At 67.1% G+C, this 57,671-nt stretch carries 43 protein-coding genes and 1 riboswitch (1 of these 44 running past the window's edge); of the genes, 26 read left to right on the forward strand and 17 right to left on the reverse strand.

Translation table 11 applies throughout. The annotated features are described in order from the left end of the window. Positions 1-320 precede the first annotated feature (320 nt). The 3 genes from J3A72_RS02740 to hemH all read right to left on the reverse strand — a co-directional run bounded on the left by J3A72_RS02740 (position 321) and on the right by hemH (position 4,530). Positions 321-2,426 (reverse strand): methyl-accepting chemotaxis protein, encoded by a 2,106-nt coding sequence (locus J3A72_RS02740; RefSeq protein ID WP_075075860.1) that lies wholly within the window; start codon positions 2,424-2,426, stop codon positions 321-323. Between the two features lie 290 nt (positions 2,427-2,716). Next, the gene (locus tag J3A72_RS02745; protein ID WP_075075859.1) at positions 2,717-3,571 is read right to left on the reverse strand and encodes an alpha/beta hydrolase; all 855 of its coding nucleotides are present in this window, start codon (positions 3,569-3,571) and stop codon (positions 2,717-2,719) included. Beyond that, a complete protein-coding gene (gene hemH / locus J3A72_RS02750; RefSeq protein ID WP_032957857.1) occupies positions 3,568-4,530 on the reverse strand; it encodes a ferrochelatase in 963 nt (320 codons plus the stop codon). Before hemH ends, J3A72_RS02745 begins: the two co-directional genes overlap by 4 nt. Before the next feature lie 163 nt (positions 4,531-4,693). Between hemH and J3A72_RS02755 the strand changes: the two genes are divergently transcribed. The 4 genes from J3A72_RS02755 (at position 4,694) to tatC (ending at position 7,116) form a co-directional block, all read left to right on the forward strand. After that, positions 4,694-5,593: a YSC84-related protein gene (locus tag J3A72_RS02755; RefSeq protein ID WP_046433307.1), complete on the forward strand. Its 900-nt coding sequence runs from the start codon at positions 4,694-4,696 to the stop codon at positions 5,591-5,593. 75 nt (positions 5,594-5,668) lie between these two features. Beyond that, positions 5,669-5,896, forward strand: coding sequence for a Sec-independent protein translocase subunit TatA (tatA, locus tag J3A72_RS02760; RefSeq protein ID WP_014648907.1), 228 nt, complete (start codon positions 5,669-5,671; stop codon positions 5,894-5,896). Between the two features lie 15 nt (positions 5,897-5,911). Next, positions 5,912-6,370 carry a Sec-independent protein translocase protein TatB gene (gene tatB, locus J3A72_RS02765; protein ID WP_032957854.1) on the forward strand — a complete coding sequence of 153 codons (459 nt, stop codon included), beginning with the start codon at positions 5,912-5,914 and terminating at the stop codon, positions 6,368-6,370. After that, complete coding sequence (tatC, locus tag J3A72_RS02770) at positions 6,367-7,116, forward strand: twin-arginine translocase subunit TatC (protein WP_005420449.1); 750 nt, start codon at positions 6,367-6,369, stop codon at positions 7,114-7,116. Before tatB ends, tatC begins: the two co-directional genes overlap by 4 nt. Positions 7,117-7,201: 85 nt before the next feature. Here tatC and J3A72_RS02775 read toward each other — a convergent pair whose 3' ends face one another. From J3A72_RS02775 to J3A72_RS02785, 3 genes are all read right to left on the reverse strand, one after another. After that, positions 7,202-8,095, reverse strand: coding sequence for a BPSS1780 family membrane protein (locus tag J3A72_RS02775; protein ID WP_209572149.1), 894 nt, complete (start codon positions 8,093-8,095; stop codon positions 7,202-7,204). A gap of 69 nt (positions 8,096-8,164) precedes the next feature. Next, a complete protein-coding gene (locus J3A72_RS02780) occupies positions 8,165-8,911 on the reverse strand; it encodes a glutamine amidotransferase (RefSeq protein ID WP_014648904.1) in 747 nt (248 codons plus the stop codon). Next, entirely contained in the window at positions 8,883-10,718 is a 1,836-nt protein-coding gene (locus J3A72_RS02785; protein WP_014648903.1) for an ATPase, T2SS/T4P/T4SS family, read from the reverse strand. The genes J3A72_RS02780 and J3A72_RS02785 overlap by 29 nt, the downstream gene beginning before the upstream one ends. Positions 10,719-10,801: 83 nt before the next feature. On the opposite strand from J3A72_RS02785, the gene glyQ reads away from it, so the two are divergent. The 4 genes from glyQ to J3A72_RS02805 all read left to right on the forward strand — a co-directional run bounded on the left by glyQ (position 10,802) and on the right by J3A72_RS02805 (position 19,739). Beyond that, a complete protein-coding gene (gene glyQ, locus J3A72_RS02790; RefSeq protein WP_014648902.1) occupies positions 10,802-11,713 on the forward strand; it encodes a glycine--tRNA ligase subunit alpha in 912 nt (303 codons plus the stop codon). A gap of 87 nt (positions 11,714-11,800) precedes the next feature. Next, entirely contained in the window at positions 11,801-13,876 is a 2,076-nt protein-coding gene (gene glyS / locus J3A72_RS02795) for a glycine--tRNA ligase subunit beta (protein ID WP_075075858.1), read from the forward strand. 212 nt (positions 13,877-14,088) lie between these two features. Then, positions 14,089-15,885 (forward strand): autotransporter assembly complex family protein, encoded by a 1,797-nt coding sequence (locus J3A72_RS02800; RefSeq protein WP_075075857.1) that lies wholly within the window; start codon positions 14,089-14,091, stop codon positions 15,883-15,885. Then, entirely contained in the window at positions 15,882-19,739 is a 3,858-nt protein-coding gene (locus tag J3A72_RS02805; protein ID WP_075075856.1) for a translocation/assembly module TamB domain-containing protein, read from the forward strand. The genes J3A72_RS02800 and J3A72_RS02805 overlap by 4 nt, the downstream gene beginning before the upstream one ends. Before the next feature lie 11 nt (positions 19,740-19,750). On the opposite strand, the gene J3A72_RS02810 is transcribed toward J3A72_RS02805, so the two are convergent. From J3A72_RS02810 to J3A72_RS02820, 3 genes are all read right to left on the reverse strand, one after another. Continuing rightward, positions 19,751-20,890, reverse strand: coding sequence for a heat-shock protein (locus tag J3A72_RS02810; RefSeq protein WP_345776745.1), 1,140 nt, complete (start codon positions 20,888-20,890; stop codon positions 19,751-19,753). A 104-nt stretch (positions 20,891-20,994) separates the two neighbouring features. After that, a complete protein-coding gene (locus J3A72_RS02815; RefSeq protein ID WP_230374544.1) occupies positions 20,995-22,449 on the reverse strand; it encodes a heat-shock protein in 1,455 nt (484 codons plus the stop codon). Beyond that, positions 22,446-24,134, reverse strand: coding sequence for a molecular chaperone HscC (locus J3A72_RS02820; RefSeq protein ID WP_032957843.1), 1,689 nt, complete (start codon positions 24,132-24,134; stop codon positions 22,446-22,448). Before J3A72_RS02820 ends, J3A72_RS02815 begins: the two co-directional genes overlap by 4 nt. Before the next feature lie 126 nt (positions 24,135-24,260). Here J3A72_RS02820 and J3A72_RS02825 point away from each other — a divergent pair, with 126 nt between their 5' ends. The 4 genes from J3A72_RS02825 (at position 24,261) to J3A72_RS02840 (ending at position 31,596) form a co-directional block, all read left to right on the forward strand. Next, on the forward strand, positions 24,261-26,408 hold the full coding sequence (locus J3A72_RS02825; RefSeq protein ID WP_075075854.1) for a S46 family peptidase: 2,148 nt from the start codon (positions 24,261-24,263) through the stop codon (positions 26,406-26,408). 233 nt (positions 26,409-26,641) lie between these two features. Next, positions 26,642-30,100, forward strand: a complete 3,459-nt coding sequence (locus J3A72_RS02830; protein WP_014648893.1) for a PAS domain-containing hybrid sensor histidine kinase/response regulator — start codon at positions 26,642-26,644, stop codon at positions 30,098-30,100. 140 nt (positions 30,101-30,240) lie between these two features. After that, positions 30,241-30,330: riboswitch (yybP-ykoY riboswitch) on the forward strand. Positions 30,331-30,418: 88 nt separating this feature from the next. Beyond that, a complete protein-coding gene (locus J3A72_RS02835) occupies positions 30,419-30,994 on the forward strand; it encodes a manganese efflux pump MntP family protein (protein WP_032957840.1) in 576 nt (191 codons plus the stop codon). A gap of 146 nt (positions 30,995-31,140) precedes the next feature. Further along, positions 31,141-31,596, forward strand: coding sequence for a transposase (locus J3A72_RS02840; RefSeq protein WP_032957838.1), 456 nt, complete (start codon positions 31,141-31,143; stop codon positions 31,594-31,596). 102 nt (positions 31,597-31,698) lie between these two features. Here the strand turns inward: J3A72_RS02840 and J3A72_RS02845 are convergent, their stop codons facing one another. Further along, entirely contained in the window at positions 31,699-32,364 is a 666-nt protein-coding gene (locus J3A72_RS02845; RefSeq protein ID WP_006477308.1) for a response regulator transcription factor, read from the reverse strand. Between the two features lie 110 nt (positions 32,365-32,474). Continuing rightward, a complete protein-coding gene (acs, locus tag J3A72_RS02850) occupies positions 32,475-34,418 on the reverse strand; it encodes an acetate--CoA ligase (RefSeq protein WP_014648892.1) in 1,944 nt (647 codons plus the stop codon). Positions 34,419-34,663: 245 nt separating this feature from the next. On the opposite strand from acs, the gene J3A72_RS02855 reads away from it, so the two are divergent. Both J3A72_RS02855 and J3A72_RS02860 read left to right on the forward strand, forming a co-directional pair. Next, on the forward strand, positions 34,664-36,091 hold the full coding sequence (locus tag J3A72_RS02855) for a DcaP family trimeric outer membrane transporter (RefSeq protein WP_032957835.1): 1,428 nt from the start codon (positions 34,664-34,666) through the stop codon (positions 36,089-36,091). A 161-nt stretch (positions 36,092-36,252) separates the two neighbouring features. Then, the gene (locus J3A72_RS02860) at positions 36,253-37,917 is read left to right on the forward strand and encodes an MFS transporter (RefSeq protein ID WP_014648890.1); all 1,665 of its coding nucleotides are present in this window, start codon (positions 36,253-36,255) and stop codon (positions 37,915-37,917) included. Between the two features lie 853 nt (positions 37,918-38,770). Here J3A72_RS02860 and J3A72_RS02865 read toward each other — a convergent pair. Then, positions 38,771-39,466 carry a hypothetical protein gene (locus J3A72_RS02865; protein WP_140222890.1) on the reverse strand — a complete coding sequence of 232 codons (696 nt, stop codon included), beginning with the start codon at positions 39,464-39,466 and terminating at the stop codon, positions 38,771-38,773. Positions 39,467-39,480: 14 nt separating this feature from the next. Next, the gene (locus tag J3A72_RS02870) at positions 39,481-39,900 is read right to left on the reverse strand and encodes a hypothetical protein (protein WP_140223331.1); all 420 of its coding nucleotides are present in this window, start codon (positions 39,898-39,900) and stop codon (positions 39,481-39,483) included. Positions 39,901-41,137: 1,237 nt separating this feature from the next. On the opposite strand from J3A72_RS02870, the gene J3A72_RS02875 reads away from it, so the two are divergent. The 3 genes from J3A72_RS02875 (at position 41,138) to xth (ending at position 44,152) form a co-directional block, all read left to right on the forward strand. Next, complete coding sequence (locus J3A72_RS02875; RefSeq protein ID WP_075075849.1) at positions 41,138-41,677, forward strand: DUF3304 domain-containing protein; 540 nt, start codon at positions 41,138-41,140, stop codon at positions 41,675-41,677. 127 nt (positions 41,678-41,804) lie between these two features. Next, positions 41,805-43,214 carry a coniferyl aldehyde dehydrogenase gene (locus tag J3A72_RS02880; RefSeq protein ID WP_075075848.1) on the forward strand — a complete coding sequence of 470 codons (1,410 nt, stop codon included), beginning with the start codon at positions 41,805-41,807 and terminating at the stop codon, positions 43,212-43,214. Positions 43,215-43,384: 170 nt separating this feature from the next. Beyond that, positions 43,385-44,152, forward strand: coding sequence for an exodeoxyribonuclease III (gene xth, locus J3A72_RS02885; RefSeq protein ID WP_075075847.1), 768 nt, complete (start codon positions 43,385-43,387; stop codon positions 44,150-44,152). A gap of 72 nt (positions 44,153-44,224) precedes the next feature. Here xth and J3A72_RS02890 read toward each other — a convergent pair whose 3' ends face one another. Continuing rightward, a complete protein-coding gene (locus J3A72_RS02890) occupies positions 44,225-44,476 on the reverse strand; it encodes a GlsB/YeaQ/YmgE family stress response membrane protein (RefSeq protein WP_014648887.1) in 252 nt (83 codons plus the stop codon). Between the two features lie 84 nt (positions 44,477-44,560). Here J3A72_RS02890 and J3A72_RS02895 point away from each other — a divergent pair, with 84 nt between their 5' ends. From J3A72_RS02895 to J3A72_RS02935, 9 genes are all read left to right on the forward strand, one after another. Next, complete coding sequence (locus J3A72_RS02895) at positions 44,561-45,160, forward strand: 4'-phosphopantetheinyl transferase superfamily protein (protein ID WP_046433275.1); 600 nt, start codon at positions 44,561-44,563, stop codon at positions 45,158-45,160. Between the two features lie 39 nt (positions 45,161-45,199). Next, entirely contained in the window at positions 45,200-45,838 is a 639-nt protein-coding gene (gene rsmG, locus J3A72_RS02900; RefSeq protein ID WP_032957829.1) for a 16S rRNA (guanine(527)-N(7))-methyltransferase RsmG, read from the forward strand. A gap of 112 nt (positions 45,839-45,950) precedes the next feature. Continuing rightward, a complete protein-coding gene (locus tag J3A72_RS02905; RefSeq protein ID WP_014648884.1) occupies positions 45,951-46,748 on the forward strand; it encodes a ParA family protein in 798 nt (265 codons plus the stop codon). Beyond that, on the forward strand, positions 46,748-47,671 hold the full coding sequence (locus J3A72_RS02910) for a ParB/RepB/Spo0J family partition protein (protein WP_014648883.1): 924 nt from the start codon (positions 46,748-46,750) through the stop codon (positions 47,669-47,671). The genes J3A72_RS02905 and J3A72_RS02910 overlap by 1 nt, the downstream gene beginning before the upstream one ends. Before the next feature lie 127 nt (positions 47,672-47,798). After that, the gene (locus J3A72_RS02915; protein ID WP_049442094.1) at positions 47,799-48,533 is read left to right on the forward strand and encodes a suppressor of fused domain protein; all 735 of its coding nucleotides are present in this window, start codon (positions 47,799-47,801) and stop codon (positions 48,531-48,533) included. Positions 48,534-48,578: 45 nt separating this feature from the next. Next, positions 48,579-49,544 (forward strand): NAD-dependent epimerase/dehydratase family protein, encoded by a 966-nt coding sequence (locus J3A72_RS02920; RefSeq protein WP_075075846.1) that lies wholly within the window; start codon positions 48,579-48,581, stop codon positions 49,542-49,544. 90 nt (positions 49,545-49,634) lie between these two features. Further along, a complete protein-coding gene (locus tag J3A72_RS02925) occupies positions 49,635-50,357 on the forward strand; it encodes a glycosyltransferase family 2 protein (RefSeq protein WP_049471128.1) in 723 nt (240 codons plus the stop codon). After that, a complete protein-coding gene (locus tag J3A72_RS02930) occupies positions 50,357-50,704 on the forward strand; it encodes a lipid-A-disaccharide synthase N-terminal domain-containing protein (RefSeq protein ID WP_014648879.1) in 348 nt (115 codons plus the stop codon). The genes J3A72_RS02925 and J3A72_RS02930 overlap by 1 nt, the downstream gene beginning before the upstream one ends. Positions 50,705-50,984: 280 nt before the next feature. After that, positions 50,985-52,757 carry a DUF885 family protein gene (locus tag J3A72_RS02935; protein WP_075075845.1) on the forward strand — a complete coding sequence of 591 codons (1,773 nt, stop codon included), beginning with the start codon at positions 50,985-50,987 and terminating at the stop codon, positions 52,755-52,757. A gap of 95 nt (positions 52,758-52,852) precedes the next feature. On the opposite strand, the gene J3A72_RS02940 is transcribed toward J3A72_RS02935, so the two are convergent. The 3 genes in view from J3A72_RS02940 to J3A72_RS02950 are tightly spaced (at most 10 nt apart) and all read right to left on the reverse strand, a layout consistent with a single transcriptional unit that may run on beyond the window. Then, positions 52,853-56,062: a CusA/CzcA family heavy metal efflux RND transporter gene (locus tag J3A72_RS02940; protein WP_075075844.1), complete on the reverse strand. Its 3,210-nt coding sequence runs from the start codon at positions 56,060-56,062 to the stop codon at positions 52,853-52,855. A 10-nt stretch (positions 56,063-56,072) separates the two neighbouring features. Then, positions 56,073-57,278, reverse strand: a complete 1,206-nt coding sequence (locus J3A72_RS02945; RefSeq protein WP_032960667.1) for an efflux RND transporter periplasmic adaptor subunit — start codon at positions 57,276-57,278, stop codon at positions 56,073-56,075. Beyond that, positions 57,275-57,671 carry the 3' end of a TolC family protein gene (locus tag J3A72_RS02950; protein WP_075075842.1) on the reverse strand. It continues 857 nt past the right edge of the window, so 397 of the gene's 1,254 nt are visible here — the last part of the coding sequence; its start codon lies beyond the right edge, outside the window — the gene reads right to left on this strand; the stop codon is at positions 57,275-57,277. The genes J3A72_RS02945 and J3A72_RS02950 overlap by 4 nt, the downstream gene beginning before the upstream one ends.

A 57,671-nucleotide genomic window follows, 5' to 3' on the forward strand; every position in this document is an offset into this window, starting at 1 on the left:
TTTTTCTTTGTGCGCAGAACATGTGGGTAGTGCCGGCCGCCGGCCGGCACCGCCATAGCTGCACACCGGCCGGTAGATGCACGCCATGCGTGGATATTCTCCGCGGGCAGCCCCAGCGCCAACCAAGGTTGGCGACTACCGAGGGCATGCGGGCGCACAGTAGATTCACGCCACATGTGGATGCGGCACCAGCCAGGGTTGGTCGCTCCTCACGGCAGGTCCGGAAGCGGCCTTTTTTTCCTGACCCATCACGCAAAAGCAGGCAAAAAAACGGCGCCCTGCGGGCGCCGTCTTGACCGGGATGGAACTGCAGGCCCGGATCAGGCGGCCCGCGAGACCTCGTGCGGTTCCTGCTGGCGGAACACCGATACCGCCTCGGTAAGCGTACCCGCCTGCGATTGCAGCTCGCGTGCGGCCGCGGTGGCTTCCTCCACGAGCGCGGCATTCTGCTGCGTCGCCTGGTCCATCTGCACCACGGTCTGGTTGATCTGCTCGATGCCGACCGACTGCTCCTGCGAGGCCGCCGAGATCTCGTGCATCAGGTGGCTGACATTCTCAACGCCCCCGACAATGCCCTGCATCCGCTGGCCCGCATCGGCCACCAGCTGGGCACCTTCGCCCACCTGGCGACCCGCCTCATCGATCAGTTTCTTGATTTCCTGTGCGGCGGCGGCGGAGCGCTGCGCCAGCACGCGCACCTCGCTGGCCACCACCGCGAAGCCACGGCCCTGCTCGCCGGCACGGGCGGCCTCCACTGCCGCGTTGAGCGCGAGGATATTGGTCTGGAAGGCGATGCCATCGATCACGCCAGTGATGTCGCCGATCCGCTTCGAGGCTCCCTCGATCGCCTGCATGGTGTCGACGACCCGCTGCATGGCGACGTTGCCGTCGCTGGCGGCGCTCTGGGTGGTGATCGCCAGCTGGCTCGCCTCGCGCGCATGGGCAGCGTTCTGGCGCACGGTGGCAGTCAGCTCTTCCATCGAAGCGGCGGTTTCCTGCAGGTGCGCTGCCTGGCGCTCGCTGCGCTCGGACAGCGCGCCATTGCCCGCAGCGATTTCGCTGGCAGCGGTGCTGATCGAGGACGCGCACTGCTGGATACGGCCCACCATGCGCGCCAGCTGGCCGGCGGTGGCGTTGGCATCGCGCTGGATCGCGGCAAAGGCGCCGTGATACTCGCCATGCATGCGTCGATCGAGATCGCCGCTGGCCAGCGCCGAGAGCATCTGCCGCACCTCGTCAACCGTACTGCCCAACGTATCCAGCAGCTGGTTGATGCCGCCGGTGAGGCCATCGAGGAAGCTGGCACCTTCGGTTGCCTGCAGGCGCTGGTCGAGGTCGCCGGCGGCGGCGGCCGCGACGATGCCGGCGACGGCGTTCTCCAAGGCGAGCTCATGGGTACGGTCATGCCACTCCACGGCAAAGCCCAGGCGCACGCCCTGTGCGTCGAAGACCGGAGTAACCACCTGTGCGAAGTGCACCGGGCCGATCTGTACCTTGCCGTTGTGGCTGACCTGCAGGCCATTGAGGATGGCGCGGATCCGGTCCGGGTTGGCGTGGAAGCGATGAATGCTGCTACCGACCAGGCGCTCGGCATCGAAATCGGGGAAGGCCTGGCGCAACGTTGCCTGCTGGTTGCGCAGCAGGGCCACCACCGAGCGGTTCACGTAGCGGATCACGTGATCGTTGTCGGCAATCATCATCGCGGTGCGCGAGGCATCGAGGGCCTGGCGGATCTGCGCGTTCTCGGCGTGTGCCTCCGCTTCGCGTCCACGCTGGGCCTGCACATGGCGTGCGGTGTCGGCCAGCGCATGGGCCAGCGAACCCGGTGCGTAGGCGGTGGTGTCAGCATGTGCACCAAGATCGGCGCCGGTGGCGATGTCGCGCGCCAGCGCGGCCAGCCGCCGGGGACCGTGGCCGAGTGCTTCGGTCTGCTGGCGGAGCCGCAGTGCGACCTGGCCAAGGAACAGGGTCAGGCCGGCCAGCATCGCGGCCTGCAGCAGCGCCGGCCCCACCGCAGCACCGGCCGGCAGCGGGGCCAGCAGTGCAAGCGTGCCGATGCTACCGGCCAGCCACACCGGCAGACGATCGCGATGGCCCAGCAGCACGCCCAGCAGCAGGGCGATCGGCAACGCCGGCGACAGGCCGGTGATCGCGGACAACAGGGCCAGCTGCAGCGCCACCAGGATTGCCAGGGCGTTGCGGGCGATGTCGCGGCCTGCCAGCGGACCGGCCAGCCACAAGGCGGGCAGCACAGCGCCCGCGGCCAACGCGGCGGCCACACCGTGCGGACCGCGCAGGGCCAGCACCAGCCCGGTCACGGCCAGTGCCGCGCTGCCGATCAGCAGGCGGCGGTCAGCACCGCGGGCGAGCTGTTGCAGGTGCGACAGGCGGGCGGTATCGGGGGGACGGGCGGATGCAATGGACATCGGAGGCTCCTGGGTCAGCAGACGACAACGAGCACGCCGCAACGCACGCAGCAGGGCGTCACGAGGGCGGGTGCCGGGAATTCGAGGGATGCGGCGCGATCAGCGACGCGGAGAGGGGACACCGCGGCCACATCCTGTGGGTGACGGTGCAGCAGAGCGGGCATGCGGACTTCCTTGCAGAACCAGACACATGCCGCAGGACCGACCGGGCCCGCGTGCAGCGGGCGCAGGGGCCCGCAACTGATGTATCGGCCGCAAACGCGCGGAGTGAAGCGCGCGGACGCCTGCGCTCAGCCGGCGTTGTCGTTGCTGAAGAAGTGCAGGATCACGCCTGCGATCTGTTCCGGATCTTCCATGTGCAGGTGATGGTTGCCGGGAAACACTGCCAGCCGGCCATCCCGCAGGTGCTGCAGGCGATCGCTGCGCATCGGCTCGGGATAATACGACTGCGCCGGTGTGGCATAGATCACCTGTGTCGGGCAGGCGATGGCCTGCAGCAGGTTGTCGATCTGGCCCTCGCTGAGGCGGATCGCGGTGGGCAGCATCAGGCGCGGATCGCTGCACCAGCGATACCCGCCTTCGACCGGTTCCACGCCGCGCTCGACCAGCAGTCGTGCGCACGGTTCGCTGAGCTGGTTGGTCATCATCCGTGCGCGGATCGGCGCGGCCAGGTCGGGGAACACGCGCAGCTGCTTGCGCGCCAACGCACGGGTTGCGTTCACGTGCTCGCGCAGGCGATGGGCGGTCTCTTCTTCGGGGCCGCGCAGGCCGCCGAGAGCTTCGATCGCCACCAGGCGCTCGACGCGGTCGCTGACCGAGGCGGTGAGGCTGGCGATGCCGGCGCCCATCGAATGGCCGAGCAGGCTGAAGCGGTCCCAGCCCAGGGCGTCGGCCACATCAAGCACGTGGCAGATCGCGGCCGCCGTGGTGTAGCTGGCACCGGCCGGCAGGTGCGCGCTGTGGCCATGGCCGGGCAGGTCGATCGCCACCAGCTGCAGCGACGCCAGGTGCGGCGCCAGCGGCACGAAGCTGGCGGCATTGTCGAGCCAGCCATGCAGGGCCAGCACGCACGGGCCGTCGCCGCTGTTGCGCAGGCCGGCGACGCGGGTGCCGCCGACCCCGAGTTCAAAGGGTTGCAGACTCATGCCAGCGAGGCCACGGCCAGTCGCGCCAGGGCGCGCGCGTGTTCCGGTTCGGCATTGAGGCAGGGGATGTAGCGCATCGTCGCGCCACGTTCGGCCAGCGTTTCGGTGAAGCCCATCGCGACTTCTTCCAGCGTTTCCAGGCAATCGGTGGCGAAGCCGGGGCAGACCACGTCGATCTGCTTCACACCGGATTCGGCCAACGCCCACAGGCTCGGCTCAGCGTAAGGCTGCAGCCAGCGCTCGCGGCCGAAGCGCGACTGGTAACCCATCTGCCAGTCGTCCTTGCCCAGGCCCAGCGCGTTGGCGATGGCCTGCGCGCTGGCCTCGCAGCGCTGCGGATACGGATCACCCGCGTCGGCCAGGCGCTGCGGAATGCCGTGGAAGGAGAACATCAGTTTCTGGCTGCGGCCGTGCTGTTCCCAGTAGCGGCGGATCGAGCCGGCAACGGCCTCGACCCAGCCCGGGTCGACCGAGTAGTCGCGTACCAGACTGACGGTCACGCCCGGGTTGCGCCGCTGCCAGGCATCGACCCGGTCCTCGACCGAGGCGGTGGTGGTGGTGGAGTACTGCGGGTACAGCGGCAGCACCACGATGCGGCGTGCGCCTTCGCCGGCGAGGCGGTCGAGCTCGTGGGCCAGGGCCGGTTCGCCATAGCGCATTGCGTGGCGCACTTTCAGGGTTGGCAGCAGGGCCTGCATCGCCTGCGCCAGCTGCCGGGTATGGACCATCAGCGGTGAGCCATCCGGCAGCCAGACCTGGGCGTACTTGGCCGCCGAACGGCTGCTGCGCAGCGGCAGGATCAGTCCGCGCAGCAGCGGCTGCCACAGCAGTGGCGGGATCGCGACCACGCGGCGGTCGGACAGGAATTCGGCCAGGTAACGGCGTACGGCGGGGGCCGTCGGCGTATCGGGCGTGCCTAGGTTGACCGCCAGCACGGCGGTATCGGGTGCGTCGAGCATGGGGTGCATTGTCGCCGATCCGGTGTCGCACCGGGATGCAGGGTTCGGATTGCAGGCATAGCGGGCATCTATGTGAGCGGGGAGCGCTCATTGGCGATTCATGACAACACTACTAATTTCAGTCACTTGCTATATTCCTATGGACTGACTTCTGGAGCCTGCCATGCGTCGCCCGATCCAAGCCCTGCTGATCGCCGCCAGCCTGCTGTCCAGCCAGGCCATGGCCGGACCGCAGGAAGACCAGCGCGCCCGCAATGCCGTGCGCGTGCTGGCGGAGATCCAGGAAATCCCTGAACAGGGAATTCCGGACAAGTTGCTCGACGAAGGCCGCGCGGTCATCGTCATTCCCGACACGATCAAGGCCGGCCTGGTCATTGGCGGTCGTCGCGGCCACGGGCTGATGTCGGTGCGCATGCCCAATGGCGCCTGGTCCAGCCCGGTATTCGTCAAGCTGACCGGTGGCAGCATCGGCTTCCAGGCCGGCGTGCAGTCTTCCGACGTAGTGCTGGTGTTCCGCAACGACCGCAGCCTGGACAACCTGGTCAATGGCAAGTTCACGCTTGGCGCCGATGCCGGCGTTGCCGCCGGTCCGGTCGGCCGCAATGCCGCCGCCGCCACCGACGGCCAGCTGAAGGCCGAGATCTGGTCGTGGTCGCGCGCGCGCGGCCTGTTCGCCGGTGTCGCGCTGGATGGCGCGGTGCTGCAGATCGACGATGCCGCCAATCTGGACGCCTACGGCAGCAACACCACGCCGCGCATGATCTTCGAAGGTCGCGCCGTCGGTTCGCCGTCGATGGACGTGGTCGCCTTCCGCGATCGCCTGGAAGAGGCCACCTACGCCGCCCGCAACAACCGCAACGGCAACGGTGGCAATGCACCGCGTCCGGCGCCGGCGCCGGCTGCCGCCCCTGTGCCTGCGCCTGTTCAGGCAGCACCGGCGGCCCCGGCCGAAGCCACCACCGCGCCGCTGCAGAACGTTCCGCAGAACCCGCCGCCGCAGCAGCAGGGCTTCCAGCCGGTCAACGACGGCGAAATCCGCACGGAAACGCTGGGCGGAAACTGACTTTCGTCACGCGCGCCGGCTAACACCCGGTGCGCTATGCTCGACAGCCTGATCACTAACGTAACGAGCGTCTTTATGGGCAGTTTCAGCATCTGGCATTGGTTGGTCGTGCTGGCCATCGTCCTGCTGGTGTTCGGCACCAAGCGCCTGACCAGTGGCGCCAAGGACCTCGGTTCGGCGGTCAAGGAATTCAAGAAGGGCATGCGCGACGACGACAAGCCGAACGCGCAGCTGGGCGACGAGTCGCGCAGCCAGGACGCCTCGCGCACCGCGCAGGACGAGCACGACCGCACCCCTCGCTGATCCGGAGCGGTCGCGGTGTTTGATATCGGCTTCAGCGAACTGCTGGTGATCGCCGTGGTCGCCCTGGTGGTGCTCGGTCCCGAGCGCCTGCCCAAGGCGGCCCGCTTTGCCGGCCTGTGGGTGCGTCGCGCCCGCAATCAATGGGATTCGGTGAAACAGGAACTGGAGCGCGAACTGCAGGCCGAGGAGATCAAGCGGCAGATGCAGGACGTTCGCCAGGGCATGCAGGACACCGAGAACCAGCTGCGTGCCAGCGGCGAAGCGATCCGTCGCGAAGCGCAGGAGGCGCAGCAGCAGGGCGATACGCTGGCGCAGGAGGTACGCGCACCGGCGCCTGCGGATCTGCCGCCGCATATGAGCGGCCTGACCCGTGCCGATGCACCGGTACAGGAGGGCGTCGCTCCCGAGCCGACGCCGGCGACACCCCCTGAAGCCGGTGCGCCGCCGCCGCCGCGCACGGAGCGCCAGCCATGAGTGAACAGGATTTCGGCGAGAGCTCGCTGGTCGAACATCTGGTGGAACTGCGCGGCCGCCTGGTGCGCGCATTGCTGGGCCTGGGCGTGGTGCTGCTGGCGCTGCTGCCGTTCACCCAGAAACTGTACAACGCGTTGGCCGAGCCGCTGGTCTCGCAGCTGCCGAACGGGCAGACGATGATTGCCACCAATCCGGCCGGCGCCTTCTTCGCGCCGTTGAAGCTGACCTTCTTCGTTGCCCTGTTCGTGGCGGTGCCGTGGCTGCTGTACCAGCTGTGGGCCTTCGTCGCGCCCGGCCTGTATGCGCGCGAGAAGCGCCTGGCGGTGCCGCTGCTGGTGTCCTCGGTGCTGCTGTTCTACACCGGCTGTGCCTTTGCCTACTTCCTGGTGCTGCCGGCGGTGTTCCACTTCCTCACCACCTTCAGCCCGGACGTGATTGCGATCACCCCGGATGCGAATGCCTACCTGGATTTCGTGCTGGCGATCTTCTTCGCCTTCGGCGGCAGCTTCGAGTTGCCGGTGGCGATGGTGATCCTGGTGCTGCTGGGCTGGGTGACGCCGCAGCAGTTCAAGGAAGGCCGCGGCTACGCGATCGTCGGCATCTTCGTGCTGGCGGCGGTGCTGACCCCGCCGGACGTGGTTTCGCAGCTGATGCTGGCGATCCCGATGTGCCTGCTCTATGAGCTGGGCATCCACGCCGCACGCTGGCTGGTGCCGTCGTCGGCAGTCAAGAAGCCCGCCGCCTGAAAGAAAAAAGGGGACGGAGGGGATTAAGTCGTTTATGCCCAGTGTGTGCAGCTAACGACTTAATCCCCTCCGTCCCCTTTTTTCATCAGGCGTGGAAGATGTCGCTCGAGGTCGGCGTGGTCGGGATCGGCGGTGCGGCGCGGCTGCCACGGTGCACGAACATCTGCTTCCACGCGGCGTAGACCGCGCCGACATACAGCGGCATCAGCACCGTGGTCAGCACCAGCTGGGCGATGAAGGCGGCGGCCAGCGGGCCGCCGATCAGCATCGCGATCTGGATCACGATCACGAACAGGATGTAGATGCAGAACGCGGCGATCAGGCCGAGCACGGCGAACACGATCATCGCGCCGATGTTCTCGATGCAGCCCTGCAGGCTCAGGCGCAGCGCGTGCATGCCGCTCTGCTTGTCGAACACCACCAGCGCCGGCTGGGTGAACATTGCCAGCGACAGTGCGACCGCGCTCAGGAACACCAGCAGCATCCACAGTGCGATGCGCTTGGCCGGCAGGTTGGCCACCAGCGCCGCGGCATCGTCCGGCTTGATCTGCTGGCCACTGCGGCTGATCTCTTCCATCTTGGTCATGACCTCGCTGAAGGCGGTGAAGCCTTCGCGGCCGATCATCAGGAACAGCAGCGCGCCCAGCAGCAGCACCGCCAGCACCTGGATCGCCAGCGGCACCAGCAGGTGGCTGACGCGGTGGTCGCGGATCGGCTGCAGCAGGTGCGAGGCCAGGCCCGGGCGACCTTCGTCGATCTCACCCACGGCGTACAGCATGCCGCCGAACATGATCGGCGAGATGGCCAGGGTCATCAGCTGCACGGCCATGCCGGCAGCGCCGGGAATCAGCGTCGACAACAGGGTGACCACCCAGCTCACCAGCAGCCAGGTCAGACCGATCCGGGCCAGCTGCAGCGGCGCACGCCGATACAGCGAGAACGTATCCAGCAACCACTGGGCGCCCGCCGAGGCCGGCAGCTTGCGGAATCTCTTTCATGGACATCCGGGAAGGACAGGAGGGGGCCGGGCGCTTGCCCGTGCCGCCGATTATCCCTGTTTTGCCGCCGGCTGGGCTGAAGACAGCCGCGCCTGGCGAACGAAGCGGCGCAGCAGCTGGCGCGCCAGCGGTGCGGCGCTGACCGCGCGCTCGATGCTGCGGGCACAGCCGCCATGGCGGCCGATGCAGTCGGCGCGGGCACGCACGTAGCCGCGCATGTGGTGGGTGGCGAACTCGGGGTGGAACTGCACGCCCCAGGCCTGGCGCCCCCAGCGGAAGGCATGGCAGCCATCCAGCGGCGAGCGTGCCAGTACTTCGGCACCGTCAGGCGCGCGCAACACGGTCTGCAGGTGGGTGGCGTGGGCGGCGAAGTGCTGCGGCAGGCCCTGGAACAGCGGGTCCTGCGCGGCCTGCGGCTGCAGCTCCAGTTCGATCGTGCCCGACTCGCGCCCGGCCGGGTTGTAGGCCACCTCGCCACCCAGCGCGTGCGCCAGCAGCTGGTGCCCGTAGCAGATACCGAACACGGGCAAGTCGTCGTGGGCGGCCTGGCGCAGCCATGCGGCACTGCGCTCACTCCATTCGGCGTGGTCGGTGACGAAGGCGGCCGAGCCGGTCACCAGCACGCCGGCGAAGGCATGCGGGTCGGGCAGGGCATCCCCGTGTTCGACATCGACCACCACCGTCTCGTGCTCTTCCAGCCCGGCGGCCACCCGGATCCAGTGCGGGAAGCGCCCGTAGCGGCGCAGCGACGGCACCGGGCGGCCGGTTTCAAGGATCAGGAACGGGGCTGGGTTCATCCGGGGGCGGCAGGACTGACAGGACTTCCTCGATTGTAGTCAGCCCCTGCGCCACCTTTTCAAGCCCGGCCTGGCGCAGGGTTCGCAGCCCTTCAGCCCGCGCGGCACGGGTGAAACCGGCCAGATCCATGTCGGCGCGGATCTGCCCACGCAGCCGCGAGCCCAATGGCAGCAACTCATACAGGCCGATGCGGCCGAGGAATCCGGTGCGCCGGCACTCCAGGCAACCAACCGGCCGACAGGGCGTGGCGGCATCTGGATATGCAGCTTGGCTATCAGCCAGCACCGCCCAGTCGGCAGCACCAAGGGTGTGCGGCTGCTTGCAGTGCGGGCACAGGGTGCGCACCAGGCGCTGGGCGAGGATGCCGTTGAGGGTGCTGGCCAGCAGGTAGTGCGGCACGCCCAGGTCGAGCAGGCGGGTGACCGCCGACGGCGCGTCGTTGGTATGCAGCGTGGACAGCACCAGATGGCCGGTCAGCGAGGCCTGCACCGCCATCTGCGCGGTTTCCAGATCGCGGATCTCGCCGATCATGATGATGTCCGGGTCCTGCCGCAGCAGGGTGCGCACGCCGCTGGCGAAGTCCAGGTCGATGTTGGCCTGCACCTGCATCTGGTTGAACTCGGGCGCGATCATCTCGATCGGGTCCTCCACGGTGCACACGTTCACGTCCGGCGTGGCCAGCCGCTTCAGCGTGGAATACAGGGTGGTGGTCTTGCCTGAGCCGGTCGGGCCGGTGACCAGCACGATGCCGTGCGGGCGTTCGACCAGTGCATTCCAGCCGGCGGCCTCCTGCGGGCTGAAACCCAGCTGGTCGATGCTCTTGAAGGCGGCATCCGGGTCGAAGATGCGCATCACGCACTTCTCGCCGAAGGCGGTGGGCATGGTCGACAGGCGCATCTCGACCTCGCGGCCGCCCGGCGAGCGGGTCTTGATGCGGCCGTCCTGCGGGCGCCGGCGTTCGGCCAGGTCCATGCGGCCGAGCACCTTGATGCGGCTGACCACGGCGGTCATCACCGCCGGTGGCACCTCGAAGACCTTGTGCAGCACGCCATCGATGCGGAAGCGCATGCGCCCCATCTCGCGGCGCGGTTCCAGGTGGATGTCCGAGGCGCGCTGTTCGTAGGCATATTGCAGCAGCCAGTCGACGATGTGCACGATGTGCTGGTCGTCGGCATTGACGTCGCCGGTACGGCCCAGCTCGACCAGCTGCTCGAAGCTGGGCAGGGTGGTGCTGGCTTCGCCGCGGACATCGCCGCGCGCGCCACGCACCGAGCGGGTCACCCCGTAGAACTCCATGGTGTAGCGGTGCAGGTCGAGCGGATTGACCACCGCCAGCTCGATGCTGCGGCGGGTCAGGTGCTGCAGGTCGCGGCGCCACTCCTGCACCAGCGGCTCGCTGGTGGCCACCAGCACCCGTTCGGCATCCACCGCCAGCGGCAGGAAGCGGTGGCGGCGGGCGTAGGCGTGGGAGACCAGCGCGGTGACCGCAGCGACGTCAACCCGGGTCGGATCGATGCGCAGGTAGCGGCTGCCGGTGCGCCGGGCCAGCCATTCGGTCAGGCGTTCCAGGGTCAGTTCGCCACCGTCGCGGGCGGCCAGCTTGAGGTTGGACAGCAACACCAGCGGGTGCACTTCACTGGCGTTGCGCGCGCCCTGTGCGGAAAACCGCATGCGCTCGACGTCGTGCTCGGCCACCAGGCCATCGGCCAGCAGCGCTGCGCAGACCTGTTCGAAATGCAGGCGGCCCCACGGCAGCGGGATGTCGCCTGGCTCGCCGGGCGTGCCCACCGGCAGCCGATGTTCCATCTGCCTGCTCCTCCCGGGTACGGAATGCCCCGCAGGTCGGCCGTTATACTAACGCACCCCCTTGCCGGCCAAGACTCGTACGCATGTCCGCGACCCCGACCGTTCCGATCACCTTCCAGGGCCTGATCCAGACCCTGAACCAGTTCTGGGCCCAGCAGGGCTGCGTGCTCATCCAGCCGCTCGACCTGGAGGTGGGCGCCGGTACCTTCCACCCGGCCACCTTCCTGCGTGCGATCGGTCCGGAACGCTGGAACGCGGCCTACGTGCAGCCCTCGCGCCGCCCGACCGACGGCCGCTATGGCGAGAACCCGAACCGCCTGCAGCGCTACTACCAGTACCAGGTGGCGATGAAGCCGGCGCCGGACAACATCCAGCAGCTGTACCTGGATTCGCTGAAGGCGCTGGGCATCGACCCGCTGGTGCACGACCTGCGTTTCGTCGAGGACAACTGGGAATCGCCGACGCTGGGCGCCTGGGGCCTGGGCTGGGAAGTCTGGCTCAACGGCATGGAAGTGACCCAGTTCACCTACTTCCAGCAGGCCGGTGGCCTGGAGTGCCGCCCGGTGCTGGGCGAGATCACCTACGGTCTCGAACGCCTGTGCATGTACCTGCAGAACTGCGACAACGTCTACGACCTGGTCTGGACCTACGGCCCGGACGGGCAACCGGTGACTTATGGCGACGTCTACCACCAGAACGAAGTCGAGCAGAGCACCTACAACTTCGAATACGCCGACGTGGACGAAATGTTCCACCGCTTCGATGCCTGCGAGCGTGAAGCGCAGAAGCTGGTCGAGGTGGGCCTGCCGCTGCCGGCCTACGAGCAGGTGATGAAGGCCAGCCACACCTTCAACCTGCTCGATGCACGCCGCGCGATCAGCGTGACCGAGCGCCAGCGCTACATCCTGCGCGTGCGCGCGCTGGCCCAGGCGGTGGCCAAGGCGTACTACGAGCAGCGCGAGAAGCTGGGCTTCCCGGGCGCGAAGAAGGCCTGACGGGCCGTCGGCACCCACCCGCTTTTCATCAACTCCCCGGGGCGCCGGACGCGTCGCGCGCTGCGCCCCCACCACAGGATCGAACCGATGAGCCAACTGTCCCCCCTGCTGATCGAACTGGGCACCGAGGAGCTGCCGGTCAAGGCGCTGCCGGGCCTGGCCCAGGCGTTCTTCGACGGTGTTGTCGAAGGCCTGCGCACGCGCGGCGTCGCGCTGGAACTGGGTGATGCACGCCCGCTGTCGACCCCCCGCCGCCTGGCCGTGCTGCTGCCGGGCGTGGGCCTGGAACAGCCGGAACAGCACAGCGAAGTGCTGGGCCCGTACCTGAACATCGCACTGGACGCCGAAGGCCAGCCGACCAAGGCGTTGCAGGGCTTCGCCGCCAAGGCCGGGATCGACTGGACCGCGCTGGAGAAGACCACCGACAACAAGGGTGAGCGCTTCGTGCACCGCGCGGTGACCCCGGGCGCACGCACCGCCAGCCTGCTGCCGGAGATCCTGCGCGAGGCGATTGCAGCGATGCCGATTCCCAAGCCGATGCGCTGGGGCGACCACACCTGGGGCTTTGCCCGCCCGGCGCACTGGCTGGTGCTGCTGCACGGTTCCGAGGTGGTGGAGGCCGAACTGTTCGGCCTGCAGGCCGGCCGTGTCAGCCGTGGCCATCGCTTCCACCACGACCAGCCCGTGTCGCTGGCCCAGCCGCAGGACTATGTTGAAGCCCTGCGCGCCGCCTTCGTGCTGGTCGACCCGCGCGAGCGCCGTGCGCGCATCGTCGCCGAGGTCGAGGCCGCCGCGGCCAGGGTCGGTGGCAGCGCCCGCATCACCGACGACAACCTGGAGCAGGTGGTGAACCTGGTCGAGTGGCCGTCTGCAGTGCTGTGCAGCTTCGAACGCGCGTTCCTGGCAGTGCCGCAGGAAGCGCTGATCGAAACGATGGAGATCAACCAGAAGTTCTTCCCGGTGCTGGATGCCGCAGGCACGCTGACCGAGAAGTTCATCGGCATCGCCAACATCGAATCGAAGGACGTGGCCGAAGTGGCCAAGGGCTACGAGCGGGTGATCCGCCCGCGCTTTGCCGACGCCAAGTTCTTCTTCGACGAGGACCTGAAGCAGGGCCTGGCGTCGATGGGCGACGGCCTGAAGACAGTGACCTACCAGGCCAAGCTGGGCAGCGTGGCCGACAAGGTGGCGCGCGTGGCCGCCCTGGCCGAAGTGATCGCACCCCAGGTGGGTGCCGATGCCGTGCAGGCCAGGCGGGCTGCCGAATTGGCCAAGAACGACCTGCAGTCGCGCATGGTCAACGAGTTCCCGGAGCTGCAGGGCATCGCCGGCCGCCACTACGCCGTGGCCGGTGGCGAATCGACCGAGGTGGCGCTGGCCATCGACGAGGCCTACCAGCCGCGCTTCGGCGGTGATGACATCGCGCTGTCGCCGCTGGGCAAGGTGCTGGCCATCGCCGAACGCGTCGACACGCTGGCCGGTGGTTTCGCCGCAGGCCTGAAGCCGACCGGCAACAAGGACCCGTTCGCCCTGCGCCGCAATGCGCTGGGCCTGGCCCGCACGATCATCGAAAGCGGCTTCGAGCTGGACCTGCGCGCGCTGCTGGCCAGCGCCAACGCCGGCCTGGCCGCGCGCAACGTGCAGGCCGATGTCGGCGAGCTGTACGACTTCATTCTCGACCGCCTGAAGGGCTATTACGGCGACAAGGGCGTGCCGGCCACGCACTTCAACGCGGTGGCCGAACTGAAGCCGGCCTCGCTGTACGACTTCGACCGCCGCCTGGATGCGATCGGCACCTTCGCCGCACTGCCGGAAGCCGAAGCACTGGCTGCGGCCAACAAGCGCATCCGCAACATCCTGCGCAAGGCCGAGGGCGACATTCCGGCGCAGATCGACCCGGCGCTGCTGCAGGAAGACGCCGAGCGCGCGCTGGCCGAAGCGGTCACCGCCGCCATCGACGACACCGGCGCCAGCCTGCACCAGAAGGACTACGTGGCCGTGCTGGCACGCCTGGCGCGCCTGCGCCCGCAGGTCGACGCGTTCTTCGACGGGGTGATGGTCAATGCGGACGATCTGGCGCTGCGTGGCAACCGCCTGGCGCTGCTGACGATGCTGGGCGAGCGCCTGGGCAAGGTCGCGGCGATCGAGCATCTGTCGAGCTGATGCCCGTATCGGTAGTGCCGGCCGCTGGCCGGCATTACCCCGCGCACCGCATCGCCGGTGGATGTCCATCGGGGTCATTGCCGGCATCGCGCACGATGCCGGCATCCTCGCCTGCATTCACGATGATCGCCACAAAGGTGCGTATTTTGACCGCCACTTAACAACCGATCCCGAATGACGTGATGCATTTCGCATCGTCACCTTCGGTCGGTATGCTGTCCCGCATGCAGCCAAAGAAATACGCCCTGCCGCTGATGGTCCTGTCGTTGGCCGCCACTTCCGTGGCCCACGCGCGCGGCACCATCGACAAGGTGGACATCAAGGGATTGGACAAGGGCGACGACGCCGCAATCATGGAGAACATCCAGGAATCGCTGTCGCTGTACGACACGATCGGCAAGGAACAGGGCGAATCACGCCTGGAGTACCTGCTGTCGCAGGCCGAGCGGCAGACCCGCCAGGCACTGGAACCGTTCGGGTACTACAACCCGGTGATCAAGGTCGAGGCACCGCGCGAGGACGAACACGTGCGTGTGCTGATCCATGTCGACAAGGGCACCCCGGTGACCGTGCGCCGCGAGCACATCGACATCACCGGCCCGGCGATGTACGACCAGTACCTGCAGGATGACCTGGCCGCGTTCAAGCCGCGCAAGGGCCAGCGCTTCGAGCACACCCAGTACGAAGCCAGCAAGATCACCATCACCCGGCGCCTGGCCGAGCGCGGCTACTTCGACGCCGACTACACCCAGCGCCAGGTGCAGATCACCCGCGCCGACAACGCCGCCGACATCGACCTGACCTGGGACAGCGGCCGCCGCTACAACATGGGCCCGGTGCGCTTCCAGCAGGACTACTTCGTCGACAAGCTGTTCGATCCACTGGTCTACTGGGACCAGGGCAGCTACTACCACGAGGGCAAGCTGGACCGGCTGCGCGAGTCGCTGACCAAGCTGGACTACTTCAGCGTGATCGACATCCAGCCGCGCCCGGACCAGGCCGACGAGAACGGCGAAGTGCCGGTGGACGTGAAGCTGACGCGCGCCAAGCGCACCATCTATACCGCCGGCCTGAGCTACGGCAGCGAGAGCGGCCCGGGTGTGCGCGGTGGCATCGAGCGGCGCTTCCTGAACAACCGCGGCCACAAGATGAACACGCAGCTGGACTATGCGCAGAAGCGCAAGAGCCTGGTCACCAGTTACCGCATTCCGGCCTTCAACTGGCTCGACGGCTGGTACACCTTCGCCGCCAGCGCGTACGACGAGCAGACCGACTACATCGATCTGCGCAACTTCAAGCTGATCGCCAGCCGCAGCGGCGAGATCAACGAGCACTGGACCGCGATCGCCTCGATCAACGCACTGCGCGAGCGCTGGCGCTACGCGTCCGGCACCGAATTCACCGACGCCGTCTACAACACCTCGACGCTGGTGTACCCGCAGATGGTTGCCGACTACGTCAACGTCGACGACGAGATGTTCCCGCGCAAGGGCATCAGCGGCGCGGCGACGGTGCGTGCCGGCGTGGAAGGCGCCGGCTCGGACACCAGCTTCGTGCAGGCGAACGCCGTGCTGCGCTGGTACATCCCGGTGGGTGAAAGCAACCGCCTGATCCTGCGCGGTGAGGGGGGTACCACCTGGACCAGCGATCTGGTGGCGATGCCGCCGAGCCTGCGCTACTTCGCCGGCGGTGACCGCAGCATCCGCGGTTACGCCTACCGCGAAGTCGGCCCGCGCACACCCAAACCCGACAAATACGCGCTGGGCGCCAAGAACCTGGTGATCGGCTCGGCCGAGTACGAGCACTACTTCAATGGCGGCCCGTGGGGCGCGGCCGTGTTCGTCGATACCGGCAGCGCCTTCGACAACACCATTGACCTGCATACCGGCGTCGGCTTCGGCGTGCGCTGGAAATCGCCGGTGGGCCCGGTGCGGGTGGATATCGCGCACGGCCTGAACAATCCGGACTCGCAGTTCCAGCTGTACCTCAACATCGGAGCGGACCTGTGAGCACGCCCGCACCGAGCCCCGGCACGCCACCGCCGCGCGTGCGCTTCTACCGACGCCGCCGCTTCTGGGCCTGGTCCGGCGTCGGCGTGATCGGCGTGGTGCTGCTGGCCCTGCTGGCGGTGTACTGGCTGCTGCAGACCGTGGCCGGCCGCGATGTGCTGCTGGCCCAGGTGGTGGCGCGGCTGCCGGTGGGCGCCAGCTTCACCTGGGACAAGGTGGAAGGCCCGGTGGCCGGTCCGCTGACCCTGTACAACGTCGACTTCCGCTACGACGACATCCATTTCCACGCCGAGCGCGCGCACCTGGAGCCGGACCTGCGCCCGCTGCTGGGCCGCAAGCTGCTGCTGGACAAGCTGGAGCTGACCAACGCGACGTTGAACCTGGCCAAGAGTGACGAGCCGTTCAAGCTGCCATCGTGGCCGGATTCGCTGCCGCAGATCGAGATGCCGCTGGCGATCCAGGCCGATGCCATCGCCATCGACGGCTTCCGCATCAGCCAGGCCAACGAACCGGTGATCGACATCCGCCGGGTGCGTGGTGGCATCGAGATCGCCAATGGCGAGTTCCAGGCGCACAAGCTGGTGGTGGACAGCGACATGGGCAACTTCACCGCCCAGGGCCGTTACATTCCGGCCGAGGACTACGACACCGATGTGACGGTGACGGCGGTGCTGCCAGCACCGCGTGGGCGCACCGCCGCTACGGTGGGCCTGGTCGCACGTGGCGACCTGTCGCACATGGAAGTGGCCGTAGCCGGGCGCGCGCCGAAGCCGCTGCACGCGATGCTGGTGTTCGATGGCCGCACCGACCCGAGCTGGAGCGCCAGCATCCGCAGCGACGAGCTGGATCTGGCGCTGTTGTCGCCAGCATTGGCGAGCTCGGCGATTGCGCCGTTGTCGCTGGACTTCACCGCCGCCGGCAAGGGCGGCAATGCCAACCTGAGCGGCAGGGTGAAGCAGGGCGACCAGGAGCTGGAACTGGCACCGTCGGTGGTGTCGCTGCAGGACCAGGTGCTGAAGGTCTCACCGCTGCTGGTGAAGGGCCTCGGTGGCGAAGCGCGGCTGGAAGGCACCGCCGACTTCAGCCAGGACGATCAGCAGAAACTCAATTTCTCGGTGGTCGCACGCGATCTGACCTACGTGCCGGCACCCGACCCGAACACGGCTGGCAGCGCACCGGTGCCGGTCACCCTGAAGGAAGCACGCTTCGGCCTGGCCGGTACCCTGAAGGCCTGGGCCGCGATCGGCCGTGCCGAGATCGAACGCGAGGCGCAGAAGGCGCAGCTGCAGTTCGACGTACGCGGCAATGACCAGGCCGCGTCGATCCACCAGCTGCAGGCGCAGACGCCGGGTGGGCAGCTGCAGGTGGAAGGCCAGGTGGCCTGGGCGCCGCAGCTGGACTGGGACGCCAAGGCCACGCTGAAGGACTTCGACCCCGGCTATTTCGTGCCGGGCTGGAACGGCCGCCTGTCCGGCAACCTGGCCTCCAAGGGCCGTCAGCTGCCGCCGCCGGCCAATGCCGCACCGGGCACGGCCGGCACGCTGGAAGCCACCGTCGACCTGCCGTCGCTGAAGGGCATCCTGCGCCAGCGCAACCTTGATGCACAGGGCAAGTTCGCGCTGCAGGGCGCGCAGGGCCAGGGTGACCTGAAGCTGTCGCTGGGTAGCAGCCGGGTGACCGCGTCGGGCAAGGTCGGCGACCGCCTCGACATCGATGCACGTTTCGAACCGCTGCAGCTGAGTGACCTGCTGCCGGGCGCCGACGGCGGCCTGCGCGGCCAGGTGCAGGTGAAGGGGCCGCGCGATGCGCCGGACATCACCGCCGACCTGGTCGGCAACAATCTCAACTGGGAGGGCTACGGCGCCGAGAGCGTGAGCATCAAGGGCCACCTGCCGTGGCGCGGCGACAGCGGCACGCTGGCGGTGCAGGGCCAGCAGGTCAACGCCGGCATGCTGCTGGAGCGCTTGAACGTGGATGCGCAGGGCAGTGTGTCCAACCTGCGCCTGGCTGCGCAGACCCGCAATGAGATGGGCGCGATCGAGCTGCAGGGCAGCGTGCGCCAGCAGGGGGCGCAGTGGCGTGGCGAGCTGGCCTCGCTGCGCATCGCACCGGTGAAGGGTGATGCGTGGTCGCTGCGTGCACCGGCGGCGTTCGCGATCAACGGCAGCACCTACACCCTGTCCGAAGCCTGCCTGGCCGCCGCCAGCAGCGGTGCGCTGTGCGCACAGGCCAACTGGCCGCGCGAAGGCCTGGTGGTGCGCAGTGACGCGCTGCCGCTGGCGCTGGTGCAGCCGTGGCTGCCGCCGCAGTCCGGCCGCCGCATCTACCTGCGCGGCGACGTCAGCCTGGACGCGCAGATCCGCCCGCGCGGCGCGGCCTGGGAAGGCCATGTGGAAGTGCGCTCGAAGGAAGGCGGCGTGCGCCTGGGCGAGAACCGCAACACCGTGGGCGATACCACCCGCGGCGAGCTGGTGCGCTATGACCAGTTCTCGCTGAAGCTCGACATGACCCCGGCCAGCATCAAGGGCTACCTGGGCATGGGCTTCCAGGGCAATGGCTTCGTCGACGCGAAGATGCAGACCGGCTGGGAAGCCAGCGCACCGCTGAACGGTGAGCTCTACCTCAACATGTCGCGGCTGTACTGGCTGGAGCTGTTCTCGCCGGACATCGTGCGCCCGACCGGCCTGATCGAAGGCCACGTCAGCCTGCGCGGTACGCGCGGGCAGCCGTCGCTGGGCGGCGACGCGCAGCTGAGCAACTTCAAGGGCGAATTCCCCGCGCTTGGCCTGACCTTCGACCAGGGCAAGGGCAGCTTCGTGGCCCAGCCCGACGGCTCGGCCAAGATCACCGCGCAGGCCAACTCGGGCCAGGGCACGCTGTATGTCGACGGCGGCCTGTCGTGGTTCGGTGATGCACAGCCGCTGCAGCTGAAGATCCACGGCGAGAACGTGCTGCTGTCCAACACCAGCGAGCTGCGCATCGTCGCCAACCCCAACCTCGACTTCACGTTGGCCAAGGCGGCGATGGAGCTGCGTGGCACCGTGCACGTGCCCGAGGCCGACATCGACCTGGAGCGCCTGGACCGTGGCACCTCGGTGTCCGAAGACGTGGTGGTGCTGGACCCGGCCGATCCGGAAGAGTCGCGCACCTCGCCGCTGGACATGGACCTGACGGTCAGCCTCGGCGACAAGGTGAAGATGACCGGGTTCGGCCTGAAGGGCGCGCTGACCGGCAAGATGCAGGTCTGGGCCAAGCCCGGCCGTGAAATGACCGCCAATGGCGGCCTGGAAGTGAGCGGCCGCTACAAGGCGTATGGGCAGGACCTGACCATCACCCGCGGCAACCTCATCTGGAACTACAACGCGGTGTCCGACCCGCGCATCAACATCCGCGCCGAGCGCCGGATCGGTGATGTCACCGCCGGCATCGACGTGACCGGGCGTGCGCAGCAGCCGCGCGCGGACGTGTGGTCCGATCCGGCGATGTCGCAGTCCGAGGCACTGGCCTATCTGGTGCTGGGACGCAGCCTGACCGGTGCCAGCAGCGACCAGGCGCAGCAGGTCAACGCGGCCTCGGCGGCGCTCTCGGCGGGCAGCGGCCTGCTGGCTTCGCAGCTGGGCGCCAAGCTGGGCCTGGACGACGCCGGCGTGAGCCAGTCGCGCGCGCTGGGCGGCTCGGTGATCGGTGTCGGCAAGTACATCTCGCCCAAGCTGTACGTCGGCTACGGCGTGTCGCTGGTCGGTGCCGGTTCGGTGATCACGCTGAAGTACCTGCTGCGCCGCGGGTTCGACGTGGAAGTGGAGTCGAGCACCGTGGAAAACCGCGGGTCGATCAACTGGCGGCGGGAGAAATAACCCGCTGCCCCTCAACCACCCTCTGTGTCGGGATCGGTCTGGCTGACAACGGCGAAGCAGGGGGCTGGCCTGCGCGGACGAGGCCCGTGCGTGAGCATGCCGTGCCCATCAAGCGCCGACGGTGGCTCGACGGGCGCTGGCGCGGACGCCGTCCGCGATGGGGTGCCTCCAACGAAAGGCGTCAGCATGAGGACGCCAGACACGATGACCACCGAGGCATGGATTGCCACGTGTTTCATGCTGGACGTGCTGATCGCGATAGGGCGAGCGGCATCACCGAGCAATGCCAGCGCCGCCAGAACGGCCAGCACGACGAGAGCGCCCAGCAGGCAGCGGACAATGGCCACCTGCATCTTCATGAGATTGAAGTGCCCGGGTTGGGATACCGCCATCCAGAAGGCGACCTGATCCGTGTCCAGTGGCGCCAGCGTGTCACGGACACCATGCACTCCCAGACGCTGCATCGTTTGCCGCATGATGCCAGCACGCCCGGGCACGCTGGCCGACAGCAGCGATTGCAGCCAGTGCCACGGTCGGGTCAAGCGTTCCATGCGGGCATGGGCCTCGGTTACGGACACCCGGTCATGCGGTCGGTCCAGGGCTGCGGTGAGGGCCGTGTGGTTGCGCGGCTGCAGCTGCCAGCGGCGATGCAGCAGGTTGCGCCGTGCGCGGACCCGGTAGGGATCGATATCAGCCCGGATCTCATCCCAGCAGAAGTATCGACCGAGCAGATCGAAGTTGGACTCGCACAGCGGCTGGCCCTGGTGCAGCAGCTGCTGCAGTACCACGTCACCGATACGCGGCCTGTCGGCCAATGACCACAGCTCCGGGCGATGGGCCAGCCAGTGCTCGAAGCTGGCCGGGTCGGCGTCGCCGGCGGTGTTGATCAGCAGGCGCGCAAACCGGGGCAGGTTCAATGATGGCTCCACCACATCGTCCGGCATGTCGGTGTCGGGCGTGCATGGATGATGCAGCACCGGCATGTGGTCCATCGGCGAATGGCTGTCGTACGGCGCCGGTGGGCCGGGTGGGCTGTTGTCTGCAGGTGGCGTCGACAGCGCTTCTGCACTGCTTTCCTCCTGCCATTGCGTGCGGCTGCGTGCCCACAGCAGGGCCTGCTGGTAAGCCTCGTGCAGCGCCTGGAATGCCACCGGGTCTTCGTCCGGGCGTGCCGCGCGCAGTCTCTGCGCGTAGGCGCGCTTGATCGCCTTTTCGTCGGCGCTGGCGTCGAGCCCGAGAGCGTCCAGTGCCCGGTTCACACGGTGTTTCCAGAAGCAGGTGGAGGCAGGTCGATCGACAGGCGACGGCACCTGTCACGCAGGAACCAGGTGGTCCATAGCAGCAGGACCAGGGCGCAGCCCACTTCGGGGACGAGCATGCCGATGCCCGGTCCAATCAGGTTGCGCGGCCGGAATCCCCGGCCATCCTCGCGCCGGATCCAGCGTGCCGTCGCCAGAGCAAGGCCAGGGAACAGCAGCAACGTACCTTCCAGCCGCAGGTCCAGGCCATGGACCAGGATCAGGCTGGCGAGGGCGATCAGCGGCGCTGGCAACGCCAGCAGCCATCCCCAGCGCGAAGGGGGCAGATCCAGCGTCAGCTGGCGCAGCGCCCAACGGACATGGACCCACAGAGCGCCGGTCAGGGCGAGCAGGACCCCGAGCAGCACGCCGCCTATGCCGAGCGCGGCGGCGGTGCGCAGGTCACGCTGGGCAAGACTCATGAGAGTCGAGCCACCGGCAATCGCGAGCGTCAGGGCAGCCAACAGGCCGCCCCGCAGCGCATTGACCTGGCAACGCCAGCGGTTGGGACGGGAAACGTCGGCAAGGCTGCGCCAGAACTGCACCTGCTGCCGATCCCAGGCGGCGGGCAATGGCTCCTGGCCGCCGCGTTCCAGCGCATCCAGCAGCGCGTTGACCTCAATGATGTGCTCGGGCAGCTGCGCCTGCCAGAGGGATCGTCGCGCGTGCCATGGCTGCGACAGGTAGCGCAGGCAACGCGCAAGGGTGACCCTCCCCAGCCGCAGGCTGCCCTCTTGTTCAAGCAGTGCCGACAGCTCTGCCGCATTCCCGGTCTCGGCGGCCCAGCGTCGATGACCGCGCGACTGGATCGATGCCAGCCTGTCCGGATCCACGCCATCGTGTACATCATCCCAGCCAAAGCAGCGTGCCAGCAGACCCATGTTGGCTGCGCTGACGCTGTTGTGACTGCGTGCCAGTTCATCCAGCAGCGCGTCGCCCACCAATGGCTTGTAGCGCAGCGACCACAGCACCGGCGTGGCCTCCAGCCAGGGGCCGAAGTCTTCAGGGGAAGACAGATGGGCCATGCGCAGGATCGTGTGCGCATGGCCCGATACGTGGACCGCTCCCTCCAGTTCCGCCACTGGTGCCGTGCGCAGCAGCACAGGCATGCCGCGAGGTGGCCATGGAGGCGAGTACGAACGCGTTTCGGGCGGCGCCCATGCCACGTCTGCGTCGGGCGGCCAGGGTGCGATGTCGGTTGCATGCTCCGCCGGTTCGTCTTCGTCCGCGATATCGGCCAGCGCTTCCTGGCGGACCCAGTCCAATGCCGCCTGATAGGCCTCATGCAGGTGCTGGAAGGTGATGGGATCCTCGTCGGGGCGCGTCACCCGCAGGCGCTTTGCATAAGCGCGCTTGACCGCGCGCTCGTCAGCCGTTTGGTCCAGCTCCAGGACGTGCAGTGCCCAGCTCATGCATCGCGCTCGAGGGCGTCGAGTGCCTCGTCCAGCTGACGGCGATGACGCTCGACGGCAACGGCATCCTGGCTCTCCAGCACATGGCGGAAGCTGCTCAGCCACGACTGCAACTGTTCACGGTGATGGATGCGTTCCTCGTACAGGCGCTCGGTGCGGGCGATCACCGCGAGGTTGGGCTGGGCGTCACGCGGGTGGATCTTCAGCGCTTCCAGCGCGCGCAGGCGCTGCTGGATCTCTTCGGGTGACAGCAGCCCGGGATTCTGTTCCAGGATGAGCTCGTGGCGCCTGCCGGTGGCATCCTCGGTGACTTCCACCTGCAGCAGCCCGTTCACGTCGTAGGTGAAGCGGGCGGTGACGCTGCGTTCCTGCATCGGGACAGAATGGGTCAGCGGCACGGTCAGCTCACCGAGCTTGATGTTGCGATCCACCGTCGGGCTCTCGCCCTGGAACACGTCGATGCGGATGGCACTTTGCCGCTCGTGCAGCGGGTAGAAGCGATCCTCGCGGCTGACCGGCACCACGCTGTTGCGCTGGATGATCGGGTGGAAATAGCCGCTGCGCTCGCCACCGGCAGCATCCTGGCGGGACACCTGCGTGCCAAGCGTGTAGGGGCAGACATCGGTCAGCACGACTTCGCGCAGCGATTCGTCACGCGCCTTCAATCCCGCTGCAACGGCGGCACCCAAGGCAATCGCCTGGTCCGGATGGACATGGCGCAGCGGCAGCCGGCCGAACATGCGGGTCGCAAGCCTGCTGACCATCGGCATGCGTACCGCACCGCCGACCAGGATGATGTCGTCCAGCGCCTCGGGCTTGAGCCGGGCGTCGCGGATCGCGCGCTCGATGGGCGCGCGCATGCGCAGCAGCAGTGGCTCGCAGAGCTGGGTGTAGCGAGCTTCATCCAGCTGCCACTGGCGTTCGCTGCCGGCCAGGGGCAACTGCAGGCTGGCAGTGCCGCTCTGGCTGAGTTCGCGCTTGAACAGTTCCAGCCGACGCAGCAGCTGCGCCTGCTCGGCAGCGGACAGGTCGCTGGCGGACGTGCCCTGGTCGGCGTGGAAGGCCTGCACGAGTACCTGCAGGAAATCCTCGCCGCCCAGGAAATTGTCGCCGGCGCTGGCATGCACTTCGACCACGCCATCGAACAGTTCCAGGATGGAGACGTCGAAGGTGCCGCCGCCCAGGTCCAGCACCAGCACGCGGCCTTCGCCGTCACGCTCCTGCAGACCATAGGCCAGCGCAGCGGCCGTGGGTTCATTGATCAGGCGCTCGACGCGGATGCCGGCCAGTTCGCCGGCGGCCCGGGTGGCCTTGCGCTGGGCGTCGGAGAAGTAGGCCGGCACGCTGATCACCGCTTCCTCCACCTTGTGGCCCAGGGCGGCTTCGGCGTCGGCCAGCAGCGAGCGCAGCACCATGGCCGAGAGCTCCTCGGGACGGAAACTGCGCTCACCCAGCCGGGTCTCACGGTCGCTGCCCATCCAGCGCTTGAAATGGGCCACGGTCTGCTGCGGATGGCTGACCAGGCGGTCACGGGCCGGCTGGCCGACCAGTACGGCACCATCGACGAGGCTGACCACCGAAGGGGTCAACAGCTCGCCATGGGCATTGGGGAACAGCTGCGGCCCTGCTGCCGTGTGCCTGCCGATGAGGGAATGGGTGGTGCCAAGATCGATGCCGACGATCATCTGCGAACGTCCGATGTGCAGAAAACGGCAATTCTAGGAGCGCGGCGCAGGCCTGACTATCGGGCGTTGCCCGACAGCGCCCCACGGGCTATGGTCCCGGGCTGTTCTGTCGTACCGGATTGCCTCATGTCATCACGCAAAGCCCTTCCCACCGCCCTGGCCCTGGGCCTGACCCTCGCCACCGGCGCCCACGCCGATGAAGGCATGTGGATGCCGACGCAGCTGCCGGACCTGGCCCAACCGCTGCAGGCCGCTGGCTTCAAGGGCAATCCGGCCGACCTGGCCAACGTCACCGCGCCGCCGCTGAGCGCCGTGGTGCGCGCCGGTGGTGGCACCGGTTCGTTCGTGTCCGCCGACGGCCTGCTGCTGACCAACCACCACGTGGCGATGGGCGTGATCCAGTACAACAGCTCGCCCGAGCACGACCTGATAGCTGGTGGCTTCATCGCCAGGGACCGTGCCGACGAGCGCCCGGCCAACCCGGACTTCCGCGTGCTGGTCACCGTCGGCTTCGACAAGGTGACCGACCAGGTGCTGGCGCAGGCCCGTGGCAAGACCGGCCGTGCCTACTTCGATGCCGTGGATGCAGCCAGCAAGCAGATCGTGGCCGAGTGCGAGAAGGACGGCAGCGTGCGCTGCTCGGTGGCCAACATGTACTACGGCACCGATTTCTACCGCATTGCCCAGCTGGAACTGAGCGACGTGCGCCTGGTGTATGCGCCGCCGCGTGCGATCGGCAACTACGGCGATGAAATCGACAACTTCATGTGGCCCCGCCACACCGGCGACTTCACCCTGCTGCGCGCCTACGTGGGCAAGGACGGCAAGCCGGCCGCCTACAGCAAGGACAACGTGCCCTACCAGGCGCCGGCACACCTGCAGATGTCGGTGGAAGGCCCGAAGGAAGGCGATTACGCGATGCTGGCCGGTTACCCGGGCATCACCTACCGCCACCGCACCGCGGCCGAATTCGCCGGCCAGATCGATACCGTGCTGCCGCGCCGCGTATCGGTGTTCCAGCAGATGATCGACACCATCGAGGCCGCCAGCGCCAAGGACGCGCAGGCGCGTACCCGCTACGCCTCGCAGCTGCAGTCGCTGAAGAACAACCGCAAGCGCGCCGCCGGCGAACTGGAAGGCCTGCTGCGCAGCGATGCGAAGGCCCAGCGTGCCGCCGACGAGACGGCCATGCTGGCTGCCACCGACCGCAGGTACCAGGGTGACATCAAGGCGCTGCTGGCCAACCTGTCGCAGGGTGCGGCGGTGGGCGAGCGTGACCTGCTGCTGGAGCAGATGGCCGCGCAGAGCCAGCTGCTGCGCTCGGCGCTGCTGCTGGAACGCCTGCGCATCGAATCGGCCAAGCCGGACGCGCAGCGCGAGAGCGGCTACCAGCAGCGCGACCAGGCGATGATCGAAGGGGTGCTCAAGCAGGTCCAGCGCCGTTACGCGCCGGAGGTCGAGAAGGCCCTGCTGACCACCCTGCTGACCCGCTACCAGCAGCTGCCGGACGCGCAGCGCGTGGCCGAGTTCGACGCGGCTTTTGGTCGTACCCCACAGCAGCTGGCCAAGGCGCTAGACACCCTGTATGCCGGTACCCAGCTGGGTGAGGAAGCGCAGCGCCTGTCGCGCTTTGCCGCCGCACGCGAAGGCAAGGCACTGGCCGCCGATCCGCTGATCAGCGTGGCCGGTCCGCTGGTGGCCGCGCAGCTGCGCATCGAGAACGAGAGCAAGACCCGCGAAGGCGAGCAGCTGCGCCTGCGCCCGGCGTACATGCAGGCGCTGTTCGCCTGGCGTGCCAGGCAGGGCCGCGCGGTGTATCCGGATGCCAACCGCACCCTGCGCATCAGCTACGGCAAGGTCGAGGCGCTGCACCCGCGCGATGGCGTGACCTACTCGCCGGTGACCACCGTGGCCGGCATCGTCGAGAAGAACACCAACGCCTACCCGTTCGATGCACCCAAGCCGCTGCTGGCCGCGATCGCCAAGGGTGACTTCGGCAGCACCGCCGATCCGGCACTGAAGACCCAGACGGTCAACTTCCTGACCAACCTGGACACCACGGGCGGCAACTCCGGCTCGCCGGTGCTCAACGCCAGGGGCGAACTGATCGGCCTGAACTTCGACAGCAACTGGGAGTCGGTCAGCGCCAGCTGGTGGTTCGACCCGCGCTACAAGCGCGCCGTGCACGTGGACATGCGCTACCTGCGCTGGCTGCTGGCCAAGGTCTACCCGGCGCCCGAGCTGCTGAAGGAAATGGGCGTGCCGGCCCAATAACGCCGGTACCTGGCAGGCGCCCACCGCTTCCTGGTGGGTGCCCATTGATTCCCGGTAGGTGCCCACTGTTAGTGGGCACGGATGTCCCCGTCACGACCAACGGTCGTGACCCACCAGACGGATCAACGATCGTGACCCACTGCCATGCCCCACCCTTGCGGTCCTTCCTCGTGACCTACCCGCACGACCAGCGGTCGTGATCTACTGACCCCTGTCCTGACGGAAACGCACGCGTGGTCTCCAGCTGGATCCTGCTGCTGGTCTCGGTTGCCTATGCCGCGCTGCTGTTCGGCGTGGCGTGGTGGGGCGACCGTCGGCCGATGTACCCCGACCGGCCGTGGCTGCGGCCGGTGGTCTACAGCCTGGCACTGGCCGTGTACTGCTCGTCGTGGACCTTCTACGGCGCGGTCGGCACCGCCGTGCGCAACGGCGTGGGCTACCTGCCCATCTACATCGGCCCACTGCTGCTGCTGCTGTTCGGCTGGCGCATCATCGAGCGCCTGGCGCTGATCGCGCGCAGCCAGAACGTGGTCTCCATCGCCGATTTCATCTCCTCGCGCTTCGGCCGTTCCCGGCGGCTGGCGGCGCTGGTGGCGATCATCGCGCTGATCGGCATCATTCCGTACCTGGCGCTGCAGTACAAAGCGGTGGCGATGAGCCTGCAGGTGCTGACCGGCAACACCGGCCCGACCGGCTTCTTCACCGATCCCGCGCTGTACGTGGCGCTGCTGATGGCGCTGTTCGCCACCCTGTTCGGTACCCGCCAGGTCGATGCCACCGAACACCACCACGGCATGATGCTGGCCATCGCCTTCGAATCGGTGATCAAGCTGCTGGCGATGTTGGCCGTGGGCGTGTTCGCCTACCTGTGGCTGAGCAACCGCACCGACGCGGTGGTCGAGTCGGTGCATACGCTGTTCACCGGCCTGCCGCCGGTGGGCTTCATCTCGCAGACGCTGCTCAGTTTCCTGGCCATCATCTGCCTGCCGCGCCAGTTCCACGTGGCCGTGGTCGAGTGCGGCGATGTGCGCGACGTGCGCCGCGCGCGCTGGATGTTCGGCGGCTACCTGGTACTGATCTCGGGCATGGTGCTGCCGATCGCCACCGCCGGCGTGACCCTGTTCGGCACCGGCGGCAGCGTCGCCGACGACTCGATGGTGCTGGCTCTGCCGCTGGCCGAAGGCCGCAATGCGCTGGCGCTGATCGCCTACGTGGGCGGCTTTTCGGCGGCCACCGGCATGGTCATCGTGTCGTCCATCGCACTGGCCACCATGGTCAGCAACGACCTGGTGATGCCGGTGCTGCTGCGTCGGAGCGGTGACCACCAGGAGGCCGCCGACGTCGCTTCGCGCGTGCTGTGGATCCGCCGCCTGGCGATCCTGCTGCTGGCGCTGATGGCCTACAGCTACTACCGCACCAGCAGCAACGACAGCACCCTGGCCTCGTACGGCCTGATGGCGTTCGCAGCGGTGGCGCAGTTCGCGCCCGGCCTGATCGGCGGCCTGTACTGGCGCGGTGCCAGCCGGCGTGGCGTCGAGGTGGGCATGCTGCTCGGCTTCGCCACCTGGCTGTACACCCTGCTGTTGCCGGCGATGACCATGGCCGGCTGGGTCGATGCCGCCTGGGTGCAGCACGGCCCGTTCGGCATTGAGTGGCTGCGCCCGCAGCAGCTGTTCGGCATGACCGGCTGGGATCCGCTGACCCATGGCACGTTCTGGTCGCTGCTGGTCAATGCGGCGACGATGATGCTGGTGTCCGCACGCTGGCGACCCGGCGTCGACGAGCGCCTGCGCGCTGCCCCCTTCCTCGACCCGTATGCCGAACGCCCGTCGGTAGCCGGCGGCTGGCCCGGCCACGTGCACGTGGGCGACCTGCTGGCACTGGCCTCGCGCGTGGTCGGCGAGCGCCACGCGCGGCGTTCGTTCTTCGAGCAGGCGCAGTCGCTGGGCCGCGAGCTGCAATCCTCGGCGCCTGCGGACCGGCCGTGGGTACAGTTCACCGAGCGTCTGTTGGCGGCCTCGATCGGCGCGGCATCGGCGCGCCTGCTGCTGACCAGCCTGCTGCGTGGCTCGGGCATGGACCTGGGCGAAGTGGTGGCGGTGCTGGACGAAGCGGGGCAGGAGCTGCGCTTCAACCGCGAGATCCTGTCGACCACGCTGGAGAACATCAGCGCCGGGGTCAGCGTGGTTGATCCGGACATGCGCCTGACCGCATGGAACCGCCGCTACCAGGACATGTTCGGCTACCCCGACGGCATGCTCTACGTGGGCCGCCCGGTGGCCGACCTGATCCGCTACAACGCCGAGCGCGGCGAGCTGGGCGAGGGCGATATCGAAGTGCAGATCAACCGCCGCATCGGCTACATGCGCGCCGGCTCACCGCACGTGTTCGAGCGCACCCGCAGCGACGGCAAGGTGATCGAGATGCGCGGCCAGGCGCTGCCCGGCGGCGGTTACGTGACCAGCTACAACGACATCACCGACTACAAGCACGCGGAGAAGGCACTGCTGGAGGCCAACGAGACGCTGGAACAGCGCGTGGCCGAGCGCTCGCACGAGGCCGAGGTCGCGCAGCAGTCGAAGACCCGCTTCCTGGCGGCGATCAGCCATGACGTGCTGCAGCCGTTGAACGCCGCACGGCTGTTTGCTTCGGCGCTGCGCGACAGCGACCATGTGAGCGACGAGCAGAAGCACCTGGCCGAGCGCGTGGATGCGTCGCTGCGTGCTGCCGAAGAACTGCTTGATGGCCTGCTGGACGTGTCGCGGCTGGATGCCGGTGGCCTGCACCCGGTGATCGGCGAGTTCGACGTGAGCGCGCTGATGCGCGAACTGGCCGCGCAGTACACGCCGGTCGCCGCCGGCCGTGGCCTGCGCCTGGACCTGTTCACGCGTCCGGCCTGGGTGCGCAGTGATCGCCGCCTGCTGCGCCGCGTGCTGCAGAACTTCCTGGCCAATGCGCTGCGCTACACCCGCCAGGGCCGCATCGTGCTGGCGGTGCGCCAGCGTGGCAACGAAGTGGAGCTGCAGGTATGGGATACCGGCCCGGGCATTCCCGAGCACCACATGCGGCAGATCTTCGACGAGTTCCACCGCTACCAGCAGCCGTTCGATTGGGGCGAACAGGGGTTGGGCCTGGGCCTGTCGATCTGCCAGCGCATCTCGCGCCTGCTTGACCATCGCCTCAATGCGCGCAGCCGGGTTGGCAAGGGCTCGATGTTCTCGATCATCCTGCCGCGGGTGGCGCCGCTGCCGGGCTATACCGAACTGGCCGCGCCGGTACAGGCCGCAGCCGCGCCGCTGCGCAGCGATTCGCTGGCCGGCCTGCGCGTGCTGTGCGTAGACAACGACGAAGAGATCCTCGACGGCATGCGCGCGCTGCTCGGTCGCTGGCAGGTGCAGGTGATTACGGCATCGACGGTGGATCAGGCGCTGGAGAAAGTGGCCGAGCGGCCGCAGGTGATGCTGGTGGACTACCACCTGCACGACCGCATGGACGGCCTGGATGCGCTGGTGGCGCTGCGTGAAGCCGCCGGTTACCCGCTGCCGGGTGCGTTGTTGACCGCCGATGGCCGCGACGAACTGAAGCGGATGGCACGCGAACGCGGCTACCGCGTGCTGACCAAGCCGATCAAGCCGGCCTCGCTGCGCGCCTTCCTGGGCGCGCTGCGCGATGCCGGCAATAGCGATGCCTGATCGGCAATTGTAGAGCCGAGCCCGTGCTCGGCTCCCGAACGCATGGCGGCGCCGATATAGCCATCGCTATACAAACCAGCCCTGCCTGCGCGTTTCGCTGGAAATGCGCCACGTGCGGATCGCGATGCTAAGCTTCGCGTCCCCTTGGGGAGTAGCCGGATTCCTTCGCAGGAATCGTCCACGTCAACATACTCGGCCAGTGCGCCGTGGCGTGGACAACCATGATGGTTGGCGAGACCAGCGGCCCGCGCGCGCAACGTCAGGTTGGGCGCGAGCGCAGGCCGTGCGTCCGTCCCAGCCCGACCTCAGCCACCGCCCATGTCCCCCATTTCGATCCTCCTGATCGGCTTTGCCATGTCCACCGATGCCTTCGCCGCTGCAATCGGCAAGGGTGCGGCCATGCGCAAGCCGGTGTTCCGCGATGCATTGCGTGCCGGCATCATCTTCGGCGTCATCGAGGCGATCACGCCCATCATCGGCTGGCTGCTCGGTCGGGCTGCCCTGCAATACGTCGAAGCCTTCGACCACTGGATCGCCTTCGGCCTGCTCGGCGCACTGGGCATCCACATGATCTACAACGGCCTGCGCCCCGACAGTGCTGAGGACGACGAAGATCCGTCGCAACACCACGGCTTCTGGAAGCTGGCGCTGACCGGTTTCGCCACCAGCATCGACGCGATGGCGGTGGGCATCGGCCTGGCCTTCATGGATGTACATATCGGCGTGATGGCTGCGGTGATCGGCCTGTGCACGCTGACCATGGTCACCGTCGGCATCATGCTCGGCCGCGTGCTGGGCAGCATGGTCGGCAAGCGTGCGGAGATCATCGGTGGCGTGATCCTGGTGATCATCGGCGCAACGATCCTGTACGAACACCTGCACGGCGTGGGGTAACGCCCGCCCCTGTAGAGCCGAGCCCATGCTCGGCTGCTTCACATGGCAGCCGAGCGTGGGCTCGGCTCTACATTGGAGCATTCGCCGACATGCAGCACGGCATTTCGCTGATGGAGAGGCTGTCATGCGTGCCATAGCCTCTTCGCATGGCCAGTCCCGCACTCCGCTTTGGTCGCTGGTCGCAGACCGGCAATGTCTACGCGATCACGGCTGTGACACGCGCACGCCGTCCCTGGTTCGACGACAAGGCCAATGTCGATCTGCTGATCGAAGCGCTGCGCACCGTAGAGCGGACGGGGCGGACCTCCTCCCTCGCCTGGGTGGTCATGCCGGACCACCTGCATTGGTTGGTCGAGTTGCGTACCGGAACGCTGGCCGGCTGCATGCAGATCCTGAAGTCCCGGAGTGGAAGATCCATCGCCAGGCGCGTTGATGCGAACGCACCGATCTGGCAGCCGGGGTACTACGACCATGCGTTGCGCAGCGATGAGTGCCTGCGCACGCAGGCGATGTACATTGCAGCCAATCCAGTGCGTGCTGGGCTGGCCACGCGCATCGGGGAATACCCCTATGTATGGAGTCGATGGCGGCTTTGGGGGTGATCGGTATTGAGGCCAAGAGCAGCCGAGCATGGGCTCGGCTCTACAGGGGCATCATGAAGGCTGCGGAGCCGAGCACATGCTCGGCTCCGCAGTCCGTTACGATCAATCTTCTTCCGGCGGCAGCACGATGGCGTCGTCGTCGATGGCCAGCTTGCCGGCCATCAGCACGGCCTGGGTGCGGTTGGTCACGCCCAGCTTGCGCAGGATGGCGGTGACGTGGGCCTTGATCGTCGCTTCGGAGACGTTGAGGTCGTAGGCGATCTGCTTGTTCAAGCGGCCGGCGCCCAGCATCTGCAGCACGCGGAACTGCTGCGGGGTCAGCTCGCGCAGGCGCTGGCCGACTTCGCGTTCTTCGCTGCCGGTGGGCGGCACGTTGTGCGCTTCCGGCGGTGCCCAGGTCTCGCCATCAAGGATGGTGCCCAGTGCGTGGCCGATGGTGTCCGAGTCGGCGGACTTGGGAATGAAGCCGAGCGCACCGTGGTCGAGCGCGCGGCGCATCACCGTGGCTTCTTCGCGCGCGGACACCACCACCACCGGCAGGTGCGGGTGCAGCGAACGCATGTGCACCAGCGCGTTGAAACCCTGTGCGCCAGGCATGTTGAGGTCCATCAGGACCAGGTCGGCGTCGTTGTGCTGGTCGGCCAGTGCATACAGCGCTTCCACGCTGTCGGCCTCGAACAGCTGCACGCCGGGGATGACCCGCTGTACCGCCCCGCGCAGGGCTTCGCGGAACAGCGGGTGGTCATCGGCAATCAGGAGGGTGGTCATGGTCGGGGGGAACCGTGGGGGGAAACTGCATGGGGCCAGATCCTACGGCGGTCAGAGCCCGTTCCTGGCGGAACGGGATCCGACCCCGGGAGCCGGCCCCGGGCCGTACGTCAGCGCACCTTGCGCTCGTCCACCAGCGAGGCCACCACCGACGGGTCGGCCAGGGTCGAGGTATCGCCGAGCTGGTCCGGCGCGTTCTCGGCGATCTTGCGCAGGATGCGGCGCATGATCTTGCCCGAGCGGGTCTTCGGCAGGCCCGGCGCCCACTGCAGGTGGTCCGGCGTGGCGATCGGGCCGATTTCCTTGCGCACCCAGGCGACCAGTTCCTTCTGCAGCTCGTCGCTCGGCGCCTCTTCGGCCACCAGCGTCACGTAGGCGTAGATGCCCTGGCCCTTCACGTCGTGCGGGAAGCCGACCACGGCCGCTTCGGCCACCTTCGGGTGCGAGACCAGCGCGCTTTCCACTTCGGCGGTGCCGATGCGGTGGCCGGACACATTGATCACGTCGTCAACGCGACCAGTGATCCAGTAGTAGCCGTCTTCGTCGCGGCGGCAACCGTCGCCGGTGAAGTAGCTGCCCGGGTAGGTGCGGAAATAGGTATCGATGAAGCGCTGGTGGTCGCCGTACACCGTGCGCATCTGGCCCGGCCAGGAATCACGGATGATCAGGTTGCCCTCGGTCGGGCCGTCCTGGACCTCGCCATCGGCATTGACCAGCGCCGGCTGCACGCCGAAGAAGGGCAGGGTGGCCGACCCCGGCTTGAGGTCCATCGCGCCGGCCAGCGGCGAGATCAGGATGCCGCCGGTCTCGGTCTGCCACCAGGTATCGACGATCGGGCAGCGGCTGTCGCCGACCACTTCGTAGTACCAGCGCCAGGCTTCCGGATTGATCGGCTCGCCGACGCTGCCGAGCAGGCGCAGCGACGCGCGCGATGTCTTCTTCACCGGCTCCTCGCCTTCGCGCATCAGCGCGCGGATGGCGGTCGGGGCGGTGTAGAAGATGGTCACCTTGTGCTTGTCGATGACGTTCCAGAAACGCGAGGTGTCCGGGTAGTTCGGCACGCCTTCGAACATCAGCGAGGTCGCGCCGTTGGCCAGCGGCCCGTACACGATGTAGCTGTGGCCGGTGACCCAGCCGACATCGGCGGTGCACCAGTAGACGTCGTCTTCGCGCAGGTCGAACACCGCTTCATGGGTGTAGGCCGCGTACAGCAGGTAACCGCCGGTGGTGTGCAGCACGCCCTTGGGCTTGCCGGTGGAACCGGAGGTGTAGAGGATGAACAGCGGGTCTTCCGCGTTCATGCGTTCCGGTTCGCAGGTGGACGGCTGGCTGTCCACCACATCGTGGAACCAGCGGTCGCGCGGGGCCTGCATGTCCACCGCGCCGCCGGTGTGGCGCACCACCAGCACGGTTTCAACCGTATTCGTGCCCGGCAGCTTCAGCGCGGCATCGACGTTGGCCTTCAGCGGAATCCTGCGGCCACCGCGCAGGCCCTCGTCGGCGGTGATGATCAGCTTGCTCTGGCAGTCGCTGACGCGGTCGGCGATCGAGTTCGGCGCGAAGCCACCGAACACCACCGAGTGGATCGCACCGATGCGCGCACAGGCCAACATGGCCACCGCGGCGTCGACGATCATCGGCAGGTAGATGGTGACGCGGTCGCCCTTCTTGACGCCGAGGTTGCGCAGCGCGTTGCCGAGGCGGCAGGTGCGCTCGTACAGCTCGCGATAGGTCACGTGCTGGGCCGGTGCATCCGGGCCGTCCGGCTCGAACAGCAGGGCGGTCTTGTCGCCGCGCGTTTCCAGCTGGCGATCCAGGCAGTTCACGCTGGCATTGAGCTCGCCATCTTCGAACCACTTGATGTGGAAGTCGGACAGGTCATAGCTGACGTTCTTGATCTTCGTCGGCTTGCGCATCCATTGCAGGCGCTCGGCGGCCTTGCCCCAGAAACCATCCGGGTCGGTCACCGACGCCTGGTACTGCTGTTCGTACGACGTCTTGTCGATGCGTGCCTTGGCGGCGAACTGCGGATCGACGGGGTAGATATCAGCCATGGCACCCTCACTTGCACGTTGACTTTGTATGTGCGGTCGCAGCATCGCAACGACCGATCCCCCTCAGTTTGCCCCATTCACCCCCGGCCGCGTCACCACCCTGGTTAGACCATGGTCGAAAGTGAGCGCCCAGCAGGGCCGGGTTCGACCAATGGCCAATAGCCGCTGTGCGCGAACGCCCCGCAGTCTCGGCTCGACCGTGCCCCACGCGCGGCATCACCTTGCCACTTGGGAGAGAGGGCAACATGAGCCACCGTACGTTGAAAGCCGTGCGCACACCTTTGGCGGCCTGCCTGTTGGTCGCCCTGGTCGCACCGGGCATGGCGTTCGCAGAGACCGCCAAAGAGAAGGCACTGGAAGCACGCGTTGCCGAACTGGAACGCCAGGTCCAGCTGCTGCTGTCTTCGCAGCAACAACAACAGACCCAGATCAGCCAGACCCAGCAGGCGGTGACCGAAGTGCGCACGGTGCAGGCCGGGCAGAAGCCGGTCGCCTCGGTGCCGGCGGGCAAGCAGCCGATCCAGGTCACCACCATCACTCCGGGCGCCGCGCCCGGCACCACGGTCAAGATCGGTGGCTTCATCAAGGCCGACTTCCTGGCCACCCAGACCAGCGATGGCCAGCTGGCCGACGACGCCACCGGCCGTTCGCTGTACCTGCCGGGCCAGACCCCGGTGGAAGGCGCCGGCGGCAGCGGCAAGCGTTCGGGCACCGACTTCAACGCCCACGCCAAGTTCTCGCGCTTCAACCTGGGCATCGACAACGTGAGCGAATCGGGCAACAAGGCCGGTGCGTTCTTCGAGATGGACTTCTTCGGCAACTCGCTGGGCAACCAGACCGCCACCAATACCTATGGCGTAACCCTGCGCCACGCCTACATGTACTGGAACAACTGGATGGCCGGCCAGACCTGGTCCAACTTCATGGACGCGGCCGCGCTGCCGGAGGCGGTCGACTTCGTCGGCCCCACCGACGGCGTGATCTTCGTGCGCCAGGCCCAGGTGCGCTACACCCAGGGCGGCTTCAGCGTCGCACTGGAAAACCCGGAAACCACCACCCTCACCGGTACCCGCAACCCGGTCACCGGGGCCTGGACCAACGCCAGCGCCAACTCCGACCGTGGCAGCCTGCCCGACCTGACCATGCGTTATGGCTGGAAGGGCGACTGGGGCACCTTTGGTGTCGGTGGCATCGTCCGCCAGTTGAAGGTGGACAACCAGGCCACCGGCGCGAAGGCCGACAAGGTGGCTGGCGGCCTGACCCTGGGCGGCAAGTGGGTGATGGGTGACAGCGATTCGCTGCACTACCAGCTGACCGGCGGCGAAGGCATCGCCCGCTACATCGGCCTGGGCATCACCGCCGACAGCGCCTACGACGTGGCCCGCGACGAGCTCAACCCGACCGGCGTGCTGGCCGGCTACGTGGGCTGGCGGCATGCGTTCTCGCCGAAGCTGCGCACCAACCTGATCTACGCGCGCAGCGACTACGACAACGACAGCATCCTCGGCCCGCTGGTGACCAAGAGCGTGCAGAGCATCCGCGGCAACATCTTCTATTCGCCGCTGCCCAAGGTCGATATCGGCGCCGAGCTGATGTACGGCCGCCGCGAAGTGGAGAACGGCAACAAGGGTGACATCACCCGGTTGCAGTTCACCACGAAGTACAGCTTCTAAGAGCGTGCCGGCCAGCGGCCGGCACCTACCGAGATGGGGTGCCGGCCAAGGTCGGCATCTACCGAGATGGGGTGCCGGCCAAGGTCGGCACCTACAGAGATTGTGTGCCGACCAACGGTCGGCACCCACCCACAACGATTGCTTCGGAGGGGAAGCGTCTTATGTCCAGCACTGCACCAGGCCCGCACCATGCGGCGGGCACCCTGACCAAGGGCCACAAGAAAGTCATCTTCGCCTCGAGCCTCGGCACGGTCTTCGAGTGGTATGACTTCTTCCTGTACGGCTCGCTCGCGGCCATCATCGCCAAGCAGTTCTTCAGTGGCGTCAATGAAACCACGGGCATGATCTTCGCCCTGCTGGCGTTCGCTGCCGGCTTCTTCGTGCGTCCGTTCGGCGCGGCCTTCTTCGGCAGCCTCGGCGACCGCATCGGCCGCAAGTACACCTTCCTGGTCACCATCCTGATCATGGGCATCTCGACCTTCCTGGTCGGCGTGCTGCCCAACTACGCCTCGATCGGTTTCGCCGCACCGGTGATCCTGATCATCCTGCGCCTGGCCCAGGGCCTGGCGATGGGCGGCGAGTACGGCGGTGCCGCCACCTACGTGGCCGAGCACGCGCCGGACGACAAGCGCGGCCTGTACACCAGCTTCATCCAGTGCACCGCCACGCTCGGCCTGTTCCTGTCGCTGCTGATCATCCTGGCCTGCCGCATGACGCTGGGCAACGAGGCCTTCGAAGCCTGGGGCTGGCGCATCCCGTTCCTGGTCTCGATCCTGCTGCTGGGCATTTCGGTATGGATCCGCCTGCAGCTGAGCGAATCGCCGCTGTTCCAGCAGATGAAGGCTGAAGGCAAGGGCTCCAAGACCCCGTTCCGCGACAGCCTGAAGGGGGGCAACCTGAAGCTGATGCTGCTGGTCCTGCTCGGTGCGGCGGCTGGCCAGGCGGTGGTCTGGTACGGCGGCCAGTTCTACGCGCTGTTCTTCCTCAGCAGCATGCTGAAGGTCGATGCCACCACCTCCTACCTGCTGATCGCCGCTGCGCTGGCACTGGGCACGCCGTTCTTCATCTTCTTCGGCTGGCTGTCCGACCGCATCGGTCGCAAGAAGATCATCCTGGCCGGCTGCCTGCTGGCGGCCATCACCTACATCCCGATCTTCAAGGGCCTGACCCACTTCGCCAATCCGGCCATCGAAGAAGCCCGCAGCAGCTCGCCGGCCCTGGTCGTGGCCGATCCGGCTACCTGCTCGTTCCAGTTCGATCCGGTCGGCCTGCGCAAGTTCACCAGCTCCTGCGACGTGGCCACCGCCGCGCTGACCAAGGCCGGTGTGCCGTACGACGTGCAGCCCGCCGCCGCCGGTTCGCTGGCGATGGTGAACGTGGGCAGCGCCAGCGTCACCTCGTATGAGGCCGCCGGCCTGACCAAGGAAGAAGGCAAGGCCAAGGCCGATGCGTTCGGTGCGGAACTGAAGACCGCCCTGACCACCGCCGGCTACCCGGCCAAGGCCGATGGCGCCCGCATCAACATCGCCGGCACCATCTTCATGCTGTGGCTGCTGGTGCTGTACGTGACCATGGTCTACGGCCCGATCGCCGCCTACCTGGTCGAACTGTTCCCGACCCGCATCCGCTACACCTCGATGTCGCTGCCGTACCACATCGGCAACGGCTGGTTCGGTGGCTTCCTGCCGGCGATCTCGTTCGCGCTGGTGGCCGGTACCGGCAACCTGTACTACGGCCTGTGGTACCCGATCGCGATCGCACTGATGTCGGTGGTGATCGGCGGCCTGTTCCTGCGCGAAACCAAGAACGTGGATATCACCAAGTAACCGGTGGGTTCCATGCAGTGAAGGAAAGGCCGCGGTGCAGACCGCGGCCTTTCTGCTTGTGGGGTGGTGACCGGGGTCGGATCCCATTCGCGCGCGAATGGGCTCTGACCCCTCGCGGTATGCAGTACACGCTGCAGCCTTGTGCGGTCGATCAACAGTCAGCTCTACCCGCCGTACAGTGCCCTTCTCTGCGAGGGAGTGACGTCAAAGATCCCCGCATCGATCAGCTTCCCGTAGTGGTCCCTGTTGCCTGGGCCTGGTGGGTCGCAGCGAAGCAGATTGTCGAGGGAACCATCGGGTGCATCCGAGGAACTCAGGCGGGCTGTGGCATAGTCCTCCGCAGTGGGACGCACCTCAGAGGGGTGCAGGTCAGGAAGGGCGGGAGATACCCAGGCGCCAGCGTCATTGAATTGCCCTCCACAGAATTGCCCGGTCTGACGCGCAAGCAGGCAACCGCTTCGTGTGTCGATGAAACCGCAGTACTGCCTTTCATGCAGAGAACGGCGTCCATCCGGCATGCCAACCTCACCGGATTCCACGTCAGTGACAAGCACATACCGACCGTCAGGGGACGTCGCCGGGTCGGTGTCGTACTCGAATAGAGAGTACGAGCGTTTGCGCGACGCTATGCGGCGCACCAGCTTGCCCTGTTTCATCACCGACAGGTTCCGGTAGCGTCCATTCTCCTCGCCGTCGTATCGCAAGGTGATGTTGCTGCGAGCGTGCACCCATCTCCCGCTGCCAGACTTCGCATCCTCTGTTGAAGCCGCTGCTGCGAGCACAGTGAAGATCAAGCTCAACAAAATCACTCTCCAGGAAACCGTCAATTTCAGGCGGGAGCATGTGATGGGCATCAGGGGCTGGTGGTGGTCGCTTCCGGGCATTCACCTTCCTCCGCCAGCTGCCGCGTCGAGAACTCCTTGATGCACAACAAGCGCTGTTCACTCTCATCGCCTGCCCGACCAATTTCTCTACGCAACTGGTCGACTCCCGGGCAGCGCGCAGCGCGAGCGACAACGAGGTTGCACAGAGGAACAAACGGGAAGTGCACCTGATGGCGTGGGATGTTCAGCCTTTTGTCCCAGGCCTCGAACGGAAAGAGCACATGTAACAAGCCATCTGCCGCTTCACCCTCGCTCGGTCGCGTGAGGGCGACATCCGGTGCATCCCTGAGCAAGGTGGCATGGGCTTCCAGAAAGCGACGGCCCCGACTGTCGTGCTCTGCTGGTGTCTCTGCTCGCCGCAGGGCCACGTAGTAGGGAAAGAGGCGCTCTGCATCAGGTGCGTTGCAGGTGATGCCACGTGGTTGCGACTGCGTATTGCCAGGACCCGCTGACCTACATGGGGTACGCTTCAGTCGCTCCTCCAAAGCAGCCAGCACCAGATCGATGGTGGCGCCAGAGGTGGGCTCACCGTCCAGCTCGCCCACAAGCGACGCCAGGCTGTCGCCCACCATCGCGACATACTCGCGCTTTGTATCCTGCGCGAAATGGCCATTGGGCGGCGGAGGGGCAGTCGACGCTTCAGACAGAGACAGTACTGCGGCCATCACGAGAGCCACCATCATCGATTGCACACCAGATCGCCAATGGAATCAGGCTGCAGGGCGATGGAGCACCACCTGATCACCTTGCGTCCCCTTCGTGAGGGAGTGAATTCCACTTCTACATCCAGACGGTCATCGTGTAAATCGAGTGCCTTGAAGTCGACCAATGCGAAGTCGCGATCAAATCTGGCTTCGCCGAGCGAGCAGATCGTCCGATCGCGCAGGAAGATGCCTGGATGACCGGGTTTCAGGTACTGGATCGTCAGGCACGGATTGTCCGCCGTCAGCACGTATCTGACCAGGAGATCGCCAGCTCTTTCCAATTCTGCATTTGTGACCTTTGAATAGTTGATGGGACGCGGTGCAGCTTTCACTGGCTCGTTCATCAGGGCAGCCGCTGCGCCGAACATCAGCAGAAGTGAAAGGTGCATCAGCAAACCAAATCTCCGATGTATCCGTGACGTATAGCGACTGAGCAATCCCGAACATTGCGGCCGGGTATGCGAAGGAGCGTGAAGTCGATCTCCAGATGAACGTGGTCATGCTTGAACTCAATGTTTTCGACTCCGACATAAGCGAAATCACTCGAGAACTGCCGCTTCCCAAGCGAACAAATCTCCTTCTGGCGGATGAGAGTGTCTAGAGATTCAGATTCGAAAAGTTGAATCGCGAAACACGGGGAACCAGAGATCTCTACATAGCGAGCCCAGTGTCCCTGTACCCTTGACGTCTTGGCCTTGACGACACGGGCGTAATCAATGGGTGGACTTGCTGCGACGGCAGGTCCTGCAATCAGAAGCCAGCCGGCCACGCATGCGGAGACTATTCGCATTCTTTCCAACATCTGGTTCTGGACAGTCATTACCCTGATGCTGGTGAGCCGGCTTGGCAATGAAAAAATACGAATCTACACATCAGTCCAGGATATGGCCGTATCGACGGGTGACGCATCCAGCCGCATCGTAGGCAAAGATCTATAGCCACAACAGCCGATATCTGACGCAAATAGCCCGAGTTCGCCCTGCTCATCCGTACGCCCCATAGCATGTGTGATTCATCGAATCGGATCGGGACATGCGCAGGGTACTTCTGGCAGCGATCATCACTGTCTCAGCGTCAGCGGCCGGCGCAGAAACGCATGTGGCTTCACAGGGAAGGTCTGGCTGTCCTGGAACAACGCCGTACCAAGCGCAACGTTGGTGACCTGCGATTGCAGTTGCACATCGCATGACAACTCAGGATGGCTTGTCGAGGCGCAACCGGAAGTCGACACCTATCGGGTACATCGAGTCTCTCGGAAAGGTTCTCAGTCCCACGGAGTTCCGTCGGGCTGGTGCGCGGATTCAGGACATCGTCTCGTCGCATCCGTGGTGTTCATTCACCAAACCGAGCATGCCGATGAATGCGATCTTTGCGACGTTGGTGAAGCAGCCCACGGAATCGGGCGATGAGCCTTACTGCTTTACGCCCCACTTCTTCGTAGGTGATCGGAATGTCCCCCTGAAGAGGATTCCAATGTCGGGCGCACAGTTCTCCGACGCGTCCGCAGCAGAATCAGCGCTGATCGCGCGGGAGGTCGAGTTCCTGCGTGACTGGAGGCGGGAGTTTGCGCCTGAGTAGGGCCTTGGTGCCCTCGGACAAGATACGAGGGCTATACTTTATGGAGTTTGAGTGATGTTTGTTTTGAAGCGCGTGGTGCTGGCATTTCTTGCCGGCCCACCTCTGCTCTTATCTGCTTACGCTGTGGATGCGAGTGCGATCTATGGCGTCAACCACACTCATTGGGCGATCAACCGGTTCAGTGTCGATGGCCGTTCAGCCGTTGACATCATTGGCCCATATCAAGATTGGGGTGGAGGTTGCTGCTACGGCGCACCAAAGCGCTGGTATCCGGGCCTGATGGTGCGGGTTGACTGGGAAACGGGTGCCGGAAGCTCGATAGATTTTCCTGGAACCGAAGACTGGGCCAAATTCTTAGCTTGGGAGAAGAAAATCCTGGCGCAAAAGCGCAGGCATAGCAAAGTCGTCGCCGTCCCGGATTACACCGATCAGAAAGTCTGTGGCATCACCGTGCATTTCTTGCCCTGCGATGAGATTCAGGTCACCACCTCCTGTTACTCCTACGGCAGCCCTGAGTACCCGATCAAAATTCCGCTGGAGTTGCCGGAGCCGCAGTCATGTCCGGCACAACGTACCGACCAGCAGAAGACGTAGTGATGGACGGGTTTGCATGCGAGGGTGAACGCATGCAAGGCGGTTGGGAGGTATCCCAATGAGACCCCGTGTCACGGCGTGAAGGTTGGCATGCGAGCCAAGCACGGCTCGACCCTACAATCGGCCCATGACCACCACCAAGCCAGCCGACCTTTCCGCCCTCCTGCACACCCTGCGCAGCGCCTGGCAGGCCCAGCGCCCCACGCTCGACCAGCGCGAAGCCGACCTGCGCCGTCTGCGCGAGGCATTGAAGCCGCGCCTGGACGAAATGGCCCAGGCCATCGCCGAGGACTTCGGGCATCGCGCCCACGTTGAATCGAAACTGGCCGATGGCATGAGTGTGCTGTCGGCCATCGACCACCTGCGGCGCCACCTGCGGCGCTGGTCGAAGCCGCAGCGGGCATCGGCGGGATGGAAGTTGTGGCCGGCGCGCGCGCAGCTGCGGCCGACGCCGCTCGGCGTGGTGGGGGTGATCTCACCGTGGAACTACCCGGTCACGCTGGCATTGGTGCCTTTGGCCACCGCCATCGCTGCGGGCAACCACGTGCTGCTGAAGCCTTCGGAACACACGCCGCGCACCAGCGCGTTCCTGGCCGATCTGCTGGCCAGCGTGTTCCCGCCCGATCGGGTGGCGGTGGTGCAGGGTGGGGCGGACGTGGCGGCGGCGGTGTCCTCGCTGCCGCTGGACCATCTGTTGTTCACCGGTTCGACGGCGGTCGGCCGCAAGGTGATGGCTGCCGCGGCTGAGCATCTGGTACCGGTCACGCTGGAACTGGGCGGCAAGTCGCCGGCGATTGTCTGTCGCGATTTCCCGCTGGACAAAGCCGCTGCGCGGCTGGCCACCGGCAAGTGGTTCAACGCGGGCCAGACCTGCATCGCGCCGGATTACGTGCTGATCGATACCGCGCGCCAGCGCGAGTTCGTACAGGCGCTGCAGCAGCAGGTGCGCGAGCGCTATGGCGACTTCAGCGATGCCGACGACTACACCCGCATCATCAATGAAGGCCAGTACCGGCGCCTGCAGGGCTACCTGGCACAGGCGCGGCAGCGCGGGGTGCCGGTGATTCCGCTGGCGCAGGTGGATGACGCGCGCGCCGACCGCGAGCGCCTGCTGGTGCCGACCGTGGTGCTGGACCCGCCGGACGACCTGGACCTGATGCGAGAGGAGATCTTCGGGCCGATCCTGCCGGTGCGGGCCTATCCGGATCTGGAGGCGGCGCTGGCCGACGTGCTGTCCCGCGACCGGCCGCTGGCGCTGTATCCCTTCAGCCACGACACGGCGACGGTGGAGCGCATCCTCGGCCAGGTGGTGGCCGGCGGGGTGACGGTGAATGACACGCTGCTGCACTTCGCCGCCGATGGCCTGCCGTTTGGCGGGGTAGGGGCCAGCGGCATGGGCGCGTACCACGGCCGCGCCGGGTTCGATGCGATGAGCAAGCGGCTGCCGGTGCTGTGGCAGTCGCGCTGGGCGGCCAGCGACCGGCTGCGGCCGCCGTATTCGAAGATTGCGGGGTTGTTGAAGCTGCTGCTTCGGTAGTGCCGGCCGCTGGCCGGCAACTGCAGGGTCTTGCCGACGGTTCATGGGGTTGCCGGCCAGCGGCCGGCACTACCGGTGGGTGCAAGCCTTGGTTGGCACATGGGGGCCTCGGCGCCAACCAAGGTTGGCGACTACCGGGCATGGGTGGCCCACCCGGGTAGAATGCCCCCATGAAAATCGCCTCGTGGAACGTCAATTCGCTCAATGTCCGCCTGCCGCACCTGGAGCAGTGGCTCAGGGAGTTCGGCCCGGACATCGTCGGCATCCAGGAAACCAAGCTGGAGGACCACAAGTTCCCCGATTCGGCGCTGATCGCCGCAGGCTATCGCAGCGTGTTCGCCGGCCAGAAGACCTACAACGGCGTGGCGCTGCTGTCGCGTGAGCCGGCGCAGGACGTGCAGATCGGCATTCCCGGTTTCGAGGACGAGCAGAAGCGCGTCATCGCCGGCACCTTCGGCGACCTGCGGGTGATCAACCTGTACGTGGTCAACGGCCAGGACATCGGTACCGACAAGTACGACTACAAGCTGCGCTGGCTGGAAGCGGTGCATGCCTGGATCGCCGGAGAACTGCAGCGCCACCCGAAGCTGGTCGTGATGGGCGACTTCAACATCGCCCCGGACGCGCGCGACGTGCACGACCCGGCGGTGTGGAACGACAACCACATCCTGACCTCCACCGCCGAGCGCGGCGCACTCAACAAGCTGCTGCAGCTGGGCCTGCACGATGGCTTCCGCCTGCACAATGACGAGGCGGGCACCTTCAGCTGGTGGGATTACCGTGCCGCCGGCTTCCGCCGCAACCTGGGCCTGCGCATCGACCTGACCCTGGTCTCAGACGCGCTGAAGGGCAGTGCGGTGGCCTCGGGCATCGACCGCGAGCCGCGCACCTGGGAACGCCCGAGTGACCATGCGCCGGCCTGGGTGCAGATCGGTTGAACGAACGGGGCCCGACGATTGCCGGGCCCGTTCTGGAACATCTGCCGGCCAGTGGCCGGCACTACCCTCAGATCACCGTATGCTCTTGCGGGTGAACAGGTTGACGATCGCCAGCAGGATCACCGCACCGATCAGCGAGAACAGGAAGGTGCGGAGGGTGATCGCTTCGTTGATGCCGCCGCCGAACAGCCAGCCGGAAATCAGCGCGCCGACGATGCCGACCACGATGTTGAGGATGATGCCCTGCTGGGCATCGCGCTTCATGATGATGCTGGCCAGCCAGCCTACGATGCCGCCGACGATCAGCCAGATGATGATGCCCATGATCGAACCTCCGGTGGGGAACTGTGACCAGTTGACGCGCAGGGCTGTGAACCCGTCGTGGAATTGCGTGATGGGCGTGTGCGGATGAGCCTGCCAGCCACCCTCGATGGCCCGTGGCGCTTCGGTCCGGTGACGGTCTGGCGGCGCCCGCATGTGCCGGGCCAGCGTGGTGAACCGCAGGCGCGGCAGGTGCTGGCGCAGGCATTGGGCGCCGACCCGCAGACGCTGCCGCTGGTCCGTGATGACAAGGGCCGGCCGGAACTGAGCGGCCCGTTGGCCCACTACGGCACCGGCTGGAGCCACAGCGGCGAGGTGCTGCTGGTGGCGCTGGGCGAAGGCGTGCGGCTGGGCGTGGACCTGGAGCTGCTGCGGCCGCGACCGCGCCTGCTGGAAATCGTGCGGCGCTTCTTCCACCCGCAGGAGGTGGCTTGGCTGGAACGCCTGGATGAGGCCGGGCGCGAGCACTGGTTCTTCCGCGTGTGGTGCGTCAAGGAGGCTATCCTCAAGGCGCATGGGCAGGGCATCTCGTTCGGCCTGCACCGCCTGCAGCTGGCGCCCGGGCCCGATGGCGCCCTGCACCTGCGCTGGTGCGACCCGGAACTGGGCGAGGCCGCGCGCTGGCACCTGCACGAGTGGCAGGCCAGCGGCCAGTTCCGCGCCGCATTGGCCTGGTATCCACACTGAAGCGGGGAATCGGCGCGCAAAACCGGCGATAATGCCGGCATGAGCGAACACCCACTTCCCGCCAGCGTGTCTGCCACGCTGGAACAGGGCCTGGCCAGCATGGGCCTGGACGCCGCGCTGGCGCCGCCGTTGCTGCGCTACCTGGCCCTGCTGCACCGCTGGAACGGCACCTACAACCTCACCGCCATCCGCGACCCGCAGGAGATGGTCACCCGCCACCTGCTCGACTCGCTGGCGATGCAGCCGTTCGTGGCCGACGGCAGCCTGGCCGACCTTGGCACCGGCCCCGGGCTGCCCGGCATCCCGCTGGCGATCGCCTGCCCGGGCCTGCAGGTCACCCTGGTCGAGAGCAACGGCAAGAAGGCGCGCTTCATGCGCGAAGCCGTGCGCCAGCTCGGCCTGGGCAACGCCCGCGTGGCCGAGTCGCGCGCCGAGGCGCTGGACGAGGCCGGCCGCTACGACCAGCTGACCGCGCGCGCGATGGACACCCTGGCCGGCATCGTCCGCGTCGGTGGCCACCTGCTGCGCCCCGGCGGCGTGTTGCTGGCCATGAAGGGCGTCCACCCGCATGAGGAGATCGCGGACCTGCCGGCGGGCTGGCAGGTGCGTGAGGTGACCCCGTTGAGCGTGCCCGGCCTGGCCGGCGAACGCCACCTGGTCACTGTTACAGGCCCCTGATTCCCGCCGCCAGCCCCTTGTGGAACAACGGGTTGGCGATCCACGATTTCCGCAAGGGGCCGGTTGTACGCATAATGACCGGTCCCAGCACACGTCGACGAGGCACACCCGCATGGCCCGCATCATCGCCATCGCCAACCAGAAGGGTGGCGTCGGCAAGACCACGACCGCCGTCAACCTGGCCGCTTCCCTGGCCAACGCACCCAAGCGCGTGCTGTTGGTCGACCTGGATTCGCAGGGCAACGCGACCATGGGCAGTGGCGTGGACAAACGCGAGCTGGCCGCCTCCACCTGTGACCTGCTGCTCGGCGAGAACAGCGCTGCCGATGTACGCGTGCAGACTGCCGAGGGTTACGACCTGCTGCCCGGCAATATCGACCTGACCGCCGCCGAGATCCAGCTGATGGGCCAGAGCGAGCGCGAGCAGCGCCTGAAGCGCGCGCTGGCGCCGATCCGCGACGAGTACGACTACATCCTGATCGACTGCCCGCCGGCGCTGTCGCTGCTGACGCTCAACGCGCTGGCCGCCGCCGACTCGGTGATCGTGCCGATGCAGTGCGAGTACTACGCGCTGGAAGGCCTGAGCGCGCTGGTGGAAACCATCGAAGCGCTGCGCACCAGCCTGAACCCGGCGCTGGAGATCGAAGGCGTGCTGCGCACCATGTTCGACGTGCGCAACAACCTGGCCAACGCAGTGTCGGCCGAGCTCACCGAGCACTTCGGCGACCGCGTGTTCCGCACCATCGTGCCGCGCAACGTGCGCCTGGCCGAGGCACCCAGCCATGGCCAGAGCATCGTCGGCTACGACCGCGCCTCGCGCGGTGGCGTGGCCTACCTGGGCCTGGCCGGCGAGATCATCCGCCGCAACAACGAACGCAACAAGGCCGGCAAGGCCGTGGAGATCGTCTGATGACCAGCAGCAAGCCGGCAGCCAAGAAGCGAGGCCTCGGCCGTGGCCTGGATGCGCTGTTGGGCCCGAAAGGCGCGGTCAGCCAGGTGCAGGCCACCACCGCGGTGATCGAGCCGCTGCCGGGTGAAGTGCTGCGCAAGTTGCCGGTCGGCCAGCTGCAGCCGGGCAAGTACCAGCCGCGCCGCGAGATGGACGAGGGCAAGCTGTCCGAGTTGGCCGACTCGATCAAGTCGCAGGGCGTGATCCAGCCGATCCTGGTGCGCCAGCTGCCGGCAGGCAACTACGAAATCGTCGCCGGTGAACGCCGTTGGCGCGCATCGCAGCTGGCCGGCCTGGACGAAGTGCCGGTGGTGGTGCGCGAGCTGGAAGACCGCACCGTCATCGCGATGGCGCTGATCGAGAACATCCAGCGCGAAGACCTCAATCCGCTGGAAGAAGCCGAGGCGCTGCAGCGCCTGATCAGCGAGTTCACCCTGACCCATGCCGAGGCCGCCGAGGCTGTCGGCCGCTCGCGCGCGGCGGTGTCCAACCTGCTGCGCCTGCTGGAGCTGCCGGTGGCGATCCGCCTGCTGCTGGAAACCCGCCGCCTGGAAATGGGCCACGCCCGCGCGCTGCTGACCCTGGCTCCCGAGCTGGCCGGCAAGCTGGCCCAGGAAGCAGCCGATGAAGGCTGGTCGGTGCGCGAGGTCGAGCGCCGTGCGCAGGCCTTCGCCGCCGGCAAGGTGCCGAGCAACCGCCCGGCGGCCACGCCGAAGGTGCAGCAGGCCGACATCGCCTCGCTGGAAACCGAACTGTCCGAAGCATTGGGCGCCAAGGTGGCGATCAATCATGGCCGCGGTGGCAAGGGCAAGCTGATCATCCACTACACCGACCTGGATACCCTGGACGGCGTGCTGGAAAAGCTGCGCACGCGCCAGGGCTGAGCCCGGCGCAGTGACAGGGGGCGCGGCCCGTTCCTGCCGTGTCCCGCCAATGACAGGGAACGTACCGCCGCGCGCGCCGTGGGAATGCACTGCCTTCCGGTCCGTGGCCTCATCCAGGGAGCAGGACATGAGCAACGAATACGAGGACGTCAGCCCGGACGGCACCCAGATACTGGTACATCGCCGCGAAAAGGACTTCGTGCTCGCCACCGGCGAAGAACGCCACATCGAGGCGATCAGCGCCCACCTCGAACGCCATCTGGGCCCGGTATCCGGTGTCTTCCACGAGATCATCTCCGACCTGGTGCACATCGACGTGCACGTGGTGCCGGCCAATGACCACTGCCCTTACCTGCGCCTGGTCACCTCCGGCATGAGCGACCTGCCGATGACCGTGCCCGCCGAGGTGGACGCGGACGTGCCGCGCTACATGGAACTGATGGTGACCCTGCCGGCGGACTGGCCCATCTCCCAGGACGCCTTCGAGGACGAGCGCAATTACTGGCCGGTGCGCCTGCTGAAGGGCATGGCGCGGTTGCCGCACGAGTACGACACCTGGCTGGGCTTCGGCCACACCATTCCCAACGGCCATCCCAGCGAGCCCTATGCGCCGGGCGTGGGCTTCGACGGTGCCATCGTGCTGACGCCGGTAACCACCCCGGAGGACTTTGCCACGCTGGAACTGGACGACGGCAAGACCATCAGCTTCATGAGCCTGGTCCCGCTGTACCCCGAAGAGATGGACCTGAAGCTGAGGAAGGGCGCCGAGGCGCTGCTCGACCGCTTCGACGCGAAGAAGATCCAGGATGTAATCGAACCCGGCCGCACCAACGTGGCGAAGAAGCGTTTCGGTTTGTTCTGAGACCGGTAACATCAGGGGCCTGAACTTCGTTTCCAGGCCCCTGCCATGACCATCCTGCTCACCGGCGCTGCCGGCTTCATCGGTGCCTACACCGCCCGCGCACTGCTGGAGGCCGGCCAGGCCGTGGTCGGCCTGGACAACTTCAACGATTACTACGACCCGCAGATCAAGCGCGACCGCGTGGCCGCGCTGTGCCCGTCGCTGGACCTGCGCGCGCTGGACCTGACCGACCGCGAGGGCCTGGCTGCGCTGTTCGATGAAGTGCAGCCGACGGCGGTGATCCATCTGGCCGCCCAGGCCGGCGTGCGCTATTCGCTGGAAAACCCGCACGCCTACGTCGACAGCAACCTGGTCGGCTTCGTCAACATGCTCGAACTGTGCCGCCACCGCGGCGTGCAGCACCTGGTGTATGCCTCCAGCAGCTCGGTCTACGGCGATTCGGCCACGCCGCCGTTCTCCGAGGACCAGCGCGTGGACCAGCCGCGCTCGCTGTACGCGGCGACCAAGGCCGCCAACGAGCTGATGGCCTACACCTACGCGCAGCTGTACGGCCTGCATGCCACCGGCCTGCGCTTCTTCACCGTGTATGGCCCGTGGGGCCGGCCGGACATGGCACCGCTGCTGTTCTCGCGTGCGGTGCTGGCCGGGCGGCCGATCGACGTGTTCAACGAAGGCCGCATGCAGCGCGACTTCACACATGTTTCCGACATCGTGTCGGGTATCCTCGGCGCCCTCGCGCATCCGGCCGACGGTCCGGTGCCGCACCGGGTGTTCAACCTCGGCAACCATACGCCGGTCGAGCTGGAGCGCTTCATCAGCGTGATCGAGCAGGCCGCAGGCCGCCCCGCGCAGAAGGTCTACAAGCCCATGCAGCCCGGCGACATGGTGCGCACGATGGCCGATACCCGGCGTGCCCATGACGCATTCGGCTTCGACGCGGTGACCCCGATCGAAGCAGGGCTGCCGCCGGTGGTGCAGTGGTGCCGCGAGTATTTTGGTGATCGCGCCTGAGGACGGATCCTCACGCTGCCGGGTTCATCTTCGGATAATCTCGGCTGCGGAGAATGCGCGGTCTTTGTCCCCCCTTTGGCCGAGTGCCTTATGAGCCAACCCGAGCTTTCCGTTGTCGTCCCGGTGTTCAACGAGCGCGACAATGTCGCCCCGCTGGTCGCCGAAATCACCGCTGCGCTGCGTGGCCGGCTGCCGTTCGAGATCGTCTACATCGACGATCACTCGCGCGATGACACCCTGGCGGTGCTGCAGGGACTGAAGGCGACCACGCCGGAACTGCGGGTACTGCATCACGTGAACCAGAGCGGGCAGAGCACCGCCGTGCGCACCGGCGTCAAGCATGCGCGGGCGCCGTGGATCGCGACCCTGGATGGCGATGGCCAGAACGATCCGGCCGATATCCCCAAGCTGCTGGCCGCGCGCGACGCTGCCGATGCGCAGGTGAAGCTGTTCGCCGGCTGGCGCGTCAACCGCCAGGACAGTGGCAGCAAGCGCTGGGCCAGCCGCTGGGCCAACCGCATCCGCGCCCGCATGCTGCGTGATGACACGCCCGATACCGGCTGTGGCATCAAGCTGTTCGAGCGCAGCGCGTTCCTCGACCTGCCGTACTTCGACCACATGCACCGCTACCTGCCGGCGCTGATGCAGCGCGCCGGCTGGAAGACCACCAGCGTGCCGGTCAACCACCGCCACCGTACCGCTGGCGTGTCCAAGTACAACAACCTCGGCCGCGCGCTGGTCGGCATCCGCGACCTGCGTGGCGTGGCCTGGCTGATCACCCGCAGCAAGCGCACCGCGGTGGAGGAGCGCTGATGGATCTGGAGCTGCATTGGCTCGACCAGCCGCTGACCTGGCTGTACTGGACCGGCCTGCACGTGACCGGCTGGAAGCTGATCGGCTATACCGGCGCGCTGATGTTCGGCGGCCGCTGGCTGGTCCAGTTCGTCGCGTCCAAGCGCGCCGGCAAGCCGGTGATCCCGCGCCTGTTCTGGTACATGAGCGTGCTCGGCAGCCTGATGACGCTGAGCTACTTCCTGTTCTCGGCCAAGCAGGACTCGGTGGGCGTGCTGCAGAACCTGTTCCCGGCGTTCACCGCGCTGTACAGCCTGCACCTGGACATCAAGCACCGCGGCTGGAAGCGAGACAAGGCCAGCCACTGAGGCCCCGGGGTCGGATCCCTTTTCATGGGAAAGGGCTCTGACCCCGTCCGGATCACCCCGTCCGGATCCGCGGCGCATCCACGCATGACGTGGGTCTACTGCGTACCTGGCTACCGTGCCTGGTAGCTGCCAACCTTGGTTGGCACACGGGGAACCCAGCGCCAACCAAGGTTGGCGGCTACCGGGGCCCCGGTCTGCTGCGCAGGCAGGACCTTCGTCCCATGCCACGGGCGATGGGCGGTGCCATGATCGGGGTCTGCCTTCCCGGGAACCTGTGCTCGTGAAAACCCGTCTTGCCGTTGCCCTGCTGATCGCCCTGTCCGCCCCCGCCGTGGCCCTGGCCGCGCCGCCCGCCCCCGCCGCACCGTCCGGCGTGGCCACTGAATCGCCCGCCGACGCCGCCTTCCGCGCGCTGTACGAGAAGGAATGGAAGTGGCGCCAGCAGGGCGGTGGCGAGGCCAGCGAGGACGAGGACGCCCCGGCCAACGCTACCCGCATGCCCGACGTCGGCCCGGCCGCGCAGCAGGCGCGCCTGAAGGTGTGGGATGAGACCCTGGCCGCGCTGAAGAAGATCGACCCGAAGACCCTGTCGGCCGACAACCAGGTCAACTACGCGATCTACCACGACCAGGTGTTCAACCTGGCCGAAGAGACGCGCCTGCGCGGCTACGAGATGCCGTTCAACGCCGATTCCTCGTTCTGGTCCAACCTGTCCTTCATGGCCCGGCGCGAGATGAAGACCGTGCAGGACTACCAGAACTACATCGCACGCCTGAATGATGTACCGCGCTACTTCGGCCAGCAGACCGAGAACATGCGCGCCGGCTTGAAGCGTGGTTTCAGCGTGCCGCGCGCGGTGCTCGATGGCCGCGAAGTGTCCATCGCCACCGTCGCCGAGCTGAAGGACCCGACCGAGTCGCCGCTGTACGCGCCGTTCAAGAAGCTGCCCACCACCATCCCGGCCGCCGAGCAGGCCAGGCTGCAGGCGCAGGCGCGCGCGGCGATCAGCGGCAAGGTGGTGCCGGCGTTCCAGCAGCTGCGCACCTTCTTCGTCAACGAGTACGTGCCACAGGCGCGCACCACCCTGGCCGCCGAAGCGATGCCCGATGGCAAGGCGTACTACCGGCAGCAGATCCACGAATACACCACGCTGGACCTGTCGCCGGACGAGATCCACCGCATCGGCCTGGGCGAGGTCGAGCGCATCCAGAAGGAAATGAACGACATCATCAAGCAGGTGAAGTTCAAGGGCAGCTTTGCCGAGTTCCTGACCTTCCTGCGTACCGATCCGCAGTTCTATGCAAAGACACCGGAAGAGCTGCTGTCGCGTGCCGCGTGGATCTCCAAGCGGGCGGACGGCCAGCTGGGCAAGTACATGACGTTGCCGCGCGCGCGCTTCACCATCGTGCCGGTGCCGCCGGACATCGCACCGTTCTGGACGGCCGGCCGCGGTGGCATGGGCACCTACTGGCTCAACACCTACAACCTGCCGTCGCGCCCGCTGTACAACCTGCCGGCGCTGACCCTGCATGAATCCGATCCGGGCCACTCGCTGCAGGGCGCGATCGCCGCCGAGCAGAAGAACCTGCCGGAGTTCCGCCGCAACGCCTACATCTCCGCCTATGGCGAAGGCTGGGCGCTGTACTGCGAGAAGCTGGGCGTGGAGATGGGCATCTACGAAACCCCGTACGAGGATTTCGGCCGCCTGACCTACGAGATGTGGCGTGCCGCGCGCCTGGTGATCGACACCGGCGTGCACAGCAAGGGCTGGACCCGCGAGCAGGCGTTGGCCTACCTGCGTGACCACACCGCGCTGAGCGAGCATGAAGTGACCACCGAGGTGGACCGCTACATCTCCTGGCCTGGCCAGGCGCTGAGCTACAAGCTGGGCGAGATCGCCATCGTGCGCCTGCGTGCGCAGGCCGAGAAGGAGCTGGGCGACAAGTTCGACATCAAGGGCTTCCACGACACCCTGCTCAAGCAGGGCTCGGTGCCGCTGCCGGTGTTGGAACAGCAGATCCAGGCCTACATCGCCGAGCGCAAGAAGGCCTGACCGTGCGAGGGTAGTGCCGGCCGCTGGCCGGCAACCCGACCCGGTCACGGGGTCGGATCCCTTTCCTGTGGAAAGGGATCCGACCCCCTCTCGCCTCACCCCACCGGCCGCGGCTTGGCCACCCGTGCTGCGAAGGTCGGCAGCACCAGCAGGGTCAGCACGGTGGCGGTGATCAGGCCACCGATCACCACCGTGGCCAGCGGCTTCTGCACCTCCGCACCGGAACCGCTGGCAATCGCCATCGGGATGAAGCCGACGATCGCCACCAGCGCCGTGGTCAGCACCGCGCGGATGCGGCTGGAGGCACCGTTGATCGCCGCCTGCAGCGGCAGGTCGCCGGCGTCCAGGCGTTCGCGGATCGCCTGCATCAGCACCAGGCCGTTCAACGTGGCCACGCCGGAGACGGCGATGAAGCCAACTGCCGCCGATACCGAGAACGGCATGCCTCGCAGCAGCAGCGCGAGGATGCCACCGACCAGCGCCAACGGCACGCAGCTGAACACCAGAATGGCTTCCTTGCCGCTGCGCAGGGCCATGAACAGCAGGCTGCCGATCAGCAGGAACACCACCGGCACCACGGTTGCCAACCGCTTCTCCGCGCGCTGCAGGTTCTCGAACTGACCGCCCCAGGTCAGGTAGGCGCCCGGCGGCAGCGCCACGTCGGCCACTGCAGCCTGCGCCTCGCCGACGAAGCCGCCCAGATCGCGACCGCGCACGTTGGCCTGCACCACCACGCGGCGGCTGCCGTTGTTGCGGCTGATCTGGTTCGGCCCTTCGCTCACGGTAATGCGCGCCACCGACGACAACGGAATCACGAGCCCCGATGGCGTGGCGATCGGCAGCGAGGCCAGCTGGTCCGGATCGTTGCGCGAGGCATCGTCCAGGCGCACCACCACGTTGAAGCGGCGGTCGCCTTCGAAGATCTTGCCGGCCGTGGTACCGCCGATGCCGGTGGACAGCGCATCACTCACATCTGCAGCGCTCAACCCGTACTGTGCCGCCGCCACGTGGTCGATCGCCACGTTGAGCGTGGGCAGGCCGGAGATCTGTTCCACCCGCACGTCGGCCGCGCCATCCACCGCACGCAGCTTCAACGCCACCTGGTCGGCCACCTTCTGCAGCTGGCTGAAGTCATCACCGAAGATCATTACGGCCAGGTCGGTACGCACGCCGGAAATCAGTTCGTTGAAGCGCAGCTCGATCGGCTGGCTGAACTCGAAGCTGTTGCCCAGCTGCTGCCCGGCCAGTTTCTCGAAGCGCGCCACCAGTGCGTCCTTGGCCAGCGTCGGATCGGGCCAGTCCTTGCGTGGCTTCAACACGATCACGCTGTCGGAAATGTTGGTCGGCATTGGGTCGATCGCCGCCTCGGCGGTACCGGTGCGCGAGAACACGGTTTCCACTTCCGGCTGCTTGGCAATCGCCTTTTCCAGCGCCAGCTGCATTGCCAGTGACTGCTCCAGCGAGGTCGATGGCACGCGCAGGGCCTGCATCGCCACGTTGCCTTCATCCAGGGTCGGCATGAACTCGCGGCCCAGCAGCGAGAACGCGCCGATGCCCACCACCACCATCATCACCGCACCGGCCAGCACCGTGCGCGGGTGCGCCACGGCCTTGCGCACCACCGGTTCGATGCGCGCACGCAGCACGCGGATCAGCCTGGTTTCGTGCTCGCCGTCGTCCGCGTGCGCATCGCCGTCCTTCACCTTGGGCTCGCGCACCAGCAGCGCGGCCATCGCCGGCACGAAGGTGAAGGAGAACAGGAAGGCACCGACCAGGGCCAGCATGAACGTGGCCGCCATCGGGTGGAACGTCTTGCCCTCCACGCCCTCCAGCGTGAGGATCGGCGCGAACACCAGCAGGATGATCAGCTGGCCGAAGGCCGCAGGGCGCGCCATCTTAATGGCCGAATCGGCGCCTACGCGCAGGCGTTCCATCGCGGTCAGCGCACGGCCCAGTTCGGCGCGGCGCTGGCCCAGCATCAGCAGTGTCGACTCGACCACGATCACCGCACCGTCCACCAGGATGCCGAAGTCCAGCGCACCCAGGCTCATCAGGTTGCCACTGATGCCGAAGCGGTTCATGCCGATCACTGCGAACAGGAACGACAGCGGAATCACCAGCGCGGTGATCGTTGCCGCACGCAAGTTGCCCAGCAGCAGGAACAGCACCACCACCACCAGCAGCGCGCCCTCGGTGAGGTTCCTGGCGACGGTCTTGATGGTGGAATTGACCAGCACGCTGCGGTCCAGCACCGGTGCCGCCACGATGTCGGCCGGCAGTGACTTGTTTACCTGTTCCAGGCGCGCGGCCGCTGCCTGGGCCACGGTGCGGCTGTTGCCACCGGCAATCATCAGCGCGGTGCCCAGCACGGCTTCATGGCCGTTGCGGCTGGCCGCACCCAGGCGCGGCGCGCGGCTCAGTTCCACCGTGGCCACATCGGCTACGCGTACCACCACGCCATTGCGGGTCGCCACCGGGGCCTGTGCCAGGTCGTCGGTGGTCAGCGCCAGGCCGTCGGCACGTACCACCAGGCCCTCGCCGGCACGCTGTACGAAGCCGGCACCGGCCTGCACGTTGGAACGCTGCAGGGCAGTGACTAGGTCGGCCAGGCCGAGGCCATGCGCGGCCAGTTTGGCGCTGTCCGGATGCACGCCGTATTCCTTGACGTAGCCGCCAACCGTATCGACGCCGGCCAGCCCCGGGCTGGAACGCATCTGCGGCGCGATGATCCAGTCCTGCACGGTGCGCAGGTAGGTCGCACGTTCTTCGGGCGTACGCAGCAGGTTGCCTTCCGGTGTGCGGTAGACCTCGCCGGCCTGCCAGCCCGCTTCATCGGGTTTGGCCAGTTTGGCCGGATCGAACGCGGTGAAGTCCACCGTCCACATCAGCACCTCGCCAAGGCCGGTGGTGACCGGCGACAGCATCGGTGATGCACCATCGGGCAGGTCTTCCGATGCCTCGCGCATGCGTTCGGCCACCTGCTGGCGGGCGAAGTAGATGTCGGTGGCATCGGTGAAGATCGCGGTGACCTGCGAGAAACCATTGCGCGACAGCGAACGCGTGGTGGTCAGGCCGGGGATGCCGGCCAGCGCGGTTTCCAGCGGATAGGTCACCTGCCGCTCGATCTGCTCCGGTGTCAGCGCCGGTGCCACCGTGTTGATCTGTACCTGACGGTTGGTGATGTCCGGCACCGCGTCGATCGGCAGCTTGCCCAGCTGGAACAGGCCCACCGCGGCGATCAGTGCGGCCATGAACACCACCAGCCAGCGGTGGCGCACCGCTGTTTCAATGATCAGCTTGAACATGGTCGCCTCCTCAGTGGCCGTGCTCGGCTTCGCCCTTGGCCAGCTCGGCCTTGAGCAGGAAGGCATTGGCACCGACGATGCGCTCGCTGCCGGTCAGCCCAGCGAGGATCTCGATGCGGTCACCGGCACGGCGCCCGGCCAGCACCGGCTGCGCCTTGAAGCCACCTTCGACGGCGACAAACACCGCGCTGCTGCCATCAACGTTCTGCACTGCATCGGCCGGGACGCTGAGCGAACCGTCCTGGCCTTCGGTGACCACCACGGCCGAGACCGGCGAACCGGCCGGCGGCAGCGACGCATCCACCGGGGTGGCGCGGATCACCGCGACGCCGCCCTGCTGGCGCACATCGGCGGCCGAACCGGTGACGGTGGCGGTGAAGCTGCCACCCGGCACGCTCACTTCCAGCGTCATGCCGGGCGTGACCTGTGCGGCCAGCGCCGGCGGTGCGGTGAACACCAGCTCGTTCATTGTCGGGTCGGCGACATCGGCGACTGCACTGCCGGCGGCGACTACACCGCCCGGAGTGACCTGCACGTTGCCGACGATGCCGGCCACCGGGCTGGTGATGCGCACGCGGCCACTGGCATCGGGCGCACCGTTGGCAGCGGCCTGGGCCTGCGCGGCAGCGGCCTGGGCCTGTGCCGCCAGCGACCGTGCGCGCGAGGCTTCCATCTCCTGGCGGGCGACCACGCCCTGGTCGACCAGCGCCTTGTCGCGACCATAGGCCAGGCGCGCGGCCTCGGCTTCGGCCGAGGCGGCCAGCGCATTGGCGCGGAACACCGCCGCTTCGCCGCTGACCACGATCGCCAGTGCCTGGTTCTGCTTCACCGCGGTGCCCGGTGCGACCAGCACGCGTTCGACGCGGCCGGTCACGGTCGACGCCACCGAGGCGCGTGCACCGACCGACGGTTCGACCCGGCCGGACAGGCGCGTGGAGCTACCGCCACCACGACCGACCGCGACCACTTCGATACCGGACGCCTTGATCTGCTCAGGAGTCAGCTGCACGACACCCTCATCGCCATCGGCGGGCGCCTTTGCGGATTCGGCCTTGGCCTCCTTGCTGTCGGCGGCATGGCCGTGGCCATCGTCGGTGCCGGCCTTGGCCGCAGCCGGGTCTTCATTGGCAGGTGTCTGCGCGTTGCCAGCGCAGCCGGCCAGCAGCGCGGCCAGCAGCACGCCGCCGATCAGCGGGAAAGTACGGGAGAGCGTCATGGGACCTCCACAAAAGGTGCGCGCCCTTCAAGGCGGGCAAGATCGATTTCCGCGGCGACGCGCGACAGGCGCGCATCCACGGCGGTGCCGCGGGCGGCGATGAGGGCGCTGCGCGTGCTGCGCAGTTCCAGCTGCGAGATGCGCCCGGCGTCGAAGCCGATGCGGGCCAGGCGATACGCCTCTTCGGCGGCGACCACGCTTTCATCGGCGGCGCGGGTACGGCTGCCGGCGGCCTTCAAACCGGCCACCGCGGAGAGGCGTGCCGCCTCGCTGTCGCGGCGCTGCTGGTCCAGGCGTGCCTCGGCCGCGCGCTGGTCGGCATTGGCGGCGCGTATGCCCCCGCGGTTGCGGTCGAACAGCGGGATGCTGAGGCTGACCCCGAGGTTGTAGGCG

This window comes from Stenotrophomonas sp. PvP093 (genome assembly GCF_017876915.1).
GTDB lineage: Bacteria > Pseudomonadota > Gammaproteobacteria > Xanthomonadales > Xanthomonadaceae > Stenotrophomonas > Stenotrophomonas muris.

Excerpts from the sequence above, each read along its gene's own strand:
- glyQ (WP_014648902.1), top strand. The coding sequence starts at position 10,802 with ATGTCCGCGACCCCGACCGTTCCGATCACCTTCCAGGGCCTGATCCAG.
- J3A72_RS02875 (WP_075075849.1), top strand. The coding sequence starts at position 41,138 with ATGTTTGTTTTGAAGCGCGTGGTGCTGGCATTTCTTGCCGGCCCACCT.
- J3A72_RS02740 (WP_075075860.1), bottom strand. The coding sequence starts at position 2,426 with ATGTCCATTGCATCCGCCCGTCCCCCCGATACCGCCCGCCTGTCGCAC.
- J3A72_RS02835 (WP_032957840.1), top strand. The coding sequence starts at position 30,419 with ATGTCCCCCATTTCGATCCTCCTGATCGGCTTTGCCATGTCCACCGAT.
- J3A72_RS02855 (WP_032957835.1), top strand. The coding sequence starts at position 34,664 with ATGAGCCACCGTACGTTGAAAGCCGTGCGCACACCTTTGGCGGCCTGC.
- J3A72_RS02755 (WP_046433307.1), top strand. The coding sequence starts at position 4,694 with ATGCGTCGCCCGATCCAAGCCCTGCTGATCGCCGCCAGCCTGCTGTCC.
- rsmG (WP_032957829.1), top strand. The coding sequence starts at position 45,200 with ATGAGCGAACACCCACTTCCCGCCAGCGTGTCTGCCACGCTGGAACAG.
- tatC (WP_005420449.1), top strand. The coding sequence starts at position 6,367 with ATGAGTGAACAGGATTTCGGCGAGAGCTCGCTGGTCGAACATCTGGTG.
- J3A72_RS02820 (WP_032957843.1), bottom strand. The coding sequence starts at position 24,134 with ATGATCGTCGGCATCGATCTTGGCACCACCCATTCCCTCATCGGCAGG.
- J3A72_RS02815 (WP_230374544.1), bottom strand. The coding sequence starts at position 22,449 with ATGAGCTGGGCACTGCACGTCCTGGAGCTGGACCAAACGGCTGACGAG.
- J3A72_RS02825 (WP_075075854.1), top strand. The coding sequence starts at position 24,261 with ATGTCATCACGCAAAGCCCTTCCCACCGCCCTGGCCCTGGGCCTGACC.
- J3A72_RS02800 (WP_075075857.1), top strand. The coding sequence starts at position 14,089 with ATGCTGTCCCGCATGCAGCCAAAGAAATACGCCCTGCCGCTGATGGTC.
- J3A72_RS02860 (WP_014648890.1), top strand. The coding sequence starts at position 36,253 with ATGTCCAGCACTGCACCAGGCCCGCACCATGCGGCGGGCACCCTGACC.
- acs (WP_014648892.1), bottom strand. The coding sequence starts at position 34,418 with ATGGCTGATATCTACCCCGTCGATCCGCAGTTCGCCGCCAAGGCACGC.
- J3A72_RS02940 (WP_075075844.1), bottom strand. The coding sequence starts at position 56,062 with ATGTTCAAGCTGATCATTGAAACAGCGGTGCGCCACCGCTGGCTGGTG.
- J3A72_RS02895 (WP_046433275.1), top strand. The coding sequence starts at position 44,561 with ATGAGCCTGCCAGCCACCCTCGATGGCCCGTGGCGCTTCGGTCCGGTG.
- J3A72_RS02890 (WP_014648887.1), bottom strand. The coding sequence starts at position 44,476 with ATGGGCATCATCATCTGGCTGATCGTCGGCGGCATCGTAGGCTGGCTG.
- glyS (WP_075075858.1), top strand. The coding sequence starts at position 11,801 with ATGAGCCAACTGTCCCCCCTGCTGATCGAACTGGGCACCGAGGAGCTG.
- J3A72_RS02915 (WP_049442094.1), top strand. The coding sequence starts at position 47,799 with ATGAGCAACGAATACGAGGACGTCAGCCCGGACGGCACCCAGATACTG.
- J3A72_RS02880 (WP_075075848.1), top strand. The coding sequence starts at position 41,805 with ATGACCACCACCAAGCCAGCCGACCTTTCCGCCCTCCTGCACACCCTG.
- hemH (WP_032957857.1), bottom strand. The coding sequence starts at position 4,530 with ATGCTCGACGCACCCGATACCGCCGTGCTGGCGGTCAACCTAGGCACG.
- J3A72_RS02905 (WP_014648884.1), top strand. The coding sequence starts at position 45,951 with ATGGCCCGCATCATCGCCATCGCCAACCAGAAGGGTGGCGTCGGCAAG.
- J3A72_RS02920 (WP_075075846.1), top strand. The coding sequence starts at position 48,579 with ATGACCATCCTGCTCACCGGCGCTGCCGGCTTCATCGGTGCCTACACC.
- J3A72_RS02945 (WP_032960667.1), bottom strand. The coding sequence starts at position 57,278 with ATGACGCTCTCCCGTACTTTCCCGCTGATCGGCGGCGTGCTGCTGGCC.
- J3A72_RS02840 (WP_032957838.1), top strand. The coding sequence starts at position 31,141 with ATGGCCAGTCCCGCACTCCGCTTTGGTCGCTGGTCGCAGACCGGCAAT.
- J3A72_RS02930 (WP_014648879.1), top strand. The coding sequence starts at position 50,357 with ATGGATCTGGAGCTGCATTGGCTCGACCAGCCGCTGACCTGGCTGTAC.
- xth (WP_075075847.1), top strand. The coding sequence starts at position 43,385 with ATGAAAATCGCCTCGTGGAACGTCAATTCGCTCAATGTCCGCCTGCCG.
- J3A72_RS02745 (WP_075075859.1), bottom strand. The coding sequence starts at position 3,571 with ATGAGTCTGCAACCCTTTGAACTCGGGGTCGGCGGCACCCGCGTCGCC.
- J3A72_RS02865 (WP_140222890.1), bottom strand. The coding sequence starts at position 39,466 with ATGGCCGCAGTACTGTCTCTGTCTGAAGCGTCGACTGCCCCTCCGCCG.
- J3A72_RS02780 (WP_014648904.1), bottom strand. The coding sequence starts at position 8,911 with ATGAACCCAGCCCCGTTCCTGATCCTTGAAACCGGCCGCCCGGTGCCG.
- J3A72_RS02910 (WP_014648883.1), top strand. The coding sequence starts at position 46,748 with ATGACCAGCAGCAAGCCGGCAGCCAAGAAGCGAGGCCTCGGCCGTGGC.
- J3A72_RS02785 (WP_014648903.1), bottom strand. The coding sequence starts at position 10,718 with ATGGAACATCGGCTGCCGGTGGGCACGCCCGGCGAGCCAGGCGACATC.
- J3A72_RS02925 (WP_049471128.1), top strand. The coding sequence starts at position 49,635 with ATGAGCCAACCCGAGCTTTCCGTTGTCGTCCCGGTGTTCAACGAGCGC.
- J3A72_RS02845 (WP_006477308.1), bottom strand. The coding sequence starts at position 32,364 with ATGACCACCCTCCTGATTGCCGATGACCACCCGCTGTTCCGCGAAGCC.
- tatA (WP_014648907.1), top strand. The coding sequence starts at position 5,669 with ATGGGCAGTTTCAGCATCTGGCATTGGTTGGTCGTGCTGGCCATCGTC.